Annotated in this window: 52 protein-coding genes and 1 pseudogene (1 of these 53 cut by a window edge); 21 read left to right on the top strand and 32 right to left on the bottom strand. The window is 72.9% G+C overall.

Features of this window, described 5'->3' with window-relative positions:
• The 7 genes in view from ACIBQ1_RS47980 to ACIBQ1_RS47950 are tightly spaced (at most 42 nt apart) and all read right to left on the bottom strand, a layout consistent with a single transcriptional unit that may run on beyond the window.
• On the bottom strand, nt 1–54 hold the start of the coding sequence (locus tag ACIBQ1_RS47980) for an ABC transporter ATP-binding protein (RefSeq protein ID WP_397288225.1). The gene continues 612 nt to the left of window position 1, outside the view; the window shows 54 of its 666 coding nt (coding positions 1–54); the start codon lies at nt 52–54; its stop codon lies beyond the left edge, outside the window.
• On the bottom strand, nt 51–1,148 hold the full coding sequence (locus tag ACIBQ1_RS47975; protein WP_397288223.1) for a peptidoglycan-binding protein: 1,098 nt from the start codon (nt 1,146–1,148) through the stop codon (nt 51–53). Before ACIBQ1_RS47975 ends, ACIBQ1_RS47980 begins: the two co-directional genes overlap by 4 nt.
• Complete coding sequence (locus tag ACIBQ1_RS47970) at nt 1,148–1,654, bottom strand: hypothetical protein (protein WP_397288221.1); 507 nt, start codon at nt 1,652–1,654, stop codon at nt 1,148–1,150. Before ACIBQ1_RS47970 ends, ACIBQ1_RS47975 begins: the two co-directional genes overlap by 1 nt.
• A complete protein-coding gene (locus ACIBQ1_RS47965) occupies nt 1,651–2,424 on the bottom strand; it encodes an ABC transporter permease (protein WP_397288219.1) in 774 nt (257 codons plus the stop codon). Before ACIBQ1_RS47965 ends, ACIBQ1_RS47970 begins: the two co-directional genes overlap by 4 nt.
• A 2-nt stretch (nt 2,425–2,426) precedes the next feature.
• The gene (locus ACIBQ1_RS47960; protein ID WP_397288217.1) at nt 2,427–3,314 is read right to left on the bottom strand and encodes an ATP-binding cassette domain-containing protein; all 888 of its coding nucleotides are present in this window, start codon (nt 3,312–3,314) and stop codon (nt 2,427–2,429) included.
• A complete protein-coding gene (locus ACIBQ1_RS47955) occupies nt 3,311–4,783 on the bottom strand; it encodes a MinD/ParA family protein (protein WP_397288215.1) in 1,473 nt (490 codons plus the stop codon). The genes ACIBQ1_RS47960 and ACIBQ1_RS47955 overlap by 4 nt, the downstream gene beginning before the upstream one ends.
• 42 nt (nt 4,784–4,825) lie before the next feature.
• On the bottom strand, nt 4,826–5,437 hold the full coding sequence (locus ACIBQ1_RS47950; protein ID WP_397288213.1) for a response regulator: 612 nt from the start codon (nt 5,435–5,437) through the stop codon (nt 4,826–4,828).
• A gap of 365 nt (nt 5,438–5,802) precedes the next feature.
• Between ACIBQ1_RS47950 and ACIBQ1_RS47945 the strand changes: the two genes are divergently transcribed.
• On the top strand, nt 5,803–8,475 hold the full coding sequence (locus tag ACIBQ1_RS47945) for a BTAD domain-containing putative transcriptional regulator (RefSeq protein WP_397288211.1): 2,673 nt from the start codon (nt 5,803–5,805) through the stop codon (nt 8,473–8,475).
• Nucleotides 8,476–8,540: 65 nt separating this feature from the next.
• Here ACIBQ1_RS47945 and ACIBQ1_RS47940 read toward each other — a convergent pair whose 3' ends face one another.
• The 13 genes from ACIBQ1_RS47940 to ACIBQ1_RS47880 form a co-directional block, all read right to left on the bottom strand.
• The gene (locus tag ACIBQ1_RS47940) at nt 8,541–9,437 is read right to left on the bottom strand and encodes an ABC transporter ATP-binding protein (protein ID WP_397288209.1); all 897 of its coding nucleotides are present in this window, start codon (nt 9,435–9,437) and stop codon (nt 8,541–8,543) included.
• 257 nt (nt 9,438–9,694) lie between these two features.
• Nucleotides 9,695–10,426 carry a hypothetical protein gene (locus ACIBQ1_RS47935; protein ID WP_397288207.1) on the bottom strand — a complete coding sequence of 244 codons (732 nt, stop codon included), beginning with the start codon at nt 10,424–10,426 and terminating at the stop codon, nt 9,695–9,697.
• 2 nt (nt 10,427–10,428) lie between these two features.
• Nucleotides 10,429–11,346: an ABC transporter ATP-binding protein gene (locus ACIBQ1_RS47930; protein WP_397288205.1), complete on the bottom strand. Its 918-nt coding sequence runs from the start codon at nt 11,344–11,346 to the stop codon at nt 10,429–10,431.
• Nucleotides 11,343–13,886 (bottom strand): class III lanthionine synthetase LanKC, encoded by a 2,544-nt coding sequence (gene lanKC / locus ACIBQ1_RS47925; RefSeq protein ID WP_397288203.1) that lies wholly within the window; start codon nt 13,884–13,886, stop codon nt 11,343–11,345. The genes ACIBQ1_RS47930 and lanKC overlap by 4 nt, the downstream gene beginning before the upstream one ends.
• Before the next feature lie 18 nt (nt 13,887–13,904).
• Nucleotides 13,905–15,542, bottom strand: coding sequence for a daptide biosynthesis intramembrane metalloprotease (gene mpaP / locus ACIBQ1_RS47920; RefSeq protein WP_397288201.1), 1,638 nt, complete (start codon nt 15,540–15,542; stop codon nt 13,905–13,907).
• A gap of 21 nt (nt 15,543–15,563) precedes the next feature.
• Nucleotides 15,564–15,749, bottom strand: a complete 186-nt coding sequence (locus ACIBQ1_RS47915) for a hypothetical protein (protein ID WP_397288199.1) — start codon at nt 15,747–15,749, stop codon at nt 15,564–15,566.
• Nucleotides 15,750–15,917: 168 nt separating this feature from the next.
• On the bottom strand, nt 15,918–16,097 hold the full coding sequence (locus tag ACIBQ1_RS47910; RefSeq protein ID WP_355389501.1) for a daptide-type RiPP: 180 nt from the start codon (nt 16,095–16,097) through the stop codon (nt 15,918–15,920).
• Between the two features lie 51 nt (nt 16,098–16,148).
• The gene (locus ACIBQ1_RS47905; protein ID WP_355389606.1) at nt 16,149–16,319 is read right to left on the bottom strand and encodes a daptide-type RiPP; all 171 of its coding nucleotides are present in this window, start codon (nt 16,317–16,319) and stop codon (nt 16,149–16,151) included.
• A 70-nt stretch (nt 16,320–16,389) separates the two neighbouring features.
• Complete coding sequence (gene mpaC / locus ACIBQ1_RS47900; protein ID WP_397288197.1) at nt 16,390–17,625, bottom strand: daptide-type RiPP biosynthesis dehydogenase; 1,236 nt, start codon at nt 17,623–17,625, stop codon at nt 16,390–16,392.
• Entirely contained in the window at nt 17,622–18,881 is a 1,260-nt protein-coding gene (gene mpaD, locus ACIBQ1_RS47895) for a daptide-type RiPP biosynthesis aminotransferase (RefSeq protein ID WP_397288195.1), read from the bottom strand. The genes mpaC and mpaD overlap by 4 nt, the downstream gene beginning before the upstream one ends.
• Nucleotides 18,878–19,678 carry a daptide-type RiPP biosynthesis methyltransferase gene (gene mpaM, locus ACIBQ1_RS47890; protein ID WP_397288193.1) on the bottom strand — a complete coding sequence of 267 codons (801 nt, stop codon included), beginning with the start codon at nt 19,676–19,678 and terminating at the stop codon, nt 18,878–18,880. Before mpaM ends, mpaD begins: the two co-directional genes overlap by 4 nt.
• Complete coding sequence (mpaB, locus tag ACIBQ1_RS47885) at nt 19,675–20,706, bottom strand: daptide biosynthesis RiPP recognition protein (protein ID WP_397288191.1); 1,032 nt, start codon at nt 20,704–20,706, stop codon at nt 19,675–19,677. Before mpaB ends, mpaM begins: the two co-directional genes overlap by 4 nt.
• Nucleotides 20,706–21,680: an LLM class flavin-dependent oxidoreductase gene (locus ACIBQ1_RS47880; RefSeq protein ID WP_397288190.1), complete on the bottom strand. Its 975-nt coding sequence runs from the start codon at nt 21,678–21,680 to the stop codon at nt 20,706–20,708. The genes mpaB and ACIBQ1_RS47880 overlap by 1 nt, the downstream gene beginning before the upstream one ends.
• A 326-nt stretch (nt 21,681–22,006) precedes the next feature.
• Here ACIBQ1_RS47880 and ACIBQ1_RS47875 point away from each other — a divergent pair, with 326 nt between their 5' ends.
• Nucleotides 22,007–22,702: a CPBP family intramembrane glutamic endopeptidase gene (locus ACIBQ1_RS47875; RefSeq protein WP_397288188.1), complete on the top strand. Its 696-nt coding sequence runs from the start codon at nt 22,007–22,009 to the stop codon at nt 22,700–22,702.
• A complete protein-coding gene (locus ACIBQ1_RS47870) occupies nt 22,699–23,733 on the top strand; it encodes a glycosyltransferase family 2 protein (RefSeq protein ID WP_397288186.1) in 1,035 nt (344 codons plus the stop codon). Before ACIBQ1_RS47875 ends, ACIBQ1_RS47870 begins: the two co-directional genes overlap by 4 nt.
• Here ACIBQ1_RS47870 and ACIBQ1_RS47865 read toward each other — a convergent pair whose 3' ends face one another.
• The gene (locus tag ACIBQ1_RS47865; protein WP_397288185.1) at nt 23,734–25,002 is read right to left on the bottom strand and encodes an esterase-like activity of phytase family protein; all 1,269 of its coding nucleotides are present in this window, start codon (nt 25,000–25,002) and stop codon (nt 23,734–23,736) included.
• Nucleotides 25,003–25,143: 141 nt separating this feature from the next.
• Complete coding sequence (locus ACIBQ1_RS47860) at nt 25,144–25,770, bottom strand: FadR/GntR family transcriptional regulator (RefSeq protein ID WP_397288183.1); 627 nt, start codon at nt 25,768–25,770, stop codon at nt 25,144–25,146.
• A 99-nt stretch (nt 25,771–25,869) separates the two neighbouring features.
• Between ACIBQ1_RS47860 and ACIBQ1_RS47855 the strand changes: the two genes are divergently transcribed.
• The 3 genes from ACIBQ1_RS47855 to ACIBQ1_RS47845 are packed head-to-tail and all read left to right on the top strand — an operon-like array spanning nt 25,870 to nt 29,848.
• The gene (locus ACIBQ1_RS47855; protein WP_397288181.1) at nt 25,870–27,195 is read left to right on the top strand and encodes an SLC13 family permease; all 1,326 of its coding nucleotides are present in this window, start codon (nt 25,870–25,872) and stop codon (nt 27,193–27,195) included.
• A complete protein-coding gene (locus ACIBQ1_RS47850) occupies nt 27,195–28,361 on the top strand; it encodes a CaiB/BaiF CoA transferase family protein (RefSeq protein ID WP_397288179.1) in 1,167 nt (388 codons plus the stop codon). The genes ACIBQ1_RS47855 and ACIBQ1_RS47850 overlap by 1 nt, the downstream gene beginning before the upstream one ends.
• Complete coding sequence (locus tag ACIBQ1_RS47845) at nt 28,346–29,848, top strand: carboxyl transferase domain-containing protein (protein ID WP_397288177.1); 1,503 nt, start codon at nt 28,346–28,348, stop codon at nt 29,846–29,848. The genes ACIBQ1_RS47850 and ACIBQ1_RS47845 overlap by 16 nt, the downstream gene beginning before the upstream one ends.
• 92 nt (nt 29,849–29,940) lie before the next feature.
• Here the strand turns inward: ACIBQ1_RS47845 and ACIBQ1_RS47840 are convergent, their stop codons facing one another.
• Nucleotides 29,941–30,360, bottom strand: a complete 420-nt coding sequence (locus tag ACIBQ1_RS47840; protein ID WP_397288388.1) for a CoA-binding protein — start codon at nt 30,358–30,360, stop codon at nt 29,941–29,943.
• A gap of 223 nt (nt 30,361–30,583) precedes the next feature.
• Between ACIBQ1_RS47840 and ACIBQ1_RS47835 the strand changes: the two genes are divergently transcribed.
• Entirely contained in the window at nt 30,584–31,870 is a 1,287-nt protein-coding gene (locus ACIBQ1_RS47835; protein ID WP_397288175.1) for a discoidin domain-containing protein, read from the top strand.
• Between the two features lie 39 nt (nt 31,871–31,909).
• Here ACIBQ1_RS47835 and ACIBQ1_RS47830 read toward each other — a convergent pair whose 3' ends face one another.
• The 4 genes from ACIBQ1_RS47830 to ACIBQ1_RS47815 all read right to left on the bottom strand — a co-directional run bounded on the left by ACIBQ1_RS47830 (nt 31,910) and on the right by ACIBQ1_RS47815 (nt 37,079).
• A complete protein-coding gene (locus tag ACIBQ1_RS47830) occupies nt 31,910–33,298 on the bottom strand; it encodes an amino acid permease (protein WP_397288173.1) in 1,389 nt (462 codons plus the stop codon).
• A 16-nt stretch (nt 33,299–33,314) separates the two neighbouring features.
• Nucleotides 33,315–35,486 (bottom strand): NACHT domain-containing protein, encoded by a 2,172-nt coding sequence (locus ACIBQ1_RS47825; protein WP_397288171.1) that lies wholly within the window; start codon nt 35,484–35,486, stop codon nt 33,315–33,317.
• Between the two features lie 83 nt (nt 35,487–35,569).
• A complete protein-coding gene (locus ACIBQ1_RS47820; RefSeq protein ID WP_397288169.1) occupies nt 35,570–36,883 on the bottom strand; it encodes a YcaO-like family protein in 1,314 nt (437 codons plus the stop codon).
• A 70-nt stretch (nt 36,884–36,953) separates the two neighbouring features.
• Nucleotides 36,954–37,079 carry a hypothetical protein gene (locus tag ACIBQ1_RS47815; protein WP_397288167.1) on the bottom strand — a complete coding sequence of 42 codons (126 nt, stop codon included), beginning with the start codon at nt 37,077–37,079 and terminating at the stop codon, nt 36,954–36,956.
• Between the two features lie 361 nt (nt 37,080–37,440).
• Here ACIBQ1_RS47815 and ACIBQ1_RS47810 point away from each other — a divergent pair, with 361 nt between their 5' ends.
• From ACIBQ1_RS47810 to ACIBQ1_RS47795, 4 genes are read left to right on the top strand one after another with little or no spacing between them, the layout of a single operon-like run.
• The gene (locus ACIBQ1_RS47810; RefSeq protein WP_397288164.1) at nt 37,441–40,185 is read left to right on the top strand and encodes a nitrate- and nitrite sensing domain-containing protein; all 2,745 of its coding nucleotides are present in this window, start codon (nt 37,441–37,443) and stop codon (nt 40,183–40,185) included.
• Nucleotides 40,166–40,591 (top strand): roadblock/LC7 domain-containing protein, encoded by a 426-nt coding sequence (locus ACIBQ1_RS47805; protein ID WP_397288162.1) that lies wholly within the window; start codon nt 40,166–40,168, stop codon nt 40,589–40,591. Before ACIBQ1_RS47810 ends, ACIBQ1_RS47805 begins: the two co-directional genes overlap by 20 nt.
• On the top strand, nt 40,588–40,938 hold the full coding sequence (locus tag ACIBQ1_RS47800; RefSeq protein WP_355389460.1) for a DUF742 domain-containing protein: 351 nt from the start codon (nt 40,588–40,590) through the stop codon (nt 40,936–40,938). Before ACIBQ1_RS47805 ends, ACIBQ1_RS47800 begins: the two co-directional genes overlap by 4 nt.
• Nucleotides 40,919–41,500, top strand: a complete 582-nt coding sequence (locus tag ACIBQ1_RS47795; protein ID WP_397288160.1) for a GTP-binding protein — start codon at nt 40,919–40,921, stop codon at nt 41,498–41,500. The genes ACIBQ1_RS47800 and ACIBQ1_RS47795 overlap by 20 nt, the downstream gene beginning before the upstream one ends.
• A 21-nt stretch (nt 41,501–41,521) precedes the next feature.
• Here the strand turns inward: ACIBQ1_RS47795 and ACIBQ1_RS47790 are convergent, their stop codons facing one another.
• From ACIBQ1_RS47790 to ACIBQ1_RS47775, 4 genes are read right to left on the bottom strand one after another with little or no spacing between them, the layout of a single operon-like run.
• Nucleotides 41,522–43,840, bottom strand: a complete 2,319-nt coding sequence (locus tag ACIBQ1_RS47790) for a glycoside hydrolase family 6 protein (RefSeq protein ID WP_397288158.1) — start codon at nt 43,838–43,840, stop codon at nt 41,522–41,524.
• A gap of 58 nt (nt 43,841–43,898) precedes the next feature.
• Nucleotides 43,899–44,972 carry an alcohol dehydrogenase catalytic domain-containing protein gene (locus tag ACIBQ1_RS47785; RefSeq protein ID WP_397288156.1) on the bottom strand — a complete coding sequence of 358 codons (1,074 nt, stop codon included), beginning with the start codon at nt 44,970–44,972 and terminating at the stop codon, nt 43,899–43,901.
• Nucleotides 44,973–45,776, bottom strand: coding sequence for an SDR family oxidoreductase (locus tag ACIBQ1_RS47780; RefSeq protein ID WP_397288154.1), 804 nt, complete (start codon nt 45,774–45,776; stop codon nt 44,973–44,975).
• A gap of 1 nt (nt 45,777) precedes the next feature.
• Nucleotides 45,778–46,512: a FadR/GntR family transcriptional regulator gene (locus tag ACIBQ1_RS47775; RefSeq protein ID WP_397288152.1), complete on the bottom strand. Its 735-nt coding sequence runs from the start codon at nt 46,510–46,512 to the stop codon at nt 45,778–45,780.
• Between the two features lie 230 nt (nt 46,513–46,742).
• Between ACIBQ1_RS47775 and ACIBQ1_RS47770 the strand changes: the two genes are divergently transcribed.
• From ACIBQ1_RS47770 to ACIBQ1_RS47740, 7 genes are all read left to right on the top strand, one after another.
• Entirely contained in the window at nt 46,743–46,988 is a 246-nt protein-coding gene (locus tag ACIBQ1_RS47770) for a hypothetical protein (RefSeq protein ID WP_397288150.1), read from the top strand.
• 18 nt (nt 46,989–47,006) lie between these two features.
• Complete coding sequence (locus ACIBQ1_RS47765; protein WP_397288148.1) at nt 47,007–49,124, top strand: hypothetical protein; 2,118 nt, start codon at nt 47,007–47,009, stop codon at nt 49,122–49,124.
• A 3-nt stretch (nt 49,125–49,127) separates the two neighbouring features.
• Nucleotides 49,128–50,054 (top strand): hypothetical protein, encoded by a 927-nt coding sequence (locus ACIBQ1_RS47760; protein WP_397288146.1) that lies wholly within the window; start codon nt 49,128–49,130, stop codon nt 50,052–50,054.
• A gap of 29 nt (nt 50,055–50,083) precedes the next feature.
• On the top strand, nt 50,084–50,458 hold the full coding sequence (locus ACIBQ1_RS47755; RefSeq protein ID WP_397288144.1) for a roadblock/LC7 domain-containing protein: 375 nt from the start codon (nt 50,084–50,086) through the stop codon (nt 50,456–50,458).
• Nucleotides 50,459–50,486: 28 nt separating this feature from the next.
• Nucleotides 50,487–50,858, top strand: coding sequence for a hypothetical protein (locus tag ACIBQ1_RS47750; RefSeq protein WP_397288142.1), 372 nt, complete (start codon nt 50,487–50,489; stop codon nt 50,856–50,858).
• Nucleotides 50,859–50,945: 87 nt separating this feature from the next.
• A complete protein-coding gene (locus tag ACIBQ1_RS47745) occupies nt 50,946–51,740 on the top strand; it encodes an SDR family oxidoreductase (protein ID WP_397288140.1) in 795 nt (264 codons plus the stop codon).
• A 45-nt stretch (nt 51,741–51,785) separates the two neighbouring features.
• The gene (locus ACIBQ1_RS47740; protein ID WP_397288138.1) at nt 51,786–52,649 is read left to right on the top strand and encodes a helix-turn-helix transcriptional regulator; all 864 of its coding nucleotides are present in this window, start codon (nt 51,786–51,788) and stop codon (nt 52,647–52,649) included.
• Here the strand turns inward: ACIBQ1_RS47740 and ACIBQ1_RS47735 are convergent.
• Entirely contained in the window at nt 52,633–53,481 is an 849-nt protein-coding gene (locus tag ACIBQ1_RS47735) for a TauD/TfdA dioxygenase family protein (RefSeq protein ID WP_397288136.1), read from the bottom strand. The two genes, ACIBQ1_RS47740 and ACIBQ1_RS47735, sit on opposite strands and share 17 nt — an antisense overlap.
• Nucleotides 53,482–53,645: 164 nt before the next feature.
• On the opposite strand from ACIBQ1_RS47735, the gene ACIBQ1_RS47730 reads away from it, so the two are divergent.
• The 3 genes and pseudogenes from ACIBQ1_RS47730 to ACIBQ1_RS47720 form a co-directional block, all read left to right on the top strand.
• Nucleotides 53,646–54,374, top strand: a complete 729-nt coding sequence (locus tag ACIBQ1_RS47730) for a 7-cyano-7-deazaguanine synthase (RefSeq protein ID WP_397288134.1) — start codon at nt 53,646–53,648, stop codon at nt 54,372–54,374.
• Nucleotides 54,364–54,855, top strand: coding sequence for a 6-pyruvoyl trahydropterin synthase family protein (locus tag ACIBQ1_RS47725; protein WP_397288132.1), 492 nt, complete (start codon nt 54,364–54,366; stop codon nt 54,853–54,855). The genes ACIBQ1_RS47730 and ACIBQ1_RS47725 overlap by 11 nt, the downstream gene beginning before the upstream one ends.
• A 278-nt stretch (nt 54,856–55,133) precedes the next feature.
• Nucleotides 55,134–55,546, top strand: a pseudogene (locus tag ACIBQ1_RS47720) (DNA-directed RNA polymerase subunit beta); the annotation flags it as partial.

The following is a 55,546-nucleotide window of genomic DNA, read 5'->3' as shown; positions in this document are numbered from 1 at the left end:
GGCGTGCACCCGGCCGTAGCTCTTGCTGACCCCGCGGATCTCCAGGACGTTCATCGGCCCGACACCGTGACCTTCATGCCCTCGGCCAGCCCCGGGCCGCTCACCTCGACCCTGCCGTTGCCGAACGCCCCCGTCCGCACCGGCACCCGCCGCGCCTGCCCCTGATCCACGATCTCGATGCCGTAGCCGCCCTCGGGCAGCGCCAGCAGGGCCTCCACGGGCACGGTGAGCACGTTCTCGGCCCGCTGCCTGGCCAGCTCGACGGTCACCGGCGCCTCGTCCAGCGACCCGAGCGACCTGGCGGCGACCTTGATCTCCACCTCGACGGTGGCGCCGCTCTCCTGGTTGCCGGAGCGCTTGGCCGCCTTGGCCACCTTCGCCACCCGGGTGATCCGGCCGGTGACGCTCTTGCCGTCGGCGAGCTTGACGGTGACCTTCCTGCCCTTCTTGGCGAGGTCCTGCTTGTCGGCGTCCAGGTCGATGCGGACCAGCCGGTCGGTGCCGGTGATGTCCAGGACCGGCCGCAGGGACCCGATCTGGTCGCCCACCTCGACGTCGATCTTGCTGACCCGGACCGGATCGGGCAGGAAGAGGACGTCCGCCGGGGTCACCTTCCCGTTCCGCTCCATGCCGTTCTTCTTCTGCCACCGCCGCACGGCGCGGGCCGTCGCGTCGGTGAAGCGGGTGTCGACCGTCACGCCGCGGCCGAACCCGAGGTCGCGCAGGTTGCGTTCGAGCTGCTTGACGTCGGGGCCCTTCTTGACACCGTCCTTCAGGGTCCGGTACGCGGGGAGCTCGCCGTACATGAGGACGCGGGGGCGGCGGTCCACGCCGTAGAGGCTCTTGCCGCGCCGGATGACCTGGCCCTCGCCGGGCAGGCTGGTGATCGTCCCGGCCGAGGTGGCCTTGACGGTACGGCTGCCGGCGTACGTGAGCTTGCCGTCCACGCTCTCCTTGTCCACCAGGTCGCCGCGGGTGATCTCCTTGGTGGCGGCGGCCACCGGGCGCGCGGTCGGCGTGGGGTCCGGCCTGGCCTGCGGGCCCGCGTCGAAGAGCGCAGCCGAGGCGAACACGCCGCCCGCGGTGACCGCGCTGCCCACGGCCGCCGTGCCCAGGGCCGCGACGACCCCCTTGAGCCGGCCGTTCATCAGGCTCCCCCCTGTCCGGGCAGCAGCTTGGCGCAGGACTCCGCCGCCTTGCGCAGCTTCGGGTCGTTGGGGTCGAGCTTGGGGTTGACCTGCGGCGGGTCAGGCATGTCGATGCCCTGCTCGCGCATGCACCGGGCGTACTGGATGATCTGGTCGCGGGCCTTCGGGTCGTTGAAGGGGTTGGGGATCTGCGAGGTGTACTTCTCGCAGGCCTTCAGCGCCTTCTGCAGCGTCGCCTGGTCCCCGGTGTACTTCCACGTCTTGTCCTCGGGGGAGCCGGGGTCGGGCACGTCGATGCCGTTCTGGCGCAGGCACTGGGCGACCTTGAGCAGCACGTCGTCGGGGTCGACGCCGGCCGTCGGGGCCGTCTTGGGTGCTGCCTGCCGGGCCGCCGCGGCCGGCGGGGTGCCGGCGATGGCGATCGCGATGGGGTTCTGCTCGTCCCGCTGGGCGCACCCGGCGGCCAGCAGCGCGAACGCGACCAGCGCCGGCAGGGCCGCCCTCATGACACGCCGTCCCAGTCGAAGACGCGCCTGGTCACGACGTTCACGACGACGGCGGTCACGAGCAGCCCGGCCACGGCCGGCCAGGTGTCCGACAGCCGCCCCAGGTACGCCTCGAAGACGAAGTCGTTGAGCTGGGCCAGCGGGTTGACCGTGGTGACCTGGTAGAACCACGGCGCGACACCCTCCCAGCCCTCGCGCGGCACGCCCAGCCCGCTGCCGAGGAACAGCAGCGCGAAGCAGAGCGGCGCGGCGATCCTGGCCCCGGCCGGCGGCATGCGCAGGCCCCCGAGCAGCAGCCCGGCGCTGACCGAGCAGTAGGTCACGGCCAGCAGCGCCGCCGCCAGGTTGAGCGGGTGCCCGGAACGGGGCGGGCCGTAGACGACGAACGTGACGGCCATGAACAGCACGGTGGACGCCGCCACCAGCGCGCCGGCCACGATCGCCTGGGCCGTGAGGTACGACCCGTCCCGCATGGGGCTGCGCCGCAGCCGCCTGAGCAGCCCCGTGGCCCGCACCTCCGACAGGTGCAGGGTGAGCACCAGGATCCCGGCCGCGGCGGCGACGGTCCCCGCCATCTCGGGCAGCAGCCGGTCGATGACCCGCACCCCCGGCATGGCGCCGAACTCGATCGTCGGGAAGGAGAAGCCGATGACCAGCATCAGCGCGAGCAGCACCGCGAACGGCAGGGCCAGCACGCCCAGCAGCACCACCGGCGTCCGGAGCAGCAGTGCCACCTGGGCGCGTACCAGGGTCCACACGGTAGCGGCCATCCTCACGCCTCCAAGGCGACCGGCTCGGGAACGGCCGACAACGTGAGGTAGGCGTCCCTGAGCGTGGGCGGGCGGATCGACCACACCCGGTCGCCGCTCATCGGCGACAGCTCCTGGATCGCCGCCTCCAGCGCCGGCCGCGAGCCGTACAGGTAGGTGGCCGCGGCGCAGGGCAGCACGCGCACGTCGCGGAGCCCGTCCACGCGCAGGTGCGGGGGCACGCCCATGACGAACGTCGGGCCGAGCAACTGGACCAGCCTGGCCGGCGTGCCCTCGGCCAGCACGCGGCCCGCGCGCAGCAGGACCACCCGGTCGGCCAGCCGCTCGGCCTGGGCCAGGTCGTCGAGCACGACGCAGACCCCGCCGTACCCGGCGCGCAGCTCGTCGACGGCCCGCTCGACGCGGTGCCCGCTGCCCTCCCTGAGCCCGGCGGTCGGCGCGTCGAGCAGGACCAGCTCGGGGTTGCCCACCAGGGCCAGGGCGATCATGGCCCGCCGGCGCTGGCCGTCGGTGAGGCGGCCGAAGCGCCGGGGCAGCAGCGGCTCCAGGTCGAGCAGGTCCACGAGGCGTCCCGGCAGGCCGCGCGTGCCGTGCAGGCGCGAGAGCAGCCGTACGGCCTCGGCGACCTTCATCCGGGCCGGGAGGCTCTCGCCGCGCAGCGCGGCGGCCATCCCGGGGGGCCTGCGGTCGCCGTGGCCGACCGTCACGCCGAGCATCTCGATGTGGCCCGCGTCCGGCTCCTCCGCGCCGACCAGGCAGCCGAGCAGCGTGTCGGCGCCGCTGTCCGGCGGGCCGACGACGCAGACGACCTCGCCGCGCCCGACGGTGAACGACACCTCCTCCAGGGCGGGCGACCTCGACAGGTCGGTGACGCTGAGCAGGGGTGTCATAGCGGCGCTCCGAGGCCGAAGCGATCGGCGATAGAGGCGCCCACCTCCAGGTAGGTGTCGCGGGTGGCGGTGCGCAGCAGGTCGAGATCGACCTCGGAGCCCTGCTCCAGGTGCGGGTCGAACGGCACGCCGATCACCGCCCGGCAGCGCTTGGTGAAGTGCTCCTGGAGCTCGGCCACGTTGACGGCGTTCCTGCGCGGGTTCTTCACCGCCGACAGCACCACCACGGCGCTGCCCGCCAGGTCCTGATGACCGTGGGCCTGCAGCCAGTCGAGGGTGGCCGAGGCCGACCTGGCGCCGTCCACGGTGACCGGGCTGACCAGGACGATCTGGTCGGCCATGTCCAGGATCGCGCTCATCGCCGAGTGGAGCATGCCGGTGCCGCAGTCGGTGATGGCGATCGAGTAGAACTGCTCCAGGATCTGCGCGACCGCGCGGTAGTCGTCGGCGTTGAACGCCTCGGAGATGGCCGGGTCCCGGTCGGAGGCCAGCACCTCCAGCCGCGAGGGCGCCTGGGAGGTGTAGGAACGCACGTCCGCGTAGCGCCAGATGCCGGCGCGGTCGTTGAGCAGGTCCCTTACGGTGGCCGGAGACTCCATCCGCAGCTTCTCCGACAGCGTGCCCCGGTCGGGGTTGGCGTCGACCGCGATGACCCGGTCTCCCCGGTGGTGGGCCAGCGTGGAGCCCAGGCCGATGGTCGTGGTGGTCTTGCCCACGCCGCCCTTGAGGCTCATCACCGCGACCCTGAAGTGGCCCGAGGTGACCGGTTGCCTGATGCGCTCGATCAGCTCCTGGCGGTGGCGTTCCGCCTTGGAGTCCTTGGGGCGGATCAGGCCGCCGCTGAGCGTGAAGACGGCCTTGCGCCAGCCGCCGGCGGGCGGGCGGCGGCGGGTGCGCAGCAGCCGGTCCGGGCGCAGGCTCTCCGCGGACGTGCCGGTCGCCGGGGCGTCCGGCGGCGCCTGCTCGGCAAGGGAGAATCCGGCGGGGTCCGCCTCCTCGGCCACGGAGAAGCCGGTGGGGTCGGCCTGCCCGGGTGTGGCGAAGGCGGAGGGGCCGGCCGGTTGGGGAGGGGGGAAGGCGGTGGGGCCGGGCTGCGGGAAGACCGGGACGTCGGGGGCGCCCGCCGCGGGCGGGTCCCAGGCCGGCGGGTTCGGCGGCTGGAACGCGTTCAGGGCGCCGAGCTCGATGGGGCCGGGCGGCGGTCCGACCGTCGGAGGGCCTTTCCTGGGCTCCCCCGGAGGGCTGGTCGTGCCGAAATGGCCGAGCCGTGGCGTGGGATCGTCCTTCGAGTCCGCCTGCCACCACAGGGGCGGCTCCGGGGCGGGGGGAGGCGGCTGGTCCACGTCTTTGCGTAGCTTCGGCGGCGGGAAGCGCATCGTGCGCGTGCGGTCCGGATCTTCCCCGTTCACTTCCATCGTGACCTCGTCGTCGGTGTTGAGCAGAGGCCGTTCATCGCGCTCGCCGTGCATGATCCACCCGTTCGCGTATCTGCGTGTGGTCGTCGGATTGCGTCACAGCCAGCCCTGCCGCCGCGCGGTGTGGACGGCTTCGTGATGGCCCTCCGCGTTGAGTTTGGCCGTCGCGCTGGAGATGAGCCCGTGTGCGATCGCCTCGGACACATGGAGCTCGACGGCGATTCTGGTGATCGTGGCCCCGCCGCCGGCCAGGCGCAGGGCGTCGCGTTCGTGGTCGGTGAGCGGGCTGTCCCCGGTCGTCATCGAGGCGACGGCGAGCTCGGTGTCGAGGTACCGGCCGCCGGCGGCGACCTTGCGGATGGCCGCGGTCAGCTCGTCGGCCGAGGCGTCCTTGCCGAGGAAGCCGGCGACGCCGGAGGCCAGCGCCCGGCGCAGGTATCCCGGCCGGCCGAAGCTGGTCAGGGCGACGATCGCGCACCGGCGGCCGATCCGCGCGGCGGTGGTCAGCCCGTCGCGGCCGGGCGGCTCGGCGTCGAGTACGGCCACGTCGGGTCGGTGTCGCCGGACCGCCTCCACGATCCGGTCTCCAAGCCCGGTCTCGGCGACGACATCGATGCCCTCCTCCAGAGTGAGCAGGGCGGCCAGCACCGCCCGGGTCTGCGGTTCGTCGGCGGCGAGTAAGACTCGGATCGGCGACGCTGTGGACATACCAGGAGTCTGACTCCGGGATGTTTTCCCCGGTAGGCGCCTATGTCATCGGGCCCATGTGACATCTATCATGCAAATAAAGCGGCAAAAGAGGATTTTTCGCTCATTAGGTAATAAATCGCCTTAAGTGCTTGCCAAGATCCCTCACGTTATGGCATTCCGAAAGTCGGCTGCAAGTCGTGGCCGTCACACTGTTACGGCCCACGTGAGTATGCCCACAAGCGATGACAGAGCTGTCCGCGTAAGAGATGATCGAGATGCGACAGAGGGGGCATGTGCTGGTGATGCACTTTGGAATCCTGGGGCAACCGGCAATATGGCAGCAAGGAAACGAGATCAGGCTGGCCACCCGCAGATCGCGTGCGGTGCTGGCCCATCTGTTGCTGAGCCCGACGCGCTCGGCATCGGTCGACAGCCTCATTGACGCGATCTACGGAGACACCCCCACCAAGAGCGCCAGGAACCAGGTGCACCGCGGGGTCGGCGAGCTCAGGCGCAGCGGCGTCACGATCGACGTGCACGACAACGTCTACCGCCTCGAAGCCGCCGAGGACAGCATCGACGCCTTCGTCTTCATGCGCCTGTACGACCGGGCCTGCCTGCTGGCCGGCGAACGCGACCACGCCCAGGCGGCCAAGACCCTCGACGCCGCGCTCAAACTGTGGCGGGGCTCGGCCCTGTCCGGCCTGGACAGCGAGGCCTTCGTCGCCGAGGCCGCCGTCTGGAACGAGCGGCGGCTGGCCGCCGTCGAGGCCCGGGTCGACGCCGACCTGGCGCTCGGACGGCACCGCGAGGTGATCGCCGAGCTGCAGCACCTGGCCGACCAGCACCCGCTGAAGGAACGCTTCTGCGCCCAGCTCATGATCGCCCTCTACCGTTCCCAGCGGGGCAGCGAGGCCCTGCAGGCCTTCACCGACCTGGAGGAGCGGCTGCGGGAGGAGCTCGGCACCGATCCCAGCCCCGCGCTGCGCGACCTGCGGCTGCGGATCCTCCGCCAGGACTTCGCGCTGGAGCGCACGCACCTGGCCGCGGACGTGCCGCGGCAGCTGCCCGCCCGTCCCGGCATGCTCGCCGGACGGGACGGCGAGCTGCGCGAGATCGTCGCGGAGCTGGCCGAGCGGGCGACGTCCCCGCTGGTGATGGTCACCGGCTCGGGCGGGGTCGGCAAGACCGCCGTGAGCCTGGAGGCGGCGCACCGCGTGGCCGGGCACTTCCCCGACGGGCAGCTGTTCGCCGACGATCTCGGCGATCCCGGCGAGGTGCTGGCGGGCTTCCTCGGCGCGCTCGGGGTGGCGGCCGAGGAGATCCCCGAGGGCGCGGGGGCACGTGCCGCGCTGCTGCGCAGCGTGCTGGCCGTGCGGCGGGTGCTGATCGTGCTGGACGGCGTGACCGGCCCGGGGCAGGTGCTGCCGTTCCTGCCCGGGCACGCCGGCTGCGCCGTGCTCGTGACCAGCGTCTCCCCGCTGGCCCTGCCGCGCGACGCCGCCACGGTGACCGTCCCGGCACTGGACGGCCCCGCCGCCAGGACCCTGCTGGCCACCGGGGCGGGACGGCAGCGGATGCAGGCCGAGCCCGCGGCGGCCAACCGGATCGTGGAGCTGTGCGCCGGGCTGCCGGTGGCCCTGGAGATCGTGGCCGCCAAGCTGGCCGCCAGGCCGTACCTGAGCCTGGAACGCCTGGCCGAGCGCCTGTCCGACCCGGCGCGGATCCTCGGCGAGCTCCGGCACGGGGGCAGGAGCATCGCCCCGGCGCTGCTGAACGCCTACCAGGCGCTGCCCACCGGGCCGCGCTCGCTCATCCGCAGGATCGGGTTCCACGGCGTGTCCGGGGTCAGCGCCGAGACCGCGGCCGCGCTCGCCGACGTGCCGGTGGACGCCGCGGAGGAGCTGCTGGAGGAGCTGGCCGAAACCCATTTCGTCACCCCCTTATCCGACGGCCGGCGCTACCACTGCCACGAGCTGCTGCTCGGCTTCGGCGCCGCCCGCGCCCGCCTGGAGGACGGCGAGCAGGACCTGGCCGCGGCCGTGGAACGTGCCCTCGGCGGCTGGCTGACCCTGACGGACGCCGCCCACGCCTCGATGCGCGGCAAGGACAACTCCATCCCGCGCGGCACCGCGCCCCGCTACCGGCCCGCCGGGGCCCGGGACTGGACGGGCCCGGGCTCGGCCTGGTTCGAGGAGCACCTCCGCACCCACCTCGCCCTGGTACGCCGGGCCGCCGCGGCACCCGAGACCTGCTGGGAACTGGCCATCGCGCCACTCGCGCTCTTCGAGGCCGGCGCCCACTTCGACGTCTGGCTGGAGTCCCATCAGATCGCCCTGGCCAGCGTCAGGAACGCGGGCAACCTGCGCGGCCAGGCCGTTCTGATGTACTCCCTGGGCTACCGCTCGCTGCTGGTGGGCGACTACATCGGCGCGGCGTACCACCTGGAGGAGGCGCTGGCGATCTTCCGGCGCCTGGGCGACGAGTACGGGCGCGGGCTGACCCTGCGACTGGTCGGCGACCTCGACCGGATCAACCAGGCCCTGGCCACGGCGCGGAAGGTCTACCAGGAGGCCGCCGCGGCGCTGAACCGCAGCGGGGACGCGATCGCCGAGGCCGACGCCCTGGTCGGGCTGGCCATGGTGCTGCACAGCACCGGCGAGGGAGCCGCCTCCCAGGACTGCCTGGACCGGGCGCTCGGCCTGTGCCGCGAGGCGGGCAGCCTGCGCAGCGAGGCCCGCATCCGGCGCGCGGTGGCCATGCACGCGGCCCGGGCGGGCACCCCGGAGAAGGCCTGCCCCGAGCTGATGGAGGCGCTGGAGATCGCCATCCACATCGGCGACCGGGTGGTGCAGTCGGACATCCTGCTCGATCTCGGGACCACGCGGATCCTGCTGGGCGACCCGAAGGCCGCCTACGACGACCTGGCGACGGCCGAGGAGATCGCCCGGGTGTCGGGGATGGCGCGAACGGCGTCGCGGGCGAAGCTGGCTCGCGCGTTCATCAACGTCAACGGCCTGGTCACGCAGAAGAGCATCGCCACCGGCAGCGCCTGACCCGGGACGCCCCACCCGGAGATCGGCGGGGAGCCCCGCGCGACGTGACGGGACCTGGGCAGGAGTCAGCAGGCCTCGCCGGTGAGGCCGTCGGCGACGGCTGAGGTGAAGGGGGCGCGGAGGGCGCGTTCCTCGGTGACGCCGAACAGCGCGATGCCCGCCGCACGCGCGATCTCGCCCAGGCGCGTCGAGGTCAGCCCGCTGATCAGGACCCGCTGCCCGTTGGTGTCGAGGACCTGGCCGCCCGCCCGGGTGACCGCGGCGCCGAGCGCCTGCGGCTGGTCGGACAGGACGCTCACGGTCTGCGGCTGGAAGCGGTCGACGAAGGCCGCGGCCGAGCCGCTGCCCACGACCCTGCTCTGCGCGATCACCACCAGGTCGTCCACCAGGTCTTCCAGCTCGGCCAGCAGGTGGCTGGCGATGAACACGGTGCGCCCCTGGTCGCGGAAGCGGCGCAGGACGTTCTTGATCCAGGCGATGCCCTCGGGGTCGAGGCCGTTCATGGGCTCGTCCAGGATCACGATCTCCGGATCGCCGGCCAGCGCGATGGCCAGCGCCAGGCGTCGCAGCATGCCGAGGGAGAAGGAGCCGGTGCGCCGGCCGGCCACTTCGGAGAGGCCGACGCGGTCGAGGAGCTCCTCGGGGTCGGCCCCGGCGCCGGCCAGCCGGGCGGCCCAGCGGACGCTGTCGACGGCGCGGCGGGAGGGGTGCGCGCAGTGGGCGTCCAGCACCGCGCCGACCTTGCGGGCGGGGACCGGCCACTGGCCGAGGGGCTTGCCGTCGATGAGAGCGGAGCCCGAGGTGGGATGGACGAGTCCGAGGAAAAGGCGGAGTGTCGTGGTTTTTCCGGCGCCATTGGGCCCGAGGAATCCGGTGATGGCCCCGGCCCTGACGGAGAAGCTCACATTGCTCACGGCGACGATCGCGCCGAATCGTTTGGTGAGGCTCTCCGCCCGCAGCATCGCCCCCATACTCAGCCAGCCCCCACTTCCGCCGTCAGCTGAGGTTTCGGGGCGCGCTATACCGAGGTGAATTGCCCGCAATTCCCCGAGGCGGCGCAATTGCGTAGATCAGCCTGGGGCACATGTAAACACCGGCTCAACAAGGTGTCAATACGGAGGCCACAGAGGAAAGGGCATTGTCGCTGTTCAGACCGGGCACAGCAAGCTGGTCGCCAGCCCTTGGGGCCGCAGGATCCGGTCCCGCGGCCCCGTTACGGCTAGCCCAGATCACGACGCTGGTGAACGTACACCGCCAGACCCACGGCGATCGCCACGTAGAGCGTGAACATCCCCAGGCCGGGCACCGCGCCCAGGGTGAGGTTGGCGGCCGCCGCGCCGATCGTCTTGAACGGCAGGAACGCCACGACCTCCGCCGGGATCGTGTAGACCAGCACCGCCTCCACGGCCAGCGCCCAGATCAGCAGCGCGGAGATGGCCCCCGCCGTGTTCCTGAGCAGCATGCCGACCGCCGCGCCGAGCACGGTCGCCAGCGGCACCGCCACCAGGTGCGTCAGGATCTGCATCGTGCCGTCGCCGGCCATGGGGGAGAAGTGGCCGCCCCCGGTGATCAGGCCGCCCACCCAGGCGGCGGCCAGCGCGAGGATCGTGACGGCCAGCGCGACCGCGGCCACCGCCGAGAACTTGGCCGCCAGCACCCGGTTGCGCCACGGCGCCATGATCGAGGTGATGCGGAAGGTGCCGCTGCGCAGGTCGCCGGTCGCCACCAGCACGCCCAGCACCACCATGGCGTAGATCACGACCTCCATGGGCAGCGTGATGACCTGGACGGACGTGCCCAGACCCGGCACGTTGCCCTGGGCGTCGAGCGCGCCGCCCATGATCGCGCCGCCCACCCCGGCCACCACGATGGCCGCGACGGCGGTGATGAGATAGCTGCGCAGGGTGCGGAACTTGATGATCTCAGCGGACCACAGATTGGCGAAACCCATGACTAGCCCACCTCTCCCTTGATCCCGGCCTTCTCGGCCGTCGCCTGGGTGAATGCCTTGAGCAGGCTCCGTTCCTCGCGGAGCTCGAAGATCGCCACCCCGCTGTCCTTCGCGAGCTGGCCCACCAGGCCCGCCTCCAGCCCGGTGACCTGCAGTCGCTGCGCGTCGGCCAGGCTGACGAGCCGGCCGCCGGCGTTGGTGATGGCGGCGCTGAGCACGCGCGGGTTGTCGCACTGCACGCTGACCGTCTGCGTCTGGAAGCGCTGGATGAACGCCTGCGCGGCCCCCGCTCCGACGATCTTGCTCTGCGCGATGACGACCAGGTCGTCGACCAGGTCCTCCATCTCGGCCAGCAGGTGGCTGGAGACGAAGACCGTACGTCCCTGGTCCTTGAACTGCCGCAGCAACCCCTTGATCCAGGTGATGCCCTCGGGGTCGAGCCCGTTCATGGGCTCGTCCAGCATGATCACTTCGGGATTGCCCACCAGGGCGATGGCCAGCGCGAGGCGCTGGCGCATGCCCAGCGAGAACCGGCCGGCCCGCTGACCGGCCACCGCGGACAGGCCCACCCGCTCCAGCAGCACCTCGGCCTGGTTCTCGGCCACCCCGGCGAGCTTGGCCGCCCAGCGGACGCTGTCGACGGCCCGGCGGCTGGGGTGGGCGCACTGCGTGTCCAGCACCGCGCCGATCTTGCGGGCCGGCACCGGCCACTCGTCGATGCGCTTCCCGTCGATGAGGGCCGAACCGCTGGTCGCCCGGTCGAGGCCGAGGAAGAGCCGCATCGTCGTCGACTTGCCCGCCCCGTTCGGGCCCAGGAACCCCGTGATCGCGCCCGACCGTACGGCGAAGCTGGCGTTGCTGACCGCCAGCACGGGTCCGTACCGTTTCGTCAGGCCCTCCGCCCTCAACATCGGCTTCATGTGTCCTCCCGTTGTGTTGATGTGCAGGTGTCGTCGAGGAAGGGGAGCCCGGGGCCGCCGTTCAGGGCCGCGCCGAGCGCCAGGAGCACGCCGGCCGCGCCGGTGGCGAGGTCCGCGGACAGCCGCAGCGCCTGCTCCCCGATGAAGGCGACGTGCCCGTCGTGCGGTACGGCGTGCCAGGCCAGGTGCTCCATGTGCCGCGCCAGCCGGGGCGAGTACGAAGGCTCGCCCAGCCCGGCCAGCGCCAGCATCGCCCCGGCCCGGCCGGTGAACAGCCCGGCGCCGGTCACGACGTGGTCGCCGGTGGCGCGGCGGAGATCGTCCAGCGCCTCGATCAGGTCCGGGTCCGGATAGTGGCCGGTCAGCAGCCGCAGCACCATGGCCACGCCCGCGCCGCCCATCGCCAGGACCGGCTCCCGCCAGGGCGCGCCGATCGGGGCCGGGGCGTCCGAGCCCACCCCCATCACCGCCAGGTCGCGGCGGAGCGCGGCCTCGGCGTGCGCGAGCAGGGCCGGGTCCCGGGTGCGTTCGAAGAGGCGCACCAGCAGCAGCGCCGCCCCGCTCGCCCCGTGCATCAGCCCCGGCGCGGACGGCCCCTGAGGCTGGGCCGACAGGCGCTCGACGAGCCGTTCGGTCACGGCGCCGCAGTCGCGCCCGAAGTGGTGCAGGGCCAGCCCGGCCCCCGCCAGCCCGGAGAACAGCCCGATGCCCGGCACCCGGTCCAGCGGGATCTCGGCGGCCCGGTCGAGGACCTCCAGCGCCTCCTCGGCCCGGCCGAGCCGGTCCAGGGCGTACGCGATGCCGTACAGGCCGTCGTAGAACCCCGGCCGCGCCTCGGACAGCTCGCGCGTGCGCGTCACCAGCCAGTCCACGTGCTCGTCCGGGACCTGCGCCCCGGTCCGGCCGAGCGCCCAGAGCACGCCCGCGGCGCCGTGGGCGAAGGCGACCCCGCCGCCAGGGGTGAGGAACTGCGCGACGTCGCCGGGGAAGAGCCGGTCGGCGCGGCCGGGGGTGGCGCTCGCGGCGATGCCGCCCGCGACCGCGGCGCGCAGCTCCGGCCAGGCCGCCGGGCCGGGCTCCGGCCAGGCCAGCGGCGGGCGGTCGGCGGGCTGGCCGACCAGGTCGGTCCAGTGCGGGGCCGGGCCCAGGTCGCGGCGGATCTGCTCGGCGTAGCCGGACGGCACCGGGAAGTACGTGGTGATCATGTCGAGGAGCTGGGCGAACTTGTCGGCACCCCACGGCAGCAGGCTCGTCATCGGGCAGAAGACGGCCAGCCGGATGCAGCCCAGCCCGTAGCGGTCCACCTCGACGCCGGTGTAGGCGGGCGGCGCCACGAACCCGGGCGCGGCCATCGCCTGGACCAGGTTCGCGTCGGCCTCCGTGGCGGCCTCCAGGTCGATGAAGGCGATCGTGTCGTCGGCCCTGACCAGGATGTTGGCGGGATGCAGGTCGCCGAAGACCACGCCCCGCCCGTGCATCGCCGCGACGGCCTCCTCGACCTGCCCCAGGATGCGCAGCGCCCACTCGGTGTAGGCGGCGAAGTCGGCCGGCGACCGGTCGGCCCGCAGCAGCGGGTTGCGCCGGGCGATCTCCCGGCCCAGCGGCTCGCCCTCCACGTACTCGCGGGCCAGGAAGTAGTGCTCGTGGCCGATCCGGTAGTCGATCAGGCGGGGGAACCAGGGCAGCCCGGCGAGCCGGTCGAGGGCCCAGCGCTCGCGTTCCAGCCGGGTGACCGCGTCACGCCCGTCCTGGTCGAGCCCGGCCAGCGGCCTGGCCTCCTTCAGCACCACCACCTCGCCGGAGCGGGTGTCGGTGGCGTAGTAGACGCCGCCGCCGTTGGAGAAGTGGAAGGCTTTGGTCGCGCGGAAGGGGAAGTCGTCGAGCGTTCCCCGGTTCCGCGCGGCCAGCGGCTCGGCCAGGCAGTCCGGGAGCTCCACCCAGGGGGGAGGACGGAAGGCGGGTCCGCGGACGTCGGGCACGAGCCGTCCCTGGGGGTCCTCGATGCAGTGGACGGTCTCGCCGAACTCGTTCTGGATCGTCCGCTCGACGAATCCGCCGTAGCGCACGTACAGCGGGCCCGAGCGCCAGCGCAGGTCGCTGAGGATGTGCGGGCCGCGCTCACCGTCGAGCAGGTCGCCGAGCTCGTTGAGGATCTTCTCGAGCTGCTGGTCGTCGCCGGGGTAGACGGTGACGAACTTGCCCGCGCTGCCGCGGTCGCCGTACTTGCCGTTGCGCCGCCTGAGCACCGACTCCGAGCGCAGGAACTTGAAGCTCACCCGGTGCGCGACGCAGTAGTCCCAGACCTCGCCGAGGACCGTCTCGGCGTTCTCCGGGGTCGCCGAGGCGTGGATCTTCCAGCCCTGCCGCTGGATCCGCTCGACGGGCGCGTTGAGGATGATCCAGTCGCTGTTCTCGGTACGTCGCCAGCCGGGCGGCGCGGGCGCCCCGGCGCGGGAGAACCCCGCCGCCGCGGCCGGGCCGACGACGTCGTAGAAGGGCATCCCCTGTGGACAGTGCTGCAAGTACTGGATGAACTCCATCGCTCCTTCTCCCCGTGGTCACCAGGCGCCCGATAGGTACGTCGCGACGAGCCACTCGCCGAGCGGCGGACTGCCCGCCTCGACCCTGGCCGCGCCGCTGGGCTCCGCCGGCGCCTCGCGGACGGTCAGCGGGTAGGCCGAGACGGTCGCCGGCAGGTCGCGCTCGGTGCGGATCGGGAGCAGCACCGAGACCGGGACGGAGGCACTGGACGCCGAGCCGGAGGCGACCGCGGCCGATCCCACCTGCTCGCGGAAGACCACGCCGTTGCGCAGCAGCCGCACCGCCGCCCCCCGCCTGATCTCCTCGTGGCCGCCCGGCACCACCAGCTCGATCCGGCCCTGCCGGTAGTGGTATCCGCCCGAGATCTCGTACGGCACGTGCACCAGCGTCAGCAGCGCCGTCACCCCCGCGGCCAGCGCCGCGGTCACGGCCCCGATCCGCCATACGGAGGCGCCCGCCACCCGGGCCTCGTGGACGCGCATCAGGAACCCGTACGCCAGGCGCGCCACCAGCAGCAGGACGACCACCATGACGGCCAGCGAGCCGATGACGCCGAGGCCGCGCAGCAGATCGCCCCAGAGTGACAGGGCCAGCCCGCCGACCAGGTAGACGGGGAAGACCAGGCAGGCGATCCCGTACGGCACCGCCCAGCGCAGGCCGGGCAGCTCCACCGGATACGTGCCGCCGAACAGCAGCTTCGAGACGAACCGCCGGGCGTCGACCATCGCGCGCTTGCGCAGGTCCGAGATGTCGAGGTGGCTCATCAGCGCCAGGTAGCCGTCGAGCTTGACGAACGGCAGCAGGTTGAGCAGGCCGCCCAGGTAGGTGACGACGGAGAAGACCAGCAGCCCCTGACCGGCGGCCGAGCCGCCGGACGGCAGCGCCGCGACGGCCGCCGCGCCCGCCGCCGTGAACTGGGTCGCCACCCCGGCCAGCGCCACCCGTACGCGCTGCTCCTTGCGGGCCAGCCGCCAGCCGTCGGAGACGTCGCAGAAGAAGGCCGGCAGCAGGTAGAGCAGCATGAAACCCATCCGGCTCGGCCGCCCGCCGTAGTGGCTGAGCACCGCGCCGTGGCCCAGCTCGTGCAGCACCATGACCAGGTAGGTGCCGGCGGCGACGCCCGCGTAGACGCCCAGCGGCAGCGGCGACCCCAGCGTCCGCACCAGGTCACCGCCCTGGACGGCCAGGCTCACCAGCCCGGCCAGCGCGAGCACGGCCGCCACCGCGCCCCAGAACCGCGTGGCAAGCGCGGACACCAGCGGCTCGCACCAGGCCAGGAACCGGGCCGGGCGCACCACGGTGACCTGCAGCGTCAGCGGGGGGACGTACTTCACCCAGGGCGCGTTCGCGCGGGTGCGCCGGCCGTCGTCGAGCAGCCGCATCCGCTTGAGCTCGCCCAGCGCGTAGCCGAGCGCCTGCGGGGTCCACTTCGGGCCGAGGTCGGCCATCAGCTCGGCGTGGTCCCGGTCCCCGTCGAGCGCCCGGCCCAGCCGGGCCATGTCCGCGCCCACCCGGATGTACCGGCCCGGGCCGCGCTGGATGATCCACGGCGCGCCCTCGTGGGCGGGCGGGTGGACCTGCACGTCGTCGGCGAGCCGGGGGCGGGCGGGAAGGGCCGGGTCCAGCTCCTCGCGTTCCTTCCTGCCGAGCTTCACGGCCGGGCTCCCGTCGCGCGTCTAGCCATGGGGCCGCCCGACCGCGTTCACGACCAGGAGGGCGAAGCAGGCCACCGCGGCGATGCCGAGCACGGCCAGCAGCACGACCTGGGCCACCCCCGACAGGCCGCTGTTCATGACCAGGACGAACGCCAGGACGAGGATCCCGGCAATGATGATCAGCCACACCGTGGACACGTTCTTCACTTCCTCACCTTCCGAGCGCGCACGTGAGATCCGGCCAGGCGGTGGCGACGGGGTGACCGCCGCCACCGCGCTGTGCCTCATGGGAGTCCCGGCGCGGACCCTGCCTCGGGCTCCTGCATCTCAAGCTCGAGACGAGAACGCCACGCCGGCCTCCGGCTGCGGCAGCTGTCAGGTGATGACGCTGATGCTGCTCATGATGGCGGTGACGCCGTAGGAGACCGCCGTGCCGACGGCGCTCACCACGGTGACCCCGGTCACGACTCCCCAGAAGGTCCCCCAGCCGGGGGCCTCCATGGCCTCGAGCTCCTGCATGCCGAGCTCAAGCGGGGCGTTCGCGAATTCGTTCATGTGCCTTTCCTCCTCTCCTGGCAATCGAGGTCCCGGACGGGCCCGCTCGCATCAGGTCAGCGAAGCGGCACTGGCCACCGCGCTGGCGAAGACGAGCGTTCCCAAGGTGATCGCAACGCCCTGCTTGAAACCGGACCAGAACCCGGGGGCGTCCATGGCCTCGAGTTCCTGCATGCCCAGCTCCAATGCGGGAGCCAGGCTCGGGGTCGCCGTCATTTCCATCGCCACACCTCCTCTCCTCCTGCTCGCCCGCGGTCCCGTCCTCCGCGGGAGTTCTCGATCGGCACGGCGCTCAGCACCTGGTCGCCTCCGGCGCGCGGAGGACCGCGGTCAGCAGCTCCCGTACCTCGTTCTTGGTCAGGCCGCCGAGCATGGGCAGCCCGGCGCCCCACGCGCGCACGATGCGCCCGGCGATGGCGTCGAGCGCGTCGTCGTCGGCGGTCAGCCGTCGCTCCACGCGCCAGGAGTCGATCAGCGCGGCCATTCCGTCGGCCGGGTCGCCGGGCAGGCCGGCGGGGTCGACGGCGCGGATCGACGACCACAGCCGCGCGAGCCTCCTGGCGGACCCGAGCCGCTCGTCGCCGCCGGCGATGGCCCGCCACAGGGGCGGCAGCACGGCGGCGATCGCGCGCATCTTGCGCACGCCGAGCGCCACCGACACCTCGTTGGCGATCAGCCAGCCCTTGTTGCCCCAGGCGGCGCGGCCCAGGTGGACCCACTCCTGGTGGGTGAGCCCGCTGAGCTTGGCGATCTCGGCCCGCAGCGGGCGGTCCACCGGCGTGCCCGCCTGTGTGCCCGCCTGTGTGCCCGCCTGTGTGCCCGTCTGCCGGGCCCGCCGCACGGCGTGTCCCACCGTGACCAGGCGTACGGCCAGCGCCTCGGTCAGGGCGTCCTCGGTGGGCAGGTCGGCGTGGTCGCCGGCGTACATGCTCACCAGGCGGAACAGCGCCTCCAGGACGGCCTCGGAGACCAGCTCGGGCGGCAGCGTGTCGGTGGCGACCGGGTCGAGCACGGCGATGTCGGGCCGCAGGCACTCGCCGGAGATCAGCCGCTTGCCCTGGGGATACTCCAGGCAGGCGGCCGTGCTGATCTCGGCGCCGGTGCCCAGCGTGGTCGGGACGGCGACGAGTCCCAAGGCGCGCTCAGTGCCGGGCGGCAGCACCACCATGCCGCTGCGCTGCGGGACCGTCAGGCGGGCCCGCGCGCTCGGGGTCCCGTGCAGCAGGGCCAGCAGCTTGGCCTGGTCGAGCAGGGAGCCGCCCCCCACGCCCAGCACCAGCTCGACGCCGGACAGGCGTCCGGCGAGGTCCAGCACGCCGGACAGGGTCCCCGGGCCGGACAGCACGACCAGCTGCTCGCCGCGCCCCGCCTTGGCCACCTGGCGGCGGACGCGGGCGACGATCTCCGACTCCAGCACCCCGGGGTCGATCAGGAGGGTCACGCGCCTGCGCGAACTCCTGGCCAGCCAGGGGGCCAGGCCGTCGCACTCGAAGAGCGTCCGGGTCAGGCACTGGGTGCTCTGGGTCACGCCGGCACCTCCCTGGCGGAGTAGGCCGCCAGCCCCGCCCGCAGGCAGGCGAGCAGCTCGCGCAGGTCAGCGACGGTGTAGGTGAGCGCCGGCACGAGCTGGACGCCGTTGACGCCCGGATGCACGATCGCCCCGGCCCGGCGGACCGCCGCCACCACGGCGGGCACCTCGGCCTGCGGCAGTTCGGCGCCGCCCGGCGCGCGCAGCCGGATCGCGCGGAAGCAGCCCGCCCCCGAGGTCCCGGCCACCATCGGGTGCTCGGCCGCCAGCCTCGCCAGCTCCTCGTCCAGCAGGTCCGACAGCCGCCTGCCCAGGGCCACCGCGTCCAGGCGGCGCATCTCGGCGATGGTGGCCAGGATCGCGGCGCAGGTCACCGGCGTGCCCGCCTGCGTCTCGGCGTGCGCGAGCACCGCTCCGGCGGCGGCGAACGCGGAGGCCACCTCGCCCGAGGCCACCACCACGGCGGCGGCGCTGGTCCCGTTGGTGAGCCCCTTGGAGGCGATCAGCAGGTCCGGCGGCTCGGGCCAGTCCTGGGAGGCGAAGAAGCTCCCGGTACGGCCGAACCCGGTGGCGACCTCGTCGGCCACGAGCAGGAATCCGTGCTGGCGGCGCAGCCGCAGCAGCTCGGCCACGTACTCCCCGGTCAGCGGGACGGCCCCGTTGCCCAGCACCGGCTCGACGACCACCGCCGCCACCTGCGTGCCCTGCCGCTCCATCAGGCGCGACAGCTCGTCGGCGGCGTTGGGGGTGACGTGCCGGATCAGCCGCTGGTCCACGCCGTAGAGGCGCTGGCCGAAGTCCTCGCCGCTCAGGGCGAACCCGCCGAAGGTCATGCCGTGGTAGCCGCCCTTGAGCCCGACGACGAGCTTGCGTCGGTCGGCGCCGCGCAGGGCGTGGCAGTGCCTGGCCAGCTTCATCACCAGGTCGTTGGCCGCGCCGCCCGAGGTCGAGAAGACGACCCTGGCGTAGTGGCCGGGGCCGCACAGGTCGATCAGCGCGGCGGCGGCCCGGCGCGCGTAGTCGTTCTCGTACCTGAAGACGTTCAGGTACGACGCCTGGGCCAGCGCCTGCGCGGCGGCGGCGGTGACGGCGGGGTTGCCGTAGCCGAGGTTGGTGTTCCACAGCCCGCTGGTGCCGCAGAGCAGCTCGCGGCCGTCGGCGAAGCGGACCCTGACCCCCTCGGCCGAGACGGCGCAGAGCTCATCCAGGCCCTGCTGGTCCGGAGGCAGCAGAGCGGGCCACAGCGGAGCAGTCATGGGGCCACCTCGGCTTCCAGCAGGATGTCCCGGTGCCTGGCGCCGGGGGCGGTCAGGGCGTGGCGGGAGCGGAGGGCGAAGCCCGCCCGGGCCAGCTCGGCCTCCAGCAGGTCGGCCGGGACCACGCCGATGGTGCTCGTGCAGACGGTGACCGGGCCCTCGGGCAGCTCGGCGGGGCAGACGGCCACCACGCGGTGGCCGGCGTCCGGGTCCCAGCGTTCGAAGAAGCGGTACGAGCGGCCGCTGGCGCCGGCGAAGGCGACCTCGACCTCCTCGGTGCCGTCGAGGCTGTTCAGCTCGATGGTCGACAGGACGAACCGCCCTCCGGGCGCCAGGTGCGCGCGGACCGTGCCGTACAGGGCGGTCCTGCCGGGCGCGTCGAGCAGCGAGATCGACGAGGTGCCGAGCACGATCGCGGCGAAGCGCAAGGGAGAGGAGAAGGTACGCATGTCCGCCCGGACCAGCGTGCACCGCTCGCGCAGGCGGGCCGGCGCCTCCTCCAGCCGCGCGGCCAGCAGGCTCAGCATGCCCTCCGAGAGGTCGACCGCGGTCACCTCCCGGCCCAGCGCGAGCAGCGGCAGCGTCAGGCGGCCCGAGCCGGCCGCGAGGTCGAGCACGGGGCCGGGGACCCGGCGCACGAGGGCGACGAGCTCGCGCACCTCCTGGGTGTCCGTGCCGGCCAGGTCGTGGTAGACGGGAGACCCGGTCCGGTCGTACAGGTCGCACACGACCGCCCGGTCGCCCAGCCGGTCCAGCAGCTGCCTGGCCTGGCTCGGCAGGTCCGTCAGGTGGGTCATGTGAGCCGTACCCCCGCCTTGGAGAAGAAGCCGGCCACCGTGGTCAGCCCCGCCGGGTCGTCGTGCTCGGCGGCGGCCTCGACCGACCCGCACACCAGCAGCGCCTCGGCCAGCCGGCCCGCCCGGTGCTCCACCTCGAACGTGCGCGCCGGCCCCAGCCGATGGAGGGGCTGGTGGACGTAGGCCGCGTGCTCGGTCCACAGCAGCAGCGGCAGGTCCGGGTCGGCCAGGTCCGCCGGGCCGGCGACGCCCTCCAGACCGGGGACGAGCCGGCCGCCGAACCCGGAGACGCGCACGTCGGCGGCGCCCCGGGCGTGCAGGTCCTGGAGCCCGGCGAGCGCCGTCAGGTAGCGCCCCAGCCACGGCCGGGCGGCCAGCTCGGCGGCCCGCCGCTCCTCGGGGACGGCCTCGCCGAGGCAGACGGCGCACGGGTGCTCGCCGGCCGCGTTGATCCGGTCCCACTCGGCGCGCAGGCGCGGCAGGTCGTCGCCGACCTTGCCGAGGGGCAGCCCGGCCGGCGAGGTGGACAGCGCGCCGTCCGCCCTGGCGTGCAGGCGCAGCCGCGGGCCGTCAGGCCCGGGACCGGCGCCGAGGCCGGGCAGGTCGGCGATCCGCACGGTGGGGTGGGTCAGGAAGGCGGCGAAGACGCCCTCGTCCGCCGCCCGGTCGGCGTCGGACAGGTACAGCTCGAAGTCCTCTTCGCCGAAGATCCGGACGGCGGTGGGGCCGATCACCGACATGTACTCGCTGGTGCCGTAGTCCTGCGTCTGCAGGAAGAACGCCTCGGAGATGGACATCTCGGCGCCCGCCTCGCTCAGCGAGCCGTCGTAGCCCACGACCGTCGGGCCGCCGGCGTCCCCCGCGGCGCCGGGAACGAAGATGACGGTCTCGGGGCCGGCCAGGCCGGACTCGACGACCGCCGCGAGGTGCCCGGGGTTCTCCAGCACGATCGTCGCGACCCGGTCGGGCAGGGTGCCGGCGGCCTGCCCCGTGGCCCACTGCATCAGCCGCCGCTTCGTGTCGCCCATCAGTCGAACGTCCCGCCGACCAGCGCCCCCAGCAGGGACTTCAGCTCGTTCATGGTCTCCTTCTGGCCTTGCAGGTTGAACACCCCGGTCAGGTTGAGGATGATCTCGTCGGCCCCGGCCTGCTCGTACTCCTTCAGCCGGGCCACGAGCTGGTCGAGGCCGCCGCTGAGGAACGCGCCCCCGTCCACCGCGGCCTTGGCGTCGGCGGCGGGGTCCCGGCCTGTCACGTCCATCCCGGCCTTGCGCAGCATGTCCTGGTAGTGGGGGGCCTGCAGGTGCAGCGCGTTGCTCGCCATGGCCTGCTCGACCGGCGTGCGGTCGGGCCTGCTCAGGGCCAGCGGCACCATCGCGGCCACCCGGGGCCCCTCGCGGCCCTCCGCCTGCGCGCCCTCGCGCAGGGCCGGGACGATCGTCTCCGCGAGGTACTCGGCCGGGGTCAGCCAGGTGATCGCCACGTCGGCCACCTGTCCGGCGAGCCGGGCCATGCCCCGCCTGAGCACTCCGAGCCCGATCTCGATCCGCGGGGACACGGCCGGCGGCAGCATGCCGTGGCACGCGACGTACTCGCCGCGCAGGTCCACCACCCCGCCGGCCAGCAGCGCCCGGACCGCGGTGACGTACTCGCGGATCGCGCCGAGCTGGCTGGGGTAGCGCTCGCCCAGCAGGCTCTCCTGGAACGAGATCGGCCCCGGCCCGAAGCCCGCCACCACGGGCTCGCCGGTCGCCATCGCCAGTGACCGCACCTGCAGCGCCGCCTCGTACGGGTGGCGCAGCGGCATGAGCGTCACCCCGAGCCCGGCCGGCACCCGGAAGCCGGCGCCGGCGGCGTACACGAATCCCTGGTGCGGTTCGATGAGGGTCGCCTGTCCCTGCCACAACGCGTGTGCCGCGGTCCACTCCACCAGGGCCGCATAGGGAAGGATCTGTTCCGCCCGCCGCGGAACAAAGGGGATCATCACTGAGTATTTGGCCATTTATCACTCCATGTCTGCGCAATGAGGTGATCCATAGCGTCGGTACTTTCTTACGCCCGGCCCTGTTCCCCGACGCTTCCCCGGCGGCCTCGGGAAGGCGTTTTCCGCAGCTAGAGGGGCGTGCGGGCGGGGAAGCGGCGGTCACGCACCGGAGCGGCCGCATGACAGATGTCATACGGGACCGGTGACGGCGGCGACTACGGGCCGCTCGGCGCCGGTCTCACACTGGACCTGCAGACATCTAGCATGTTCGATGTACGGCTGGTGCCCGGCTCCTGCATCGTCCGGCGCCAGCCGTACCTCCCGAAGGAGGTCGCGGCGCAGACATGTCATCCCAGCTCCTGTCGTGGGTCCTCGCCGGCGGCCTGGCCGTGTATCTCGCGATCGTCGCGCCCTGGGCCGGCCTCCGCTCCCGGAACCGGCCGCAGCAGGACGACACCCCGCTGTCGCGGCGCCTCGGCCTGGTCATCGTCGAGCTGTGGGCGCTGGCCGCGGTGGCCCTCCTCGTGGTGGCGCTGTCGCCGGCGCTCACCCTGGCCGACGTGGGCGTCAAGCCGCCCGCGGACCCCGCCGTGACCTACGGCATCGCGGTGGCGCTGCCCGTCGCGATGGTGCCGGTCGTGTTCTTCGTGCGCTGGCTGGTCAAGAACGGCGGGAAGGTGCCCGGGGCCGACGCCTACTCCGCCCTGATGCCGCGCACGCGCGGCGAGCGGTGGCTGGCCGGCGGGGTGGCGGTCTCGGCGGGCATCTGCGAGGAGCTGGTCTACCGGGGCCTGCTCATGGGCCTGGGCCTGGCCCTCGGTCTCAGCCCGCTGCTCGCGGCGGCCGCGGCGGTGGCGGTGTTCGCCCTCGGGCACGTCTACCAGGGCCGGTGGGGCTTCCTGCTGTCGATCCTCGGCGGGATCGCGTTCACCGGGCTCTACCTGCGTACCGGCAGCCTCATCGCGCCCATCGTGGTGCACGTCATCGTCGACATCAGGTCGCTGGTGCTGACGCCGCGGCCGGAGCGGGTGACCGCGTGAGGTTCTCGGTCGTCTGCCCCACCTACAACCGCGGGCCGGCGATCACGGCCACCGTCGACTCCGTCGTGGCGCAGTCGCTGCGGGACTGGGAGCTGCTGGTCGTCTCCGACGGCAGCGACGACGACACCGACCGGGTGGTGGCCGAGAGCGCCCGCGCCGACCGCCGCGTACGGCTGATCCGCACCCACCGCCACGGGCATCCCTCGCAGCCGCGCAACCTCGGGCTCGCCGAGGCCCGCGGGGAGTTCGTCGCCTACCTCGACCACGACGACCGGTGGGCGCCGCAGCACCTCGCGGTCCTGGCGCGGGCGCTGGAGGGCGGCGAGCGGTTCGCGGCCACCGGCGCGACGCGGGTCGACGCGGCGGGGACGGTCCTGCACGTGACGCCCCCGCTCGCGCTCTGCTGGCATCCCGAGCTCCAGCTGATGAACGCGATCTTCCAGCCCTCGCAGGTCGCCCACGTCGCGGGCCTGGCCGAGCAGGTCGGCGGCTGGCGCAGGTCCGAGAGCGGGCTGGAGGACTGGGACCTGTGGCTCCGCCTGGCCGACGCGGGCGTGCGCTGCCGCACCGCGGCCGACCCCACGGTCATCGAGCTCGTCGACCCGGCCACCCGCCAAAGCTCGCTGGTCGCCCGGCACGGCTGGGAGGTGGCCAGGTTCCCCGACGGGCGCGCGGCCCGTGCCGCCTACCGCGCGCTCAAGGACACCCGTCGCGTGCGCGCCGCCAGGGAGGCCCTGGAACAGGACCTGCGGGCCTGGTACGCCGATCTGGCCGAGCTGGTCATCCCGTCGGGATGGGAGGCGGGCCCGCCGGAGGTGGACCGGGCGCTGGCCGAGACCGTCGCCGAGGCGTCGATCGGCGGCCGCGAGCTCTGGCCGGACCTGGCCATCGTGCCCCGCGACGGCCACGTCGCGCTGGTCCACCTCATCTCCTGCGTCACCCAGGACCACGCGGACCGGATCGGCGCGCTGACGCGCCGGGTCATGCGGCACCAGATGGCGCTGTACGAGGACGTTCTGGGCGGCGCCTGACTAATTGATAGGGCGGGGCAGGCGGATCGTCAGGATGCGGCTGGGGATCCCGGTGTCCACCAGGCGGCCGTTCGCGTCGAAGGCGCCGACGCCGAAGTCGTTGTCGTTGGCGATCGCGATGGTCCTCGGGTCGAGCACCGCGACACCCTCGATCTTGCCGGGCAGCCCGGACATCGCCGCCAGGTCCACGGTCAGCGACTTGGCCGCCACGGTGACGTCCGCGGGAAGGGACGCCTCCAGCGACGGAGTGGTCGCCGGGTCGTCGTGACGGCCGCCGAGGAGGTCGGTCGCCCTGCGGAGATCGACGGTGTAGAGGCGGGCCACGGCGTCGGTGCGCTCCTGGAGCAGCAGCCGGCCGGGCTTCAGCACGCTGAGGGCGGAGATCTTCATGTCGCCCTGCGCGGCGTCCGGGTCGAAGGTGGCGACGTCCTCCATCTTGTAGGCCCACTCGCCGGTGGGCCGCCCCGTCCGCAGGTCCACCCGCAGGATGCGGGCGATGCCGGAGGCCTTGCCGGTCGCCTTGTCGGGGTTGGCCAGGGGGCTCTGCACGGCCAGGTACAGGGCGCGCTCGGAGGGCGAGATGCCGAGCGCCTCGATGCCGCGGTTCTGCTGGCGGGTGGCGAAGATCGCGGGCAGGGTCTCGCGTACGGGGTAGCCCGCTCCGGTCAGGCCGAGCCCCTTGGGAACGTAGCGGGTCAGCACCCGTCCGTCGCCGGCCACGTGCACGAGCGAGGGGGAGTACTCGTCCACCAGCCAGAAGCCGCCGCGCCCGTCCGTGACGATGTCCTCGGTGTCCAGCCCGTTCGGGTCGTGCGGGAGCGAGGTCAGGCCGTCCCAGGTGTAGGGGGCCTCGTCGTGGCCGGACTGGTTGGACAGGCCGGTGATCGGCGTGCCGTCGGACTTCTTCAGCGGGATGCTCCGCACGACGCGCGCCGTGCCGTGCCGTACGGCCACGCGCACGATCGCGGGCGCGAACTCCGGCACCGGGAACGTGCGCCGCTTCTCGCCGTTGACCTTCGGCTCGCCGTTCGGGCCGCGGTCGGTCACCATCCAGTACTCGCCCGCGCGCCCGGCGGGGTACAGGCCGCTGCCGACGCCGCCCAGCTTGACGCCCCGGGAGTCCCGTACGAGGCCGGGCTCGAACGCGGCCAGGTCGGGCGCGGGCAGCGTCACGTCGGACAGGACCCGCGGCTCCTTGACGGGTGAGGCGGCGGCCGGTGCGGCGAGCGCCGTGCCGATGGCGAGCGCGGCGACGAGGTGACGAGACATGACGCTTCCCCTGGGTCCCTTACGGCAAATGTGCTGATTCGGGGTGGAACCTACAGAGGTTCGATGTCCAGCCGCCGAAGCGCGCATGAACGCGCGCTGACGCGGGCGCCGCCGCGCGGCGGCGCCCGGCCGCGCGGCGAATCAGACCCGGACCAGGTGGGCGCAGGCGGCCGCCGCCGCGTCGGCGTCACCGACGACGACGGCTCGGGCGACAGCCGCCAGGCGCTCGGCCGAGACCCGGGCGTCCTCCAGCGGCGCGGCCTGCGAGAGCAGGTCGTCGAGGTCGGCCAGCAGGCTCGCTCCCGCGAGCCGGCGCACGCAGGGCCAGGTGTCGGAGAAGCGGATCGGGCGGCCGTCGGCGTCGAGCAGGGCGAGCCGGAGGCTGCTGTCGGGGTGCGCCGCCGCGCTGCGCGCCAGCCCCGCCATGACCGCCTCGCGGGCCCGCGCGATCTCCACCGGGTCGCGCTCGGCCAGCGATAACGCGGGATCCGGCCGCGTCTCCTGCAGCGCCGGCGCGAGCACCACGGCGCCGTTGCCGTGCTGGACCTCGACCATGCCCTGGACCTCGAGCGCCACTAGGGCGCGGCTCAGGGTCGCCCGGCTGACGCCGAGCTCCGCGGCCAGGCGGCGCTCGGGCGGGAGGCGGTCGCCGGGGGAGAGCCCCTGTGCCTCGATGAAGCGCGCGATGTGGTCGGCCAGCTGCACGTAGAGGCGGGGACGCTCCATCCGCTCGGGAACCGCGGAGGTCTGCGGGCGCTTCTTGGTCACGGGGGACAGTCTATTGACATCCGGCGTAGTGGCGCAGAGGCTAGGCCAATCCGGAAATACGCACGTAACCGGAGAGTCACCTGACCCGAGGAGTCGCCGATGTCGGCGGAAGTCGTTGCGTTGGTTGTGCTGGTGTTGGTGTTCCTGATAGCCACCGTCCGATCCATCAACATGGGCGCGCTGGCGCTCGTGGCGGCGTTCGTCGTGGGCACCGCCGTCTTCGGCGTGGAGGTGTCCGACGTCCTCGGCGGCTTCCCGGCGAACCTGTTCGTCATCCTGGTCGGCGTCACCTACCTGTTCGCGCTGGCCAGGACCAACGGCACCGTGGACTGGATCGTGCACCGGGCCGTGGTCGCGGTGCGCGGGCGCGTGGCCCTGATGCCGTGGGTGATGTTCGTGGTGTGCGCCGCGATCACGGCGATCGGCGCCGCCAGCCCCGCCGCGGTGGCCATCGTGGCCCCGGTGGCCATGGGCTTCGCCGCCCGCTACCGGATCAACCCGGTCATGATGGGCCTGATGGTGGTGCAGGGCGCCACCGGCGGCAGCTTCTCGCCGATCGGCATCTTCGGCGCGATCACCAACGGCGTCGTGGACAAGAGCCACCTGCCGGGCAGCCCGGCCGTGCTGTTCTTCAGCGCGATGGGCGCCTGCGCGCTGATCAGCCTGGTCGGCTTCCTCACCCTGGGCGGCACCAAGCTCCTGCAGCGCGACCGCGAGTCGCCGAAGGAGCAGGTCGCGGCCCTCGCCCGAACGGGCGCGGCGGGCGGATCCGCAGGTGACCCCGCCAGTGAGTCTGCCCGCGAGCCCGCCGACGACGCCCTGCCCCGCCTCGACGCGCAGCGCTCCCTCACGCTGGTCGGCCTGCTCGTGCTCGCCGTGGGCGCGCTCGTCTTCGACCTCGACATCGGCTTCCTCGCGCTGGCGGTGGCGGTGACGCTCACGCTGATCTTCCCCTCCGCGGCCCGCGGCACCGTCGACAAGATCAGCTGGGGAACGGTGCTCCTCGTCGGCGGCATCGTCACCTACGTCTCCCTGCTGCAGGACCAGGGCACGGTGAAGTGGCTCGGCGACGGGGTCGCCCACGTCGGCGCCCCGCTCCTGGCCGCGTTCCTGATCTGCCTCATCGGCGCCGTGGTCTCCGCCTTCGCCTCGACGACCGGCATCCTCGGGGCGCTCATCCCGCTCGCCGTGCCGTTCCTGCAGACCGGTCAGGTCGGTGCCATCGGCCTGGTCACGGCGCTGGCGATCTCGTCCTCGGTGGTCGACTGCAGCCCGTTCTCGACCAACGGGGCCCTGGTCGTCGCGAACGCGGACGTGTCCGACCGCGACAACGTGTTCAAGCGGCTGATGACCTGGGGCATGACCATCATGGTGGTCGCGCCGGTGCTGTGCTGGGTGATCCTCGTCGTGCCGGGGAGTCTGTGATGAGCGGGCCGCTCGCGGGATACGTCGTCGTCGACCTGACCAGGGCGCTGGCCGGGCCGCACGCCGCGATGATGCTCGGCGACCTGGGCGCGCGGGTGATCAAGGTGGAGCAGCCGGGGAGCGGCGACGACACCCGGGGCTGGGGCCCGCCGTTCGCCGGGTCCGAGTCCACGTACTTCCTGTCGTGCAACCGCAACAAGCAGTCGATCGCCCTGGACCTGAAGGACGAGGACGGCCGGGCCACCCTGGAGGCCCTGATCCGCAGGGCGGACGTGCTGCTGGAGAACTTCCGCGCCGGAGTGCTCGACCGGCTCGGCTTCACCACCGCGCGCCTGCTCGAACTCAACCCGCGGCTGGTCGTGCTGTCCATCACCGGGTTCGGCCACGACGGCCCCGAGGCCGGGCGGGCCGGTTACGACCAGATCGCGCAGGGCGAGGCCGGGCTGATGTCGCTCACCGGCTCGGGGCCCGACGACCCGCAGCGGGTGGGCGTGCCGATCGGCGACCTGCTGGCCGGCATGTACGGCGCGTACGGCGTGGTGTCGGCGCTGCTCGAACGCGAGCGGACCGGGCGCGGCCAGGTCGTGCGCACCTCGCTGCTGGCCGGGATCGTCGGGGTGCACGCCTTCCAGGGCACCCGCTGGACCGTGGCCGGCGAGGTCGGGCGCGCCCAGGGCAACCACCACCCGTCCATCGCCCCGTACGGGCTGTTCCGGTGCGGGGACGGTCACGTGCAGATCGCGGTGGGCAGCGAGGGGCTGTGGCAGCGGTTCTGCGCGGAGTTCGGCCTGGACCCGCAGGAGCCGGGCCTGGCGACGAACGCGGCGCGGGTGGCCGCGGGAAGGCGGCTGGTCGAGCTGGTCGAAGCCGCCTTCGCCCCCTTCGGGGCCGACGAGCTGCTGCGGCGGCTGGCCGCCGCCGGCGTGCCCGCCGGCCGGGTACGCAACCTGGACGAGGTGTACGACTGGCCGCAGACCAGGTCGCAGGGCCTGCTCATCGACGTCGAGCACGCGGGCATCGGCGAGATCACGCTGCCCGGCCCGCCGCTGCGGTTCTTCGACCCGGCCGGGCCGGCCGGCGAGGTCGAGATCACCAGGACCGACCACGCCGCGCCCCCCGTGCTGAACGCCGACGAGGAGGAGATCCGCTCGTGGCTGGCCGGATGACCGCGCTCGAACTCGTCGAGCTCGCGCTCGACGACGGCTCCTTCCACGGCTGGGACCGGCCGCTCGGACCGGTGGAGGACGCCGACGTGGTCGCCGCCAGGGAGCGTACGGGCCTGGACGAGGCGGTGATCACGGGGGAGGGGCTGCTTCACGGCCGCCGGGTGGCCGTCGTCGCCTGCGAGTTCGGCTTCCTCGCCGGATCCATCGGGGTCGCCGCCGCCGAACGCCTGGTGTCGGCCGTGGAACGGGCGACCGCCGAGCGGCTGCCGCTGCTCGCCGCCCCCGCCTCGGGCGGCACCCGGATGCAGGAGGGCACGGTGGCGTTCCTGCAGATGGTGAAGATCTCGGCCGCGGTCACCCGGCACAAGGCCGCGGGCCTGCCGTACCTGGTCTACCTGCGCGACCCCACCCTCGGCGGCGTGCTGGCCTCGTGGGGCTCGCTCGGTCACGTCACGGCCGCCGAGCCCGGCGCGATGATCGGCTTCCTCGGCCCGCGCGTCTACCGGTCCCTGTACGGCGAGGCGTTCCCGGAGGGCGTCCAGGTCGCCGAGAACCTGTACCGGCACGGCCTGGTCGACGCCGTGCTGCCACCGGAGGCGCTGGCCGCGATCGCCGACCGGGCGCTGCGCATCCTGCTGGCGCCGCCGGGGGAGCCGCCTCCGGACGAGGCGCCGCCCCGCGAACCGCTGCCGGACGTGCCCGCGTGGGAGTCGATCACCCGCTCCAGGCGTGCCGACCGGCCCGGCGTCAGGCAGCTGCTCCGCTACGCCGCCTCGGACGTCCTGCCGCTGAACGGGACCGGCGAGGGCGAGCAGGACCCGGGCCTGTACCTGGCGCTGGCCCGCTTCGGCGGCGTCTCGTGCGTGCTGCTCGGCCAGGACCGCCGCAGCCAGACCGACGTGGGGCCGATGGGCCCGGCGGCCCTGCGGGCGGCCCGGCGCGGCTTCCGGCTGGCGCACGAGCTGAACCTGCCGCTCGTCACCGTCATCGACACCCCAGGCGCGGCGCTCAGCCCGGAGGCGGAGGAGGGCGGGCTGGCCGGCGAGATCGCCCGGTGCCTGTCCGAGCTCGTCACCCTTGAGGCGCCGACGCTGTCGATCCTGCTCGGCCAGGGCTGCGGCGGGGGCGCGCTCGCGCTGGTCCCGTGCGACCGGGTGCTCGTCGCCCAGCACGGCTGGCTGTCGCCGCTGCCGCCGGAGGGCGCCAGCGCCATCGTGCACCGCGACGTCGACCACGCGCCGGAGCTGGCGGCGGCGCAGGGCGTACGCTCCGCCGACCTGGTCGCCGACGGCATCGCCGACCGGATCGTGGCCGAGCACCCGGACGCGGCCGACGAACCGGAGGCGTTCTGCCGCCGCGTCGGGCGCGAGCTGGAGCGGGAGCTCGCCGCGATGCTGCCCCGCCACCGTCCCGAGCTGCTCGCCGAACGGCTCCGGCGCTACCGCGCCCTCGGCACCACCCGCGACCGGCCCCAGGCATCCGGCTAGGCGCGCATCCGCCGGAGTCAGGCGTCTCCGCGCGGTGCCCGCTCAGGCGTTTCTACGCGATGCCCGCCCAGGCGTCCTTACGCAGTGCCCATTCAGGCGTCTCTACGCAGTGCCCATTCGACCCCCGGGCAGCGGTCCATGACGACGTCGAGGCCGGCGCTCAAGGCGCGCTCGGCGGCGGCCTCGTCGATCACGCCGAGCGGCAGCCAGATCGCCCTGGCCCCCGCCGCGATGGCCTCGTCCACCGACTCCCCCGCCAGCTCGGCCCGCCGGTACACGGCGACGACGTCCAGCGGGTCCGGCACCTCGGCCAGCGACGCGTACCCGGGCTCGCCCAGCACGGTCTCGGCGGCCGGATGCACGGGAATGACCCGTTTGCCGCGTGCCTGGAGCAGCCGGGCCTGGTCATAGGCCGTGCGCTCCGGGTTGTCGCTCAGGCCCACGAAGGCCCAGTGCCGCGCCCCGTGAAGCAGGCGCTTGATGACGTCGCCGTCGGCGAAGCGGTCTCCCATGCTCGGCACCAACACGGCGCGCACGCCGGAACTTCCCGCATTCATCTTCCGCTCAGCGGTTGCGCTGCTTTCAACGCTGTTGACCGCCGCATATGGTTCAGGACGCCGCGATATCCCTTCACGGATGTGGCGTTGGAGAGCGCTCTCTACCGGCTCGGTCCCGAGCCGAGGCCTTTCTGTCCGCGTGCTGGCGAAAGCCATGCCCGTTCCACAGAGGTAGTGCATGAGACCTTCTCTCGTTTTCGTCGCGCTGGTCACCGCCATCGCGGCCGCCACGCTGTCCGGCGGCGCGGGCGCCGCCCAAGCGGTCGCCGACCCGCTGCTTTCCCAGGGCAAGCCCGTCACCGCGTCCTCCGTCGAGAACGCCGGCACGCCGGCCTCGGCGGCCGTGGACGGCAACGCCGCCACCCGCTGGTCGAGCGCCTTCGGCGACCCGCAATGGCTGCGGGTCGACCTCGGCGGCACCGCCGCCATCAGCCAGGTGGTGCTCAGCTGGGAGGCCGCGTACGGCAGGGCGTTCCAGATCCAGACCTCCGCCGACGGCCTGACCTGGACCGCCGTCGACGCGACCGCCACCGGCACCGGCGGGACGCAGACCCTCGCCGTGACCGGGAACGGGCGGTACGTCCGGATGTACGGCACCGCCCGCGGCACGGCCTACGGCTACTCGCTGTGGGAGTTCCAGGTCTACGGCACGATGGGCGGCACCACGCCGCCTCCGGGGGGCACCATCCCCGCCCCGACCATCCAGTCATTGGAGGCGGCCACCGGCCCGCTGGTCACCGCGGCCTACACCGTCCCCAACCCCAGCGGCTACCGGGCCGGCACGATCACGTACCCGACGGCCGCCGGCGCGTACCCGGGCATCGTGCTGATGCCGGGCTACCAGGGCACGCAGCAGAACCTGAGCTGGCTCGGCCCGCGCCTGGCGTCCTGGGGCTTCGTCGTCCTCAACGTCGACACCAACACGCTGTCCGACAGCCCCGACCAGCGGGGCACGCAGATCAGGGCGGCCGGCACCCAGCTGGTCAACCTCGGCAACGCCACCGGCAACCCCATCTCGGGCAAGGTGAACGGCGTGCTCGGCGCGGCGGGCCACTCCATGGGCGGCGGCGGCACGATGGTGGCGCTGCGCGATGACACCCGGTTCAGGGCGGGCGTGCCCCTGGCCCCCTACCACCCGAGCGGGAGCTTCGCCGGCGTCGCCAAGCCGACCTTCTTCCTGACCTGCGCGAGCGATGTCGCCGCGCCCGGCAGCACGTACGCCAGGCCCTGGTACAACAGCATGACGCAGGCCGAGAAGCTGTACATCGAGGTTCCCGGCGACCACCTCTGCCCGATGACCGGCTACGGCAACAAGGCGAAGCAGGGCAAGTGGATCGTGTCGTTCTTCAGCCGCTGGCTGCGCGACGACGCCCGCTTCACCCCGTTCCTGTGCGGCAGCCAGCGTGACGCCGACCGGAACAACACCTCGCTGGTGACCCAGTGGACGGACACCTGCCCGTTCTGACCGCGTGACCGGGTACGGCGGTTCCGCGCCGTGCCCGGTCTACGCCAGCGCCGAGTGGCGGCGGCTGTAGGCGAAGTAGACGAGCAGCCCGAGCAGGAACCACAGGCCGAAGCGCAGCCAGGTCGCCGGACTCAGGAACGTGATCAGCCAGATCGAGAACAGCGCCCCGACGCCCGGCACCACCGGCATCCACGGCGTGCGGAACGTGCGCGGCAGGTCGGGTTGCCGGTAGCGGAGCACGATCACCGCCACGCACACGACCACGAACGCCAGCAGGATCCCGATGTTCGTCAGCTCGGCCGCCTCCCGGATGGGCAGGAACCCGGCGATCACCGCCGACGCGGCGCCCACGATCCAGGTGACCCGCGTGGGCACCCGGCGCACCGGGTGAAGCTTGGCGAACCACTGCGGCAGCAGCCCGTCCCGGCTCATCGAGAACCAGACCCGGGTGACGCCGAGCATGAACGTGAACATGACCGTGAGGATGCCGATCACGGCCCCGGCCGCGATCAAGGAGGCGAGCCTGGGCAGCCCGACGGCGGCGAACGCCGAGGAGAAGCCGCTCTCGGGGTCGATCTCCCGGTAGTTCTGCATGCCGGTGAGCACGAGCGTGGCCAGCACGTACAGGACCATGGAGATGGCCAGGGAGTAGATGATCGCCTTCGGCATGTGCCGCTGCGCGTCCCGCGACTCCTCGGCCGCGGTGCTCATCGCGTCGTAGCCGAACACCGCGAAGAACACGGTGGCGGCCCCGGTGATCGCCCCGCTGACTCCGAACGGGAAGAACGGGGTGTAGTTGACCGGGTTGACGTAGAAGAAGCCGACCACGATGACCAGCAGCACGACGGCGACCTTGATGGCCACCACGGACGTCTCGAACCTGGCCGCGGCGCGGATCCCCAGGTTCAGCAGGAAGGCGATGAGCAGGCACAGCACCACCGCGAACAGGTCCACCACGTGCCCCGGGCCGGTGCCCGGCGCGCCGAGCATCCACGCGGGCAGCGCGAAGCCGAGCTGCTCCACGAGGAAGCCGAAGTAGCCGGAGATGCCGATGGCCACGACCGCGACGATGGCGGTGTACTCCAGCAGCAGGTCCCAGCCGATGCACCAGCCGACGATCTCCCCGAGGACCGCGTACCCGTAGGTGTAGGCGGAGCCGGCCTTCGGGATCAGGCCGGCGAACTCGGCGTACGAGAACGCGGCGGCGGCGCTGGCGATCCCCGCGATGATGAACGACAGGAGCACGGCAGGCCCCGCGGTCTGGTTGGCGACCGCGCCGGCCAGGGCGAAGATGCCCGCGCCGATGATGCCGCCCACGCCGATGGCGGTGAGCTGCCACAGCCCGAGCGACCTGGCCAGCTCGCCCTCGTGCTCGGTGGCGATGAGCTCCACCGGCTTGCGCCTGAAGACGCTTCCTGAACCGACCATGACGCCCCCGATGCGACTACATGCGTCCGTGCTGCCCACCAGGGCCGCCCCTATGCGGAGCGACCCTGACCTGCGGGGTCACGGGCGCCGTGTGCCGCCCGTCCGCGAGATGCCGCTGCAGCTCGATGTGCCGGAACTGGTAGTACGGCCCCTCCGTGCGCAGCAGGCCCAGGCGGTGGGCGTCGTCCAGGAAGTCCATCGCCCGCAGCGGCAGCCGCCCCTTGCCGGCCAGGCGGGGGACCGTCAGCTTGTAGGCCAGCCAGGCGTGGTGGCGGCCCAGGACGAGCCCGAACAGCAGCCCCAGCGCCAGGCCGACCACGACCGCCACGGTCGAGGGAAGCCCGGAGAACAGCAGGACGCCCGCCGCCGCGAGCCCGACCACGAGCCCGCCGAGGATCCGGATGACGGTCAGGTTCCTGTCGGCCTGCCAGGTCGAGCGCGGGGATCTCGCCGTCAGGTCGGCGGTGGGGCTCTCGACCCAGCGGATCAGGCTGAGCAGGGAGACGAACCCGACGAAGGACAGCACGCCGAGCTGCACCGAGGATCTCAGGGCGGACTGCGGGTTTGTCGCGTAGGCCATGAGCCAGCCGACGATGGCCCCCAGAGCTCCGACGATCAGCCCGTCGCGGAGGGCGGGCATGAGCTCGGCGAGCCGGCCGCGGAGGTGGAAGTCGGCGTGGCCCGGCGACTCGGTGAACCAGGAACCGATCAAGGTCTCGGCCACGAGCGCGGAGAACAGCCCGGCCATCGCGCTGACGAAAGGCGCCCGTGTCAGCGCCCAGAAGGCCAGCCAGACCGCGACCCCGATCGCGATGGCGGCCCCGAACCGGACCGTGCGGCTGGAGGTGTAGCGGGCCAGGTGCCACCACGCCACGTCGCGCGGGTCCTCCTCGTTGCTCGCGAGCTGGCGGGACAGGTACGTGAGCCAGCGGTCGACCTGCTCCGGGGTCCACGCGTGCTGCGGACGGAACGGCTGGGGCGTCCCGGGGGCGGGCGTGCGCGTGCTCACCAGGGCGGGGATGAGCTGGTCGCACAGGTGGTCGTGCAGCTCGGCCGCGCTGCCGTGCCCGAGCTCCAGCAGCGGCGCCGGGTCCACCCGCGGCGCGATGTAGGTGGCGCGGACCAGCCAGAGCCCCATGGACGTCGAGGTGACCTCGGACAGGGCCGGAGCGGTGCCCTCGCGCAGCTCCTCCAGGACCTGGGGCCAGGCGGAGTGAGGCACGGGAGGCAGGCATGCCTCCAGGTAGCCGGCCGCCGCCTCGGTGGACATGGGCTGCGGCTCGATGACCGCCGCCGCCGTGAGGGCGTCGCCGATCTCCTCGACAGACTCGGCGAACTGCTCCGTGCGGCAGGTGAGGATGAGCTGGTCGGTCTCGTACAGCGACCGGTTCAGCGCGGTCAGCATGTCGGCGCGGGCGGTGTCGGGCAGCTCGTCCAGCCCGTCGATGACGGGCAGCACCTCGCCGCGGGCCACGAGCGTCTCCGGCATGTCCGTGCCGAGGCCCTCGGCGCGCAGCGCCGGATAGTCCATCGCCAGGCTGTCGGCCACCCAGTCCTGCAGCCGTCCGTGGACGCGGTCGTCCCAGCGTGCGGCCGACAGCAGCACCGGTACGGGCTCCGCGGGCTCCCGGGTGCGCAACAGTTCGAGGACGAGCTGCACGGCCAGGGTGGTCTTCCCGGTGCCCGGACCGCCCAGGATGACCAGGCGGCGGCAGCGCAGGGCGCGGAAGTTGCGCGCCATGTCCGCGATGTGCACGTCCAGGCCGGGGAAGGCCACGGTGCCCTTGGCGATGATCTCGGGCCGGTCGGCGAGTTCGCGGCGTTCGGTCGAGTGCCAGGGCAGCGGCATGGGCTCGGGATCGCACAGGGAGCGCAGGACCGTCTCGTCACGCCACTGCTGGGTCACCAGCCCGGAGAGGACGTCCTTCGCGGTGGCGACGTCGGCGGACGTGGGCGCGGCGGCGGTCGCGCCCCGCTTGCGCCACCAGGACAGGAACTGCACCAGGCCGTTGCCCAGCCCGATCGCGCCGGTCACCGCCACGATGAGCTGAGCGGACCCGGCCGTTATCCCCCAGCTCTTCGGCAATTGGCCGGCCACGGTCAGGAGTACGGTGGCCAGGGCAAGGAGTAGAACGCCCAGCACCACCGACATCTTGGCCTGGCGATTCTGCCAATATCGTGCAGCCATATATCCAGTATGTGCGGATTTGACAGCATAATGAGGCTGATAATTCTCCATGCAAGGTCGATAAACCGGAAAAACCGTTCACCTCATTGACGGGGCTGCCAATCGAGTGGCATCGATTCGGAAAGCCCTCCGGCCGCGGCGGCCAGCCCCCTGCGGCCGGGCAGGACGAGGTTGCCGTCGGTGACCAGCATGAACCGCTCCAGGTCCGGCACGATCACGTGCACGGCGGTGACCCCGCAGGGGAGGACGCGCACCACGCGGTGGTAGGCCGGGTGGCCCCGCGCGGCCAGTGCCGCGGCCACCTTCCGCAGCTGGCCGCCGGGCGGCCCGGCCGCGGCGGCGGGCCGCGGGAAGGGGATCACCCGAGCCTCGCGCAGAGGGCCGGTGAGGTCGAACCGGCCGCAGGCGTGCAGCGCGGGGTGCGCCGCCAGCCCGGTCAGATCGCCGCGTACGGCGCCGCCTGTGCCCCCGCCTGAGCCCTCGCCTGTGCCCCCGCCTGAGCCCTCGCCTGTGCCCTCGCCGAGCGCGCTCTGGACGAGCTCCGTGAGGGCGCGCCAGGCGGCGTGGGCCGGGTCCAGCGAGGTCCCGCCGCCGCGCCGGTGCGGATGGCGGGCGGTGGGAGCCGTGTACGCCAGCATCGTCGGCACGCCGACGTCACTGGTGATGTCCAGCAGGTGCACCGGTGACCCGCTCACCTCCTCCGCCGCCGCGTACGCCCGCGCGAGGTCGTGCGGCAGCGTGCGCGGGTCGATCAGCCTGGGCCGGAACCCGTCCCCGCCCAGGAAGGCGCGTACGAGGAGCAGGGACAGGGCGTCCCGCTCGATCGCCTCGTTGAGGGCGTGCAGCAGCGCCTCGGCGGCGGTGACGCCGACGGCCGAGCCGCTGTTGCAGCTGTAGCGCACCAGGTGGGCGTAGTCGCAATCGTCCCCGGCCAGCTCGCGCAGCGGCGCGGCGCCGGTCTCGACGTACCAGGGGGCGGACAGGAAGAGCGGCACGAGCGCGTCGGCTCGGCCGAGGGGGAGGGCCGGCCCGCCGAGAGGGCGGTAGCGCAGGCAGGCCATCCGCCGTCCGGGCGTGCCGGTCAGCAGCAGGGCGCAAGCGTCCCCGCGCAGCGGCCCCGTCGCGAGCGCGGCGGGCGCGGCGGGCCGCACGGCGGCGGGGTCGAACCCGGCCGGGCCGGTGAGGTAGTGCTCGACGGCCTCGAACAGCGCGCCCACGCGGGCCTCGTCCGGATGTCCTTTGCCCATCCCGGACGCGACCGGCGAGACGTCCGCCGCGCCGCCGAGCAGGCGGCACCACCAGGCGGTCGGGTCGCGGCCGTCACCCGTGTCCACGAGCTCAGCCCGCAGGCCGAGCGCGGTCAGCGCCGCGGACGCCCGCCTCCCGGCCTCGTCCACCGGCACCGCGCGTTCGGCCGCGCAGCGCGGCCGCCCCGCCCGTCGCGGGGATTTCGGAAATCGACGCGGCCTACCGGCTGCCATCGCCGGTCGTGGCGGACAGCAGTTCGCCGAGCCGGTCGAGTTCGGCCTGGGTCAGGTGCTGGCTCTCGCGATCCAGCGACTCGGCCACGATATAGTCCACGACATTTCCCATGAGCCTCCCCCCTCCTTTTCGTGTTAATTGTAGCGCCATCTCGACAAAGGCCTAGAAAGGCTATTTGTTGACTTATTTACATTTTTGGGGGCATGGCTGGGGTTCGGGGTGGGTACTCGCCTGTTCCAAGATCGTCACTTTGCGTGAGGGGGCGGCCGGTTACGATCACGAACCGTATGCTGACAAAGAGTCAACCCGCCATTCGTGATGTTTCTTCGCATCCGTACCTTGAAGTACATCTGCCCCGTCGGCATAGTGGACGCACCACAGGCGTGCCAGTCGTGGCGGACGATCTTCGGGGTAGTGCCGGTTCGCGACTGCCCAGCGGCGCATATCCGGTGCGCGGAATTGGACATGATGGATGAGCTCGCCCCCGCCGATCCGTACCAAGCTGCTCAGGATTCTCCTGCTTCCGCTGGTCTCCATGGTCGCCCTGTGGGGGTTCATCGCCTACTCCAGCGCTGAGGAGATCGTCACGGTCTCCCAGGCGCAGGACCGCTGGGAGGGCATCGGGTCGCCGGTGCTGCAGCTGATCGTCGAGTTACAGCGCGAACGCCAGCTGTCGGCCGAGGCGGTCCGCGGCACCTCCTCGTACGAGCCGCTGGTCGAGCAGCGGCGGGTCACCGACGGCAAGGCCAAGCGCCTGCGCGAGGTCATCGGCGCCGTGGACGTCGGGGCGGCGGACGAGGAGACCCCGGTCGAGGTGCGGGCGCTGGTGCAGGCGCTCGACGGGCTGCAGTCGCTGCGCGATTCCGCCGACGGCGGCGTGCTGGCCCCGCCGCTGACCATCATCGAGGCGTACAACAACCTGATCAGCGTCGTGAACGGGCAGTTCAGCGACCGCGACGCGCTGAGCGACGTCTCGGCCTACCGGGCGGTGCGCGGCATGGCGGCCTACAGCGCCGCGGCCGAGTACCTGGCCCGCGAGCATGCCGTGCTCACCACCACGATCGTGAACCGCAAGATGTCCCCCAGGGACCGGGCCGCGTTCGTCTCCGCGATGACCAGCCGCCGGCTCGTCTTCGCCAACGCCGAGCGCGACGTGGGCCCCGAACTGCGGGCGAACTACGACCGGCTGGTCGCCAGCGCGTCGTTCAAGCGGCTGGTGGACACGGAGGACCTGCTGTTCGGCTGGGACACCAGCGGCGGCGCGCCGCCCGTGGACCCCACCGTGTGGAAGCGGGACGCCGACGCCATCTTCGGCGCGATCAGCCGCGACACGCAGACGGAGCTGGCCCGCACCGCGGAGGAGGCCCAGGCTCAGAAGTCCGGGGCGTACTGGCGGATCGGCCTGGTCCTGCTCCTGGGCCTGGCCGCGGTGGTCGCGTCGGTGGCGCTGTCGTACCGGTTCGGCCGCTCGCTGATCACCGAGCTCAGCCGGCTGCAGGAGTCGGCCGTGGAACTCGCCGAGAGGCGGCTGCCCCGCCTGGTCGAGCGGCTGCGCCGTGGCGACGACGTGGACCCGGCCACCGAGGCGCCCGGCCTCGGCCGCGCCGACACCGCCGAGGTCGACCGGGTGGTGCACGCCTTCTCCGCGGTACGGCGCACGGCGGTCGAGGCGGCGGTGGGCCAGGCGACCCTGCGCAAGGGCGTCGGCCTGGTCTTCCTCAACCTGGCCCGGCGCAACCAGGCGCTGCTCCACCGCCAGCTCACGCTGCTCGACACCATGGAACGCCGGGTCGAGGAGCCGGAGGTCCTGGAGGACCTGTTCAAGCTCGACCACCTGACCACCCGCATGCGGCGGCACGCCGAGAACCTGATCATCCTGTCCGACTCCGCCCCCGCGCGCCGCTGGCGCGACCCCGTGCCGCTGTTCGACGTCGTACGCGCGGCGGGGCTGGAGGTCGAGGACTACACCCGCGTCACCGTCGTGCCGATGCCGAACGCCCCGCTGCTGGTCGGCCCCGCCGTCACCGACGTGATCCACCTGGTCGCCGAGCTGGTGGAGAACGCCACCGTCTTCTCGCCGCCCGACACGACCGTGCACATCCGCAGCATGACGGCGGCCAACGGGTTCGCGCTGGAGGTGGAGGACCGGGGCCTGGGGCTGAACCACTCCACCCTCGACGACATCAACGCCAGGCTGGCCGAGCCGCCGGAGTTCGACCTGGCCGACAGCGACCGGCTCGGCCTGTTCGTGGTGTCCAGGCTCGCGGCCCGGCACGGGATCAAGGTCTCGCTGCGGCGCTCGCCGTACGACGGGACCACCGCGATCGTGCTGCTGCCGGTCTCCCTGCTCGTTCACGCCCAGCCGCCGGCCGTCGTGCCCGCCGGGGACCGCGTCATGGCCACGCGCGTGGGCAGGCCCATGCGCGCCCTCGGCACCGGGCCCGCCGAGCCCCGTTCCCGAGGGGTGGCCGTGGCTCCGGACCCCTTCCCGTCCACGGAGCTGCTCCCGCCCACGGAATCCTTCCCGCCCACGGGGCCGGACGCGCCCGCCCGCGCCCCGGAGCCGGAGCGCGCGACCTGGTTCGAGGCCGGACCGGCGACCGCACCTCCGAGGGGGCCCGTTAACGGCTCCGTGAACGGCTCCGCGAACGGCTCCGCGAACGGGCTCGTGGGCACGCCTTCCGGCGGACCCGCGAGCGGGCTCGCGGACGAGTCCGCGAACGGACTCATGGACGGGGCATCACTCACGGACGCGCCATCCGACGGGCTGGTGCTCGCGGACGGGCCTTCGAGCGGGCTCGCGGACGGGCCAGGAAGCGAGTCCGGAAGCGAGTTCGGAAGCGAGTTCGGAAGCGACTCCGGAATTGGGGCCGGGGACGGGCCTGCCACCGGGCCGATTCGGATTCCGACGCTCGTCCCAGGCCCCGCCGGTCCGCCCGGTCCGCCCGCGGAGTGGAGCGTCACGGTGCCGGCCGAGGAGGCGGACGAAGACCTCGACGGGCTGCCCATGCGGATACCGCAGGCCAGCCTGGCTCCCCAGCTCCGCTCCGCCAGACGCGCGGACCGGCGCAGCGCCTCGGCGCGCTCGCCGGAGGAGCTCGCACAGCTCATGTCGTCCATGCAACGCGGCTGGCAGCAGGGCCGCCGCCAAGCAGAGCAGGGACAAGACGTGTGGAACCGAAAGGACGACCATCCCGATGCCCGACCCCAGAAGTGAACTGAGCTGGCTGCTGGACGACCTCACCCAGCGCGTCCCCGGCATCCGGCACGCCATCGTGCTGTCCGCCGACGGGCTGGCCATGGGCGGCTCCCGGGGCCTGACCCGGGAGGACGCCGAGCACCTGTCCGCCATCTCCGCCGGCAGCCACAGCCTCGCCATGGGCGCCGGCCGCCACTTCGGCCTGGGCGGCGTACGGCAGACGATCATCGAGATGGAGGAGGGCTTCCTGTTCGTCACCGCGGCCGGCCAGGGCGCCCGGCTGGCCGTGCTCGCCACGGGCGACGCCGAGCTGGGCATGGTCACGTACGAGATGGCGCTCATGGTCAAGCGGGTCGGCGAGCACCTCTCCGCGCAGCCGAGGGGAGCGGCACCGGCACCCGCCTGGAACGGCGCAAGACCGTGACCGGGGAGGATCCCGGGCCGCTGCTCCGGCTCTTCGGCCTGACCGGGGGCCGGGCGCGTCCGCAGGGCGAGGCGTTCGACCTGGTGGCCATCGTCACGACGGTCACCGGCTCCTACGAGCCCGCGGAGCTGCTCCCGGAGCACCGCGCCGTGCTGTCGCTGTGCCGGAAGCCCACGCCGGTGGCGGACGTCGCGGCGCACCTCAGGCTGCCGATCAACATCACCCGGGTGATCCTGGGCGATCTGCGGCGCGAGGGCCTTGTCACCATCGAGCGCCCGCGCCCCGCGGCGCAGACGATCGACGAACGCATCTACAGGGAAGTGCTGCATGGACTACGCAGCCTCTGAGCCGGGGACGACCGCGGTCGCCTCGGCCTTGGCCATCAAGATCCTCATCGCGGGCGGCTTCGGAGTCGGCAAGACCACCCTGGTCGGCACGATCAGCGAGATCCGGCCGCTGCACACCGAGGAGCTGCTGAGCGAGCGGGGCATCGGGGTGGACGACATCTCGGGCGTGGAGTCCAAGATCACTACCACGGTCGCGCTGGACTTCGGCCGCATCACCATCCGCGAGGGGCTGTGGCTGTACCTGTTCGGCACCCCCGGGCAGGACCGCTTCTGGTTCATGTGGGACGAACTGGCCCTCGGCGCGCTCGGCGCCGTCGTGCTCGCCGACACGCGCCGGCTCGGCGACTGCTTCCCCGCGGTGGACTACTTCGAGCAGCGCGGCGTCCCGTTCGTGGTCGCCGTGAACTGCTTCGACGGGGCCCGCCGCCACGACCCGGCCAAGGTGCGGCGGGCGCTCGCGCTGAACGAGAGCATCCCGATCGTGCTGTGCGACGTCCGCGACCGCGCGTCGGTCAAGGAGGTGCTCACCACGCTGGTGAAGTACGCGGTGGAAGGCCGCTGATCCGGGGAACGTTCCGGAGGCTCAGGGCGTGAGCGGGGGGACGGCGTTGCGTGCCCGGTCGAGGGCCTGGTCGGGCCACCACTGGCCGGAGGCCGGGGTGACGATGCCGTACACCGGGTCGGCCGGTCCGGAGGTGCCCCGGGTGCACTGGCCGTTGGAGAAGCCCGGGCTGTTGAGCCAGAGGAACGCGTCGGCCAGCGGCTTGCCGGTGCCGGCGGACGGCCGGGCACCCGCGCCTCTGCCGGGGGGATTGCACCATTCGTCGGGTGCCGGGAAGCGGCCGGCGGGCGGTTGCCACTCGCCCGTCCCGTTCCGGCTGGTGTCGACGACGAAGTGCGGCAGGCCGGGCGTGTCGTCCGGTACGGCGGCCAGGGCCGCGTCGGCGCACGAGGTGGTCGGCGACGCCGCCCTCAGGTAGACGCATTTGGAGAGCTTCGCCCCGTACGCGAGCGACCGCTGGGTCGGGCGGTAGCCGACGACGTTGACGTAGAAGCCGTCGGCGCGGACCGCCCCCGCGTTGACCAGCCGGTCGGCCATCTGCGTGAACCCGGGCCACCCGGCCAGCCCGCCGTCGAGGTACACGGCGGTGCGGGCCAGGCCGGTCAGGGTCTCCACGGCGTACGAGAGATCGCCGTACCGCTGGACGGAGGCGGCCTCCCCGCCCTGCGGGCACTCCGGGCCGCCGGGCATGCGCGCCAGGCCGCTGGGCTCCAGGGCGACGACCGCGGGGCGGTTCCCGATGCCCTCGGCCACCGCGTCGATCCACGCCCGGTAGCTCGCGGTGTCCGGGGCGCCGCCGTTCCAGCAGTCGCGTCCCGGGATGTTGTTGGTGACGAACACCGGGACGGTCCGGCGGCCTTCGGCCTGGGCGACCGCCTCGCGTACGGTGCGGGAGACGTCGGCGGTGGAGCCGCCGGCGAGCCATATCGCCTGGGGGACCTGCGACAGCGCCCGCATGAGGGCGGCGTCGGTCGTCCTGCCCTGCACTGACCACGTGCGTGCCTGGCGGGCCGCGTCGGTGTCCGGCTGCACGTAGAAGCGCACGCCGTCCGCGCGCAGCGGGTTCTCGCCGGGGAGCTCCCGCCAGAGCGCGCCCGCCTCCTTCGTGACGGCCTTCGCGACGGCGGGGTCGACGGCGGGGCTCACGGCTCGATCGACGGCCGGCACGCCGGGGAGCAGGTACACGGCCGCCGTCGCCGCGGCGAGGGCGGCCACCGCGGCGGCGCCCCACCCCCAGCGCCTGGACGCGACCCGTGTCCGCCCCCTGTGCGCCGGGGCGGTGCGGCTTCGGTCCGGGGCGGTGCGGCCCTGGTTCGGGGCGGTGCCGCTCCGGTCCGGGGCTGGGCGGCCCCGGAGCGGGAGGGCGGCGTGGCCTTGCTCGGGGATGGCGTGAACCTGGCTGTCGCCCGAGGCGGTGGCGGTCAGGCGCGGCGCCCGGTGCTCGTAGGGGAACCGGCCGCGCGCTGGGGGGCCGGCAGGGGGTGCTGCGGGGGCGAAATCGGGCGGGAGGCGGATCGTCGCGCCCCCGGCGAGCGCGTCCACGAGCTCGGCCGCCGTCGGGCGGGCCGCCGGGTTCTTGCTCAGCGCCCGCGTCACCAACTGGCCGAGCACGCCGCCCAGCTCGGGGAGCACGGGCTCGTCGTGGACCACCCGGTAGAGCACGTCGTGACCCGCCCCCGAGCCGAACGGCGGCCGCCCGCTCGCGGCGAAGGCCATGACGCCGCCCCAGGCGAAGACGTCGGAGGCCGGTGACGCCTGCCCGCGCACCTGCTCGGGCGACATGTACGCCGGCGTGCCCATCCTGGTGACGGAGAGCGTCGTCGAGTCGGCCACGAAAGCCAGGCCGAAGTCGATGACCTTCGGGCCCACGGGGGACAGCAGCACGTTCGACGGCTTGAGGTCGCGGTGGACGACGCCGGCCGCGTGGATGGCCCACAGCGCTACCGCCGTGCTCATGGCCAGTCCTTCGAGCTCCGAGCCCGACATCGGGCCCTGCTCCACGACCGCGCGGAACAGCGTCGGCCCCGGCACGTACTCGGTGACGACGTACGCCGTCTCGCCGTCCAGGTCGGCGGTGAGCACGGAGGCCGTCGAGAAGGGGGCGACCCGCTGCATGGTCGCCACCTCGCGGCGGAAGCGCCGCCGGAACTCCGGGTCACCGGCGAGGTGCCGGTGGATCACCTTGATCGCGACGAGCCGTCGCGACCGGCTCTTCGCGAGGTAGACGATGCCCATCCCGCCCGATCCGAGTCGGCGCAGGATGCGGTGGCCGCCGATCCGCCGGGGGTCGTCGCCGGTCCGCCTGTCCACCGCCTCGCCATGCTTGGTGCCGTTCGCCATCGCCCGCCCATCCCGACCCGACAGTCGACAGGAGGTACGTCCGGGGCGGCACCGGGGTTCAGGTGAACGCGAGCAGGACCTTGCTCGACCGCCGGGCGTCGGCCGCCTCCTCGAACGCCGCCACCGCCGCGTCGAGCCCGAAGACGGACGTGACGATGGGCGCGAACCGCTCGGCGCCCCGGCTCATGATCGACAGCGCGGCCGGCATCTCGTGGTAGAAGCGGCTCGACCCCAACAGGGCCAGCTCGCGGGTGACGGCGAGGTGCAGCGGCGCGGTGACCCCGCCCGGGGGCAGGTGCCCCACGCTGACGAGGGTCCCGCCCGGGCGCAGCGCCTCGATGGCCGAGACGAGCCCGGCCTGGGAGCCGGAGGACTCGATCGCGACGTCGGCGGCGGGGATGGGCTCGCCCCCGCCCACCCGGACGACGTGGGTCGCCCCCACCTGGAGCGCCAGCCGGAGGGGCTCGTCGAAGACGTCGGTCGCCGTGACCGAGGCCGCGCCCGCGGCGGCGGCCAGCGCGGCGGTCAGGAGGCCGATGGGCCCGGCACCGGTCACGAGGACGTCGCGGCCCTCGACGCCGCTCTCGACGCCGCTCTCGACGCCGCTCTTGACGCCGCTCTTGACGCCGCGGCCGAGCCGGCGCAGACCGTGCAGCGCCACCGAGGCGGGCTCGGCGAGCGCCGCCGTCCGCATGGCGAGCCCGTCGGGGATCGGCACGAGGCGGCTCGCGGGCACGACGAGACGCTCGGCGAAGCCGCCGTCCGTGTGCGGCGTCCGCGCGGCGCTGCCCAGATAGCGCAGGTCCGCGCAAAGGTGCTGTTCGCCGCGCAGGCAGTGGCCGCAGCGGCCGCACACCTGGGCCGGGTGCACGGCGACGCGGCTGCCCGGCGCCGGTCCCGATCCGTCGGCGGCCGGCTCGGCGACGACGCCGACCACCTCGTGCCCCAGGACCATGGGGGAGCGGAGGACAGCCTCGCCCACCCGGCCGCTCCGGTAGTAGTGGAGGTCGGAGCCGCAGATCCCGCCGTGGACGACCGTGACGACGGCTTCGTGCGGTCGCGGCGCCGGGATGGTCCGGGTTTCGATCGTCAGGTGCCCGGGGCCGGTGACGACGAGGGTCTTCACGTCCATTCAGATCACCGCCGTCATGCCGCCGTCGACGTATATGACCTGGCCGTTGACGAAGTCGGACGCTGTCGAGGCGAGCCAGACGGCGGGGCCGACGACGTCCTCGACGTGGCCCCAGCGCGCCGCGGGCGTGCGCCGCGTGATCCAGCCGCTGAAGCCGGGGTCGGCGACCAGGGACGCGTTCAGGTCGGTGTCGATGTAGCCGGGGGCCAGGCCGTTGACCTGGAGGCCGGCGGACGCCCATTCGGCGCACATCGCCCGCGTGAGCCCGCCGAGCCCGCTCTTCGCGGCCGCGTAGGGAGCGGTGGTGGCGCGCACCAGGTGGTTCTGGACCGAGCAGACATTGATGATCTTGCCGCTGCCCCGGAGGAGCATGTGGCGCGCGAAGGCGCGGCCGACGAGGAAGCCGCTGGTGAGGTTGACGTCGACCACGCGTTTCCAGTCGTCGACCGGGATCTCGGTCAGGGGGCCGCGGATCTGCACGCCGGCGTTGTTGACGAGGATGTCCGGACAGCCGTACGCGGCGACGACGTCCTCGCAGGACTGCTCCACCTCCGCCGGGTCGGTCACGTCGAACACGCTGACCTGGACGTCGCCGGGCGGACGACCGGGGGCGAGCTCCTCGCGCAGGGCCGCGGCCGCCGTGTTGAGGCGCGCCGCGTCGCGGCCGTTGAGCACGACGCGCGCCCCCGACAGCGCGTAGCCCCGCGCGATGGCGTGCCCGATGCCGCGACCCGAGCCGGTGACCAGGGCGAGCCTGCCGGTCAGGTCGAACGACGGAACGCCTGGAGCGGTCTGGACGGGCACGTCATCCCTCCCATGCTGGTGCGGAGCCGAGAACCTCGACGCGTGAGGCGCGGACGAGCGAGGCGGCCGCGGCCTCCGCCGCCGCCGGGTCCATGGCCGCGATGGCCTCGACCACCTGCTCGTGCCGGTCCAGCGAGGCGGCGGTGTCGGCGGTGAAGAACTCGCGGCGGTCGGAGTAGCGGGCGTGCAGGGTGGCGATGAGGGTCTGCACGAGCTGGCTCAGGACCGCGTTGTCCGCGCCCCGCAGGACCGTCCGGTGGAAGCCGGTGTCGGCCGACACGAACGCGGAGCGGCTGCGGCGTTCGTAGGCGTCGCGCATGCCCCGCAGGTGCTCGCGGAGCGTGTCCACGAGGGCCTGCTGGGCGCCCAGCGCCGCGATCCTGGCGGCGGCGGGCTCCAGGGCCTCGCGCAGCGTCAGCAGCTCGCCGAGCTGGGTGTCGGCGTCGGGGCCGTCCGCCCGCCAGGCGATGACCTGGGGGTTGAGCAGCGCCCAGCTCTCCTGGGGCTGGACGGTGGTGCCGACCTTGTGGCGCGGGCGGACCATGCCGAGCACCTCCAGCGAGCGCAGAGCCTCGCGCACGACCGTCCGGGACACCTCGTACTCGGACTCGACCCGTTCGGGGGAGACGAGGCTGCCCACGGGGAGGTCGCCGTGCGCGATCCTGCGCCCGAGCGCGTCCACGAGCTGCGCGTGCAGGCCCCCCGGCCGCGCGCCCGGTGCTCCGATGCTCGTCATCCGCGACTCCTTCGGGGACTCATCGACAACCCCTAAAAAGTGTGATTAAACACATCATATAACAGCTTTGGTGGGATGCCCCGTGGACGACACCCGGCACATGACACCGAGGAGATCGCCAGCATGCTGAGCAGCCGCCCTGGTCGGGGTCCTGGTCACCGGACGGCTCGGCGCCGGGACCGGCCGGGAGCCCGACGCCGTCGTCACCGACGGGCGGCCGGCTTGACGTGGTGGTCGACTACGAGGGGCACGACGGCGGATGCGCGATCTGGACGCCCGACGGCCCGCGACGGCAGGCCGGCGAGAACTACTACGACAGCCACAGGTCGATCGTGGACGACTGGCTCGACGCCGTCCGCGACGGCACCGAGCCCCGCGTGCCCGGACGCGAAGGGCTGAAGGACCTCGAAGTGGTCATGGCGGCCGCCGCCTCGCTGGACGCGCAGGGCGCCGTCATCCCCGTCGGCGAGCAGTGACGATGTCAGGAGGCCGGAATGACCGGACTGAACAGGCGCGCCCTCCTCGTCCGCGGCGCCGGAGCCCTCACGGGCGCCGCGCTCGGAGCGGAGGCCGGGCCCCCGCCCGCGCAGGAGCCGAGGGAGAGAGCCGTGCTGCGTGACGACTTCGGGGAGATCGCCGGGTGGGAGCGGCAGGGCGTGATCATGAGCCGGTCGCTGCCATGGGAGAGCACGCTGCTGCAGGACCCGTGCCTGGTCTACGGCGAGGGCGGCGGGCCGCTGTTCAAGATGTGGTACGGGTCGCTGCACGCCGTGGGATACGCGACCAGCGAGGACGGCCGCCGGTGGACCAAGGCCGCCGAGCCCGTGCTGACGCCGACCCTTCCGTCCGAGAGCAACGCGCTCAACCAGCCCAGCGTCGTCCACAAGGACGGCGTCTGGCACATGACGTACTTCGGCGTGGCCGGCGACGGGAACGGCCAGATCCACTACGCCACGGCGAAGGACCCGGCCGGGCCGTGGGAGAAGCACGGCGTCGTGCTGACCTCGACCATGCCGTGGGAGGACCGCTGGATCTACAACTCCTCCCTCCTGTACGACCGGACCGCGCGCCTGTGGAAGATGTGGTACACGGCCGGGAAGATCGCCTCCGCGGGCGGCGAACCCGAGTACATCTGCTACGCGACCGCGCGCACACCGGCCGGTCCCTGGACGAAGCACCCGGGAAACCCCGTCATCCGCCCCATGGACGACGGCGGCTGGGCGTCGCTGGGCGTGGGCGGCCCGAACGTCCGCAAGCTCCGCGACGGCGGCTACGAGACGCGCATCGTCGGCTGGCAGGCGGACTATCCGTCCAGAGGCGGCCGCCTGACCTCCCGGGACGGCGTCACCTGGCGGCTCGACCGCGACGCCATGCAGCTCGACCTCGGCCCCGCCGGAGGCCCCGAGGACGGGATGATCTACCGCCAGTTCGTCGTCGAGCACGAGGGCAGGCAGTACCTCTACTACAACACCAAGAACAACCGTCCCGGCTGGAACGAGACCATCAACCTCGCCGTCTGGAACGAGCGTCTACGGGCCGTCGACCCGGCCAAATGGTGCATGACGCAGGCCTGGTTCGTGCCCGGCGGGGCGTCGTTCGAGGCCGGCGACGGGTACGCGATGTCGCGGGGCGACGCCCCGGAGGGGCACCCGCAGACGTTGCAGGGCAACGTGCGGATCGACGCCCTGGACTACGCGATCTCGGCCTCGATCACGCCGATCAGCGAACGGGTCGCGGACCGGGACAACGTCCTGCTCGCCCGCGCCACCGGCCGCGACGGCTACTACTACGCGGGCATCGCGTCGTGGGGGCAGAAGTACGCCATCGGCGTGATGGTCAAGGGCGCGAACACCAAGCTCGCCGGCGTCGGGTCCGCCTCCGACATCAAGGCCGGAGAGCCGCACCGCCTCCGGTTCGCCCTCGACGGCTCGCGACTGGACCTGTACGACGACGACCGGCTCGTCCTGTCCGTCGTCGATCCCACCCTGATCCCCGCCGCCAGCTTCGTCGGCCTGCAGACCAGCACGGGCACCGGGCGGGCGAGGTTCGCCGCCGTGTCGGTCACGGCCCGGGCCACCTGGGCGAGAAATTTTCATAAATATCAGAACTGTGCGCATGAGTATTGGTTTTCTGCGCCTTGGCCGCATAAAAGCGTAACCGCAGGATTATGCGGCACTTCAGCGGGATTCATAACTTCCCTACGCTGTCCCCGTTCCACTTACGGCGAGGGGGATCTCGTGCTCGGAATCGACACCTGCCTGGCGGAGGTCATGTCCATACCGGGGGCGCTGGACGCCATGCTGCTCGACCACACCAGCGGCATGGCGGTGGCCTTCAGCAGCGCCTCGGGGGTGGACGCCGACCGGTCGGCCGCCGCCCTGACGGAGGCGCTGCGGGCCACGACCGACGGCCTCACCCGCGTCTGCCCGGGCGAGGTCGTACGCATCGACGACATGCTCGTCACCACGGACAAAGGTCATCATCTGCTCAGGCCGCTTGAGACGGTCTTCGAGGGGCCGCTGGTCATCTACGTACGCCTTGACCTGGAACGATCCAACTTGGCCCTCGCCCGCCACCGCCTGCGGTCGGTCTCCAGCCAGCTGACGACGTGAGCCATGACCAAGCTCGACGCACTCCTGGCGGGGCTGGCGCACGAGCGCTCGACGGGCGCACTCCGGCTCGGCAGGAACGGCACGATCTTCCTCCATGACGGGCGCGTGACGTACATGGAGTGCGCCCAGACCCCGGGCGTCGAGCGCCTGCTCACGGCGAGGGGCCGCATGACGGAGGCGGCGCTGCGCGGGCTCCAGGCGGACGGCGGCTGCGCGCGGCTCCTGGAGGAGGGGCCGCTCACGCCCGGCGAGCTGCAGTTCGCGGTGCTGGGCGTGGTCCTGGACGCGGCCTTCTTCCTGCTGCCGATCAGCGGGGCGCGGCCCAAGTTCCGGCCGGGGGAGCAGCACTGGCTGGGCGGGCAGTGGTTCTTCGACGTGGCGGGGCTGGTGCGGGAGTGCGCGCGGCGGCGGGCGCACCTCGCCGAGATCTGGCCGTACGCGGACGTGGACATGCTGCCGGTGCGTCCGACGGCGTGGCTGCCGGGACAGGGGGTGACGCTGAGCCGGGTCCAGTGGGAGGTGATCGTCGGGGCCGACCACAAGGCCACGCCGCTGGAGCTGGCCAGGCAGCTCGGCCGGTCGGGGTACGCGGTGCTGCTCGCGGTCAGGAGGCTGGCCGCCGCGGGCCTGCTCGTCCCGCCCGACCTGGTCCCGGTCACCCCGCCGGAGGCGGCCCGTGCCACTTCGCCAGGCCCGGCCCGCGCCGCCCTGCCCGGTCCCGGTCGTACCGCCCCGGGGGACAAGCGGCAGAAGGCCGCCGAACCCTCCGAGGAGGCCGCCGGGCTGCCGAAGCGGGCGCGGCACCCCTACGGGGCCCCGCCCCACGACCCCGGGGCGGTGGCCCAGCCGATCGGCCCGCCCACCACGGGGGATCCGACCGATCTGGCACTGCTGATGCGGTTGAAGAAGGCGCTCGAGGAGCTGGCGTGAGGTTCCCCGTACTCAGGAGGAGGCCACCGGTGGAGCTGCGAAAAGAGGTTCTGGAGGAAATGACGCTCCTGCGCGAGCGCACGCCGGACGTGAGCGGAAGCGTCGCCTGCACCGTGGACGGCATTCAGATCGCCTGTGACCTCGAAGGAGACCGCGGCGAGCAGGCCGCGGCGCTGTCGGCGGCGCTGCTCGCGATGAGCAGGCGGATGTTGACCATGACCGGCCACGGCGCGCTGGAGGAGACGCTCATCTCGGGCAGCGCCGGCTTCGTGGCCTTCTACGCCGCCGGCCCCACCATCGTCCTCACAGTCCTGGCCAAGCCCGGCGCGAACGTCGGGCTGCTGCGGCTGGAGGGCAGGAAGACGGCCGCCGGAGTGGCCGCCGTCGCAGCACGCAAGCACTGAACCGTCCTAGACGGAAAGGAAGGACGCAATGGCAAGCATGGACGTCTCTCTCAAGGAGATGATGACGATCGACGGCGCGATCGGAGCGGCGATCGTCGATTACGGCAGCGGCATGGCCCTCGGCACCCTCGGCGGCTCCAAAGACCTGGACCTCCAAGTCGCCGCCGCGGGCAACACGGAGGTGGTCAAGGCCAAGCTCCGCACGATGGACTCGCTCGGTCTCAAGGAGAGCATCGAGGACGTCCTCATCACGCTGGGCGGCCAGTACCACATCATCCGGCCGATCACGGGGCGCGGGGGGAAGGGGCTGTTCCTCTACCTCGCGCTCGACCGTGCGCGCGCCAACCTGGCCCTGTCCCGGCACCAGCTCCGGGGCATCGAGGAGAAGCTGGAGGTCTGATCGGGACCCCGGGGTGGCCCGTCCCCGCCCGGCCGCGGGCCACCCACGGTATTGAAACAGGTTGCAGTTTGTTTCTAGGGTGAGGTCATGATCCTGGACCGATTCCGGATCGGCGGCGCCGCCGCCGTGGTGACCGGCGCGGGCCGGGGCATCGGCGCGGCCACCGCCGTCGCCCTCGCCCAGGCCGGCGCGGACGTCGCGATCTGCGCCCGTACGGAGGACCAGCTCCGGGCCGTCGCCGAGCAGGTGGAGCGGGCCGGCAGGCGGGTTCTGGCCGTCCCCGCCGACCTGACCCTCCCGGGGGCCGCCGAGGACCTCGCGGAGCGGGCCGCGGCCGCCTTCGGCCGCCTGGACGTGGTGGTCAACAACGTGGGCGGCGCGCTGCCCCGCGCCTTCCTCGACACGAAACGGAAGCATCTTGAGAACGCGTTCCAGTTCAACGTCGGTGTGGCGCACGAGCTGACCAGGGCCGCCGTCCCGCACCTGCTGAAGGCGGGTGGCGGCGCGGTCGTGAACGTCTCCTCCGCCGTGGGCCGCGTGGCGGGCCGCGGCTACCTGGCCTACGGCACCGCCAAGGCGGCCCTGGCGCACTACACCCGGCTGGCCGCGCTCGACCTGGCCCCCGCCGTCCGGGTCAACGCGGTCGCCGTCGGCGCCGTCGCCACCTCCGCGCTCGACATCGTCATGAACGACGAGGGCCTGCGCACCCGGATGGAGCAGGCCACGCCGCTGCGGCGGATCGGCGAGCCGGAGGACGTCGCGGCGGCCGTGCTCTACCTGGTCTCCCCGGCCGCCGCGTACGTGACGGGCAAGGTGCTCGAGGTGGACGGCGGGATCGACCGGCCCAACCTCGACCTGGGACTGCCCGACCTGTCGCTCTGAGGGGGGTGTCCGAAATGCCGTGACGGGCCTGCCACACTGGCATATATGGGACCTAGAACTGGCAGTGAGCTGGGGCGTTTCCTGCGGGCCCATCGCGCGCGAGTGACCCCCGCCGAGGCCGGTCTCACGGCCGGTCCCGGGCTGCGGCGGACTCCCGGGCTGCGCCGCGAGGAGCTGGCCACCCTGGCCGGGGTCAGCATCGACTACTACACGCGCCTGGAGCGCGGCAAGGAGACCCGCCCCAGCCCGTCCGTCGTCGACGCGCTCGCCCGCGCGCTCCTGCTGGACGAGCGCGAGCACGAGCACCTGCGCGACCTCGCCGCGTGCGCCGCCCGCCCCGCGCCCGAGCCGTCGCCCGCGCCCAGCCGGTCGGTGCAGCCCGGGATCAGGCTGCTCCTGGAGAGCCTGCGGCCCAACCCCGCGCACGTGGTCAGCCGCACCACGGACGTGCTCGCCTGCAACCCGAGCGGGCGGCGGCTGTTCGCCGGGATGGACAAGTGGCCGGTCGAGCAGCGGAACGTGGTCCGTTACGTCTTCCTGCACCCCGACGCCCCGGACCTGTTCGACGACTGGGACGAGCAGATCAGGGCCTGCGTCGGCCGCCTGCGCGCCCTGGCCGGCACCGAGCCGGACGCCCCCGACCTGGCCGAGCTGGTGGACGAGCTGCTGTCCAAGAGCCCGGAGTTCGCCCGCCTGTGGGAGCGCTACGACGTGCGGGCGCACACCCACGACCGCAAGACCTTCCACCACCCGGACGTCGGCGATCTCACCCTCGGCTACCAGTCCATGCAGCTGGAGGGCACCTCCGGCCACCGCCTGGTCGCCTACTACGCCGAACCCGGCACGCCCGACCACGACGCGATGGTCCTGCTCGACCTGGCCGCCTCCGTGCCTACAGCCGCGTCGTGACCCGGCGGAGCTTCCTGGGCACCCCGGGCGGGTACGGCTCGCGGGTGTGCAGCAGGGTCCCGTTGTCGGCGATCACGACGTCGCCGGCCTGCCAGCGGTGGGCGTACATGTGCCGGGGGTCGTAGAGCGCCCGGCGGATCCCCTCGATGATCCGCGCGGCGTCGTGCCCCTCCGGCGGGCTCGGCAGGGTGGTGGTGGTCGGGTTGATGATGACGACGCCCTCCGGGACGGGCTCGGAGAACCTCAGGGTCGGATGGCCGCGGCGCGGATGGGGGACGACGAGCGGCACCTCGCGCGTCACCACCTCGCCGCCGTCCGTGGGCCGTTCGTAGCGGAACGTCAGGCCCTCCCACAGGGCCCGCGTCTCCGGGCCGGCGTCGGCCAGGACCAGCGTCGTGTCGCAGAACAGCGTCGCCCCGCCCACGGCCGGGTCGGTGGCCAGCAGGCACTGGAAGATCTGCAGGTCCGGCGTGCTCTCGCCGTTCATGTAGAGGCCGTCCCAGTGGATGGGCATGAACCCCGTCTCGAAGAGGTGATCCTCCGGCTCGGCGTGCGCCTCCACGTGGAACGTCCGGCTGCCCTTCCAGGCCACCGGCTCGCCCAGCCGGCCGGCGAACTCCTCGAACTCCTCGTCGGTCGCGGCCCCCGTGAAGCCCCGCAGCACGACCAGGTGATGCTCGGCGACCAGGTCCAGGAGCCGGTCCGGCGGCAGGGCGTCGAGGCGCGCGCCGCCGCCCGGCAGCCGCGCGCCGAACGGCTCCTGCCGCCGGACGTCGATGGTCGGATCGGATGGCGATGAGATGGACGTTGAGATGGACGATGAGATGGACATGGGCACGCCCGCCTTCGGTGTTCGACACGTCTGGCGAGGCGATACCCCCTGCTCGCCGGGCTCGTTCACGCCAAGCCGAAGACTCGAACCAGACCTCACCAGTCATTTACGGACAGTGATATAGCGTTACGTTCGGCAATACTCCCTGGCCGGTGAGGAGTGCGATGAGTTCCGCGTCCGAGGTCGTCCCGCCGCTGGCCGTGGTGGTCTTCTCCGGCGGGCTGGACTCCACGGTGCTGGCGGCCCACTACCGCGCAACCCACCGCCTGCTGCTGATCTCGTTCGACTACGGCCAGCGCCACGGCCCGCGGGAGCTGGCGGCCGCCCGCGAGGTGGCGGCCCACCTGGAGGCCGAGCACCACACGATCACGGTGACCGGCCTCGGCCCCCTGCTGACCGGCTGCTCGCTCACCGACCGGGCGCGGGACGTGCCGACCCTCGTGCCCACCGGCGCCGCCCTGCGCTCCATCACGATCCCCAACCGCAACGCCTTCATCGCCGACATGGCCGTGGCCGTCGCGATGGCCCGCCGCGCCGACGTCGTGGCGCTCGGCATCCACCACACCTCGGAGGGCTATCCGATGCCCGACGGCAGGCCCGACTTCTTCGACGCCTACCGCGAGATGATCCGCCTCGGCGCCCGCGGATTCCACCTGCCCCGCGTCGAGACGCCCTTCCTCGGCCTGCTCAAGGAGGACGTCGTCTCCTACGGCCTGCGCCTGGACGCGCCGATGGACAAGAGCTGGACCTGCTACCTCGACGGCCCGCTCCAGTGCGGCGTGTGCCTGGCGTGCGTGTCACGCAGGGACGCCTTCAGGCTGAGCGGAGCGCCCGACCCGACCGTCTACGAAGGCGAGGCCAGTGATGGCGCATCAGATCTGTGTGCGACATAACTTCGAGACCGCGCACCGGCTCCCGCACCTGGCGGGCAAGTGCCTGAACCTGCACGGCCACTCGTGGTGGGCCGAGGTCACGGTGCGGGCGGCCCAGTTGAGTGACGAGCACACCGTGGTGGAGTTCGGCGCGTTCAAGAAGGCGCTGCGGGCCTTCGTCGACGACCACCTCGACCATGGCGCCATGCTGGGGATCGACGACCCGCTGGCCTCGCTGCTGGTGGCCCACGGCAGCAAGGTGTTTCTGTTCGGGGAGCACCCGTACGCCAAGGACCTGCCCTATCCCACGGTCGAGGCGGTGGCGGTGATGCTGGCCAGGGCCGCGCAGGGCCTGCTGGACGGCCTGCCGCAGGCCGCCGGCGCCGCCGTGGCCGGGGTGAAGGTGACCGAGACCCACGTCAACTCCGCGGAGTTCCTGCCGCGGGCCGGGGCGATGCCTGTCACCCTGCCGCCGGCCGCCGACCCGGTCAGAGGTGCGTGAACGTGGCCGTGGCGTCATCATGGTCGGGTACGCGCCAGAGCCCGCCGCGCCCATGGCGGCGGACCGGGCGGCGGCGCGCGAAAGTTGACGATGCGCGCGGGCCTATGGCATCCTGGGGCGGGAGCGAAGGTTGACAGCCTAAATAAGTGTTGTCATCCGTTTCCTTCTTCGTCTATGCTGCCATTCCGCGCTGCCTTTTGGCGCCTCATGTCCTGGTGACTTCCGGGGCGTTTGGCATGTGCGCGTTACGTCGCCGCTAGCTCCCGGAAGGACATCTGTTGGCAGCCTCGCGCAACGCCCCCTCCGTACCCGCCGGTCCCCATCGCGTGTCATTCTCGCGCATCCAGGAGCCCCTCGAAGTTCCCAATCTTCTCGCCCCGCAGACCGAGCCGTTCGACTGGCTGCTCGGAAACGAGAAGTGGAAGGCCCGGGTGGAGGCGGCTCGCCAGGCCGGGCGCAAGGACGTCCCGACTCAGTCGGGCCTCGAAGAGATCTTCGAGGAGATCAGTCCGATCGAGGACTTCTCGGGGACCATGTCCTTGTCGTTCCGCGACCACCGGTTCGAGCTGCCGAAGTACTCCGTGGAGGAGTGCAAGGACAAGGACATGACCTTCTCCGCCCCGATGTTCGTGACGGCGGAGTTCATCAATAACACCACCGGTGAGATCAAGAGCCAGACGGTGTTCATGGG

Source organism: Nonomuraea sp. NPDC050153 (genome assembly GCF_044460125.1).
In the GTDB taxonomy this organism is placed as follows: Bacteria; Actinomycetota; Actinomycetes; order Streptosporangiales; family Streptosporangiaceae; genus Nonomuraea.
Note: the sequence above shows the minus strand (reverse complement) of the source record. Positions and strands in the feature narration are given on the sequence as shown.

What these genes read in the sequence shown, in the direction of transcription:
- ACIBQ1_RS47975 (WP_397288223.1), bottom strand. Translation starts at nt 1,148, where the DNA reads ATGAACGGCCGGCTCAAGGGGGTCGTCGCGGCCCTGGGCACGGCGGCC.
- ACIBQ1_RS47970 (WP_397288221.1), bottom strand. Translation starts at nt 1,654, where the DNA reads ATGAGGGCGGCCCTGCCGGCGCTGGTCGCGTTCGCGCTGCTGGCCGCC.
- ACIBQ1_RS47965 (WP_397288219.1), bottom strand. Translation starts at nt 2,424, where the DNA reads ATGGCCGCTACCGTGTGGACCCTGGTACGCGCCCAGGTGGCACTGCTG.
- ACIBQ1_RS47960 (WP_397288217.1), bottom strand. Translation starts at nt 3,314, where the DNA reads ATGACACCCCTGCTCAGCGTCACCGACCTGTCGAGGTCGCCCGCCCTG.
- ACIBQ1_RS47955 (WP_397288215.1), bottom strand. Translation starts at nt 4,783, where the DNA reads ATGCACGGCGAGCGCGATGAACGGCCTCTGCTCAACACCGACGACGAG.
- ACIBQ1_RS47950 (WP_397288213.1), bottom strand. Translation starts at nt 5,437, where the DNA reads ATGTCCACAGCGTCGCCGATCCGAGTCTTACTCGCCGCCGACGAACCG.
- ACIBQ1_RS47940 (WP_397288209.1), bottom strand. Translation starts at nt 9,437, where the DNA reads ATGCTGCGGGCGGAGAGCCTCACCAAACGATTCGGCGCGATCGTCGCC.
- ACIBQ1_RS47935 (WP_397288207.1), bottom strand. Translation starts at nt 10,426, where the DNA reads ATGGGTTTCGCCAATCTGTGGTCCGCTGAGATCATCAAGTTCCGCACC.
- ACIBQ1_RS47930 (WP_397288205.1), bottom strand. Translation starts at nt 11,346, where the DNA reads ATGAAGCCGATGTTGAGGGCGGAGGGCCTGACGAAACGGTACGGACCC.
- lanKC (WP_397288203.1), bottom strand. Translation starts at nt 13,886, where the DNA reads ATGGAGTTCATCCAGTACTTGCAGCACTGTCCACAGGGGATGCCCTTC.
- ACIBQ1_RS47910 (WP_355389501.1), bottom strand. Translation starts at nt 16,097, where the DNA reads ATGAACGAATTCGCGAACGCCCCGCTTGAGCTCGGCATGCAGGAGCTC.
- ACIBQ1_RS47905 (WP_355389606.1), bottom strand. Translation starts at nt 16,319, where the DNA reads ATGGAAATGACGGCGACCCCGAGCCTGGCTCCCGCATTGGAGCTGGGC.
- mpaD (WP_397288195.1), bottom strand. Translation starts at nt 18,881, where the DNA reads ATGACTGCTCCGCTGTGGCCCGCTCTGCTGCCTCCGGACCAGCAGGGC.
- mpaM (WP_397288193.1), bottom strand. Translation starts at nt 19,678, where the DNA reads ATGACCCACCTGACGGACCTGCCGAGCCAGGCCAGGCAGCTGCTGGAC.
- mpaB (WP_397288191.1), bottom strand. Translation starts at nt 20,706, where the DNA reads ATGGGCGACACGAAGCGGCGGCTGATGCAGTGGGCCACGGGGCAGGCC.
- ACIBQ1_RS47880 (WP_397288190.1), bottom strand. Translation starts at nt 21,680, where the DNA reads ATGGCCAAATACTCAGTGATGATCCCCTTTGTTCCGCGGCGGGCGGAA.
- ACIBQ1_RS47875 (WP_397288188.1), top strand. Translation starts at nt 22,007, where the DNA reads ATGTCATCCCAGCTCCTGTCGTGGGTCCTCGCCGGCGGCCTGGCCGTG.
- ACIBQ1_RS47865 (WP_397288185.1), bottom strand. Translation starts at nt 25,002, where the DNA reads ATGTCTCGTCACCTCGTCGCCGCGCTCGCCATCGGCACGGCGCTCGCC.
- ACIBQ1_RS47855 (WP_397288181.1), top strand. Translation starts at nt 25,870, where the DNA reads ATGTCGGCGGAAGTCGTTGCGTTGGTTGTGCTGGTGTTGGTGTTCCTG.
- ACIBQ1_RS47850 (WP_397288179.1), top strand. Translation starts at nt 27,195, where the DNA reads ATGAGCGGGCCGCTCGCGGGATACGTCGTCGTCGACCTGACCAGGGCG.
- ACIBQ1_RS47840 (WP_397288388.1), bottom strand. Translation starts at nt 30,360, where the DNA reads ATGGGAGACCGCTTCGCCGACGGCGACGTCATCAAGCGCCTGCTTCAC.
- ACIBQ1_RS47835 (WP_397288175.1), top strand. Translation starts at nt 30,584, where the DNA reads ATGAGACCTTCTCTCGTTTTCGTCGCGCTGGTCACCGCCATCGCGGCC.
- ACIBQ1_RS47830 (WP_397288173.1), bottom strand. Translation starts at nt 33,298, where the DNA reads ATGGTCGGTTCAGGAAGCGTCTTCAGGCGCAAGCCGGTGGAGCTCATC.
- ACIBQ1_RS47825 (WP_397288171.1), bottom strand. Translation starts at nt 35,486, where the DNA reads ATGGCTGCACGATATTGGCAGAATCGCCAGGCCAAGATGTCGGTGGTG.
- ACIBQ1_RS47815 (WP_397288167.1), bottom strand. Translation starts at nt 37,079, where the DNA reads ATGGGAAATGTCGTGGACTATATCGTGGCCGAGTCGCTGGATCGCGAG.
- ACIBQ1_RS47810 (WP_397288164.1), top strand. Translation starts at nt 37,441, where the DNA reads ATGAGCTCGCCCCCGCCGATCCGTACCAAGCTGCTCAGGATTCTCCTG.
- ACIBQ1_RS47805 (WP_397288162.1), top strand. Translation starts at nt 40,166, where the DNA reads ATGCCCGACCCCAGAAGTGAACTGAGCTGGCTGCTGGACGACCTCACC.
- ACIBQ1_RS47795 (WP_397288160.1), top strand. Translation starts at nt 40,919, where the DNA reads ATGGACTACGCAGCCTCTGAGCCGGGGACGACCGCGGTCGCCTCGGCC.
- ACIBQ1_RS47790 (WP_397288158.1), bottom strand. Translation starts at nt 43,840, where the DNA reads ATGGCGAACGGCACCAAGCATGGCGAGGCGGTGGACAGGCGGACCGGC.
- ACIBQ1_RS47785 (WP_397288156.1), bottom strand. Translation starts at nt 44,972, where the DNA reads ATGGACGTGAAGACCCTCGTCGTCACCGGCCCCGGGCACCTGACGATC.
- ACIBQ1_RS47775 (WP_397288152.1), bottom strand. Translation starts at nt 46,512, where the DNA reads ATGACGAGCATCGGAGCACCGGGCGCGCGGCCGGGGGGCCTGCACGCG.
- ACIBQ1_RS47765 (WP_397288148.1), top strand. Translation starts at nt 47,007, where the DNA reads ATGACCGGACTGAACAGGCGCGCCCTCCTCGTCCGCGGCGCCGGAGCC.
- ACIBQ1_RS47760 (WP_397288146.1), top strand. Translation starts at nt 49,128, where the DNA reads ATGACCAAGCTCGACGCACTCCTGGCGGGGCTGGCGCACGAGCGCTCG.
- ACIBQ1_RS47750 (WP_397288142.1), top strand. Translation starts at nt 50,487, where the DNA reads ATGGCAAGCATGGACGTCTCTCTCAAGGAGATGATGACGATCGACGGC.
- ACIBQ1_RS47745 (WP_397288140.1), top strand. Translation starts at nt 50,946, where the DNA reads ATGATCCTGGACCGATTCCGGATCGGCGGCGCCGCCGCCGTGGTGACC.
- ACIBQ1_RS47740 (WP_397288138.1), top strand. Translation starts at nt 51,786, where the DNA reads ATGGGACCTAGAACTGGCAGTGAGCTGGGGCGTTTCCTGCGGGCCCAT.
- ACIBQ1_RS47735 (WP_397288136.1), bottom strand. Translation starts at nt 53,481, where the DNA reads ATGTCCATCTCATCGTCCATCTCAACGTCCATCTCATCGCCATCCGAT.
- ACIBQ1_RS47730 (WP_397288134.1), top strand. Translation starts at nt 53,646, where the DNA reads ATGAGTTCCGCGTCCGAGGTCGTCCCGCCGCTGGCCGTGGTGGTCTTC.